At 39.0% G+C, this 57,671-nt stretch carries 61 protein-coding genes, 2 pseudogenes and 1 riboswitch (1 of these 64 cut by a window edge); of the genes and pseudogenes, 8 read left to right on the forward strand and 55 right to left on the reverse strand.

All coding sequences use genetic code 11. The features are described from left to right. Positions 1–220: 220 nt before the first annotated feature. The 5 genes and pseudogenes from BIV16_RS09860 to BIV16_RS15755 form a co-directional block, all read right to left on the reverse strand. Positions 221–688 carry a hypothetical protein gene (locus BIV16_RS09860; RefSeq protein WP_075680651.1) on the reverse strand — a complete coding sequence of 156 codons (468 nt, stop codon included), beginning with the start codon at positions 686–688 and terminating at the stop codon, positions 221–223. Continuing rightward, a complete protein-coding gene (locus BIV16_RS09865; RefSeq protein ID WP_075680652.1) occupies positions 685–1,293 on the reverse strand; it encodes a hypothetical protein in 609 nt (202 codons plus the stop codon). The genes BIV16_RS09860 and BIV16_RS09865 overlap by 4 nt, the downstream gene beginning before the upstream one ends. Positions 1,294–1,569: 276 nt before the next feature. Further along, entirely contained in the window at positions 1,570–3,435 is a 1,866-nt protein-coding gene (locus BIV16_RS09870) for a hypothetical protein (protein ID WP_075680653.1), read from the reverse strand. A gap of 588 nt (positions 3,436–4,023) precedes the next feature. Beyond that, entirely contained in the window at positions 4,024–4,389 is a 366-nt protein-coding gene (locus tag BIV16_RS09875) for a phosphoribosylaminoimidazolesuccinocarboxamide synthase (RefSeq protein ID WP_242940380.1), read from the reverse strand. A 264-nt stretch (positions 4,390–4,653) separates the two neighbouring features. Next, positions 4,654–4,776 (reverse strand): annotated as a pseudogene (locus tag BIV16_RS15755) (sensor histidine kinase); the annotation flags it as partial. Positions 4,777–4,945: 169 nt separating this feature from the next. On the opposite strand from BIV16_RS15755, the gene BIV16_RS09880 reads away from it, so the two are divergent. Together BIV16_RS09880 and BIV16_RS09885 are read left to right on the forward strand one after the other, a co-directional pair. Beyond that, entirely contained in the window at positions 4,946–5,956 is a 1,011-nt protein-coding gene (locus tag BIV16_RS09880; RefSeq protein WP_075680654.1) for a LacI family DNA-binding transcriptional regulator, read from the forward strand. After that, positions 5,956–7,287: an MATE family efflux transporter gene (locus BIV16_RS09885; protein ID WP_075680655.1), complete on the forward strand. Its 1,332-nt coding sequence runs from the start codon at positions 5,956–5,958 to the stop codon at positions 7,285–7,287. The genes BIV16_RS09880 and BIV16_RS09885 overlap by 1 nt, the downstream gene beginning before the upstream one ends. Before the next feature lie 152 nt (positions 7,288–7,439). Here BIV16_RS09885 and ltrA read toward each other — a convergent pair whose 3' ends face one another. The 12 genes from ltrA to BIV16_RS09945 all read right to left on the reverse strand — a co-directional run bounded on the left by ltrA (position 7,440) and on the right by BIV16_RS09945 (position 16,923). Beyond that, the gene (ltrA, locus tag BIV16_RS09890) at positions 7,440–8,852 is read right to left on the reverse strand and encodes a group II intron reverse transcriptase/maturase (protein WP_075680656.1); all 1,413 of its coding nucleotides are present in this window, start codon (positions 8,850–8,852) and stop codon (positions 7,440–7,442) included. 660 nt (positions 8,853–9,512) lie between these two features. Continuing rightward, positions 9,513–10,868, reverse strand: coding sequence for an MATE family efflux transporter (locus BIV16_RS09895; protein ID WP_075680657.1), 1,356 nt, complete (start codon positions 10,866–10,868; stop codon positions 9,513–9,515). Further along, complete coding sequence (locus tag BIV16_RS09900) at positions 10,861–11,310, reverse strand: MarR family winged helix-turn-helix transcriptional regulator (RefSeq protein WP_075680658.1); 450 nt, start codon at positions 11,308–11,310, stop codon at positions 10,861–10,863. The genes BIV16_RS09895 and BIV16_RS09900 overlap by 8 nt, the downstream gene beginning before the upstream one ends. Positions 11,311–11,398: 88 nt before the next feature. After that, positions 11,399–11,458, reverse strand: coding sequence for a TnpV protein (locus tag BIV16_RS09905; protein WP_253292202.1), 60 nt, complete (start codon positions 11,456–11,458; stop codon positions 11,399–11,401). Between the two features lie 178 nt (positions 11,459–11,636). Further along, positions 11,637–11,864 carry a helix-turn-helix domain-containing protein gene (locus tag BIV16_RS09910; RefSeq protein ID WP_075680659.1) on the reverse strand — a complete coding sequence of 76 codons (228 nt, stop codon included), beginning with the start codon at positions 11,862–11,864 and terminating at the stop codon, positions 11,637–11,639. A gap of 182 nt (positions 11,865–12,046) precedes the next feature. After that, positions 12,047–13,816: a relaxase/mobilization nuclease domain-containing protein gene (locus tag BIV16_RS09915; protein WP_075680660.1), complete on the reverse strand. Its 1,770-nt coding sequence runs from the start codon at positions 13,814–13,816 to the stop codon at positions 12,047–12,049. Then, positions 13,795–14,157, reverse strand: a complete 363-nt coding sequence (locus BIV16_RS09920) for a plasmid mobilization protein (RefSeq protein WP_075680661.1) — start codon at positions 14,155–14,157, stop codon at positions 13,795–13,797. Before BIV16_RS09920 ends, BIV16_RS09915 begins: the two co-directional genes overlap by 22 nt. 51 nt (positions 14,158–14,208) lie before the next feature. Next, positions 14,209–14,502, reverse strand: a complete 294-nt coding sequence (locus BIV16_RS09925; RefSeq protein WP_143524750.1) for a hypothetical protein — start codon at positions 14,500–14,502, stop codon at positions 14,209–14,211. A 123-nt stretch (positions 14,503–14,625) separates the two neighbouring features. Next, positions 14,626–15,000: a TnpV protein gene (locus BIV16_RS09930; RefSeq protein WP_075680663.1), complete on the reverse strand. Its 375-nt coding sequence runs from the start codon at positions 14,998–15,000 to the stop codon at positions 14,626–14,628. Next, entirely contained in the window at positions 14,993–15,334 is a 342-nt protein-coding gene (locus BIV16_RS09935; protein WP_075680664.1) for a plasmid mobilization protein, read from the reverse strand. The genes BIV16_RS09930 and BIV16_RS09935 overlap by 8 nt, the downstream gene beginning before the upstream one ends. A 113-nt stretch (positions 15,335–15,447) precedes the next feature. Further along, on the reverse strand, positions 15,448–16,644 hold the full coding sequence (locus BIV16_RS09940; protein WP_075680665.1) for a site-specific integrase: 1,197 nt from the start codon (positions 16,642–16,644) through the stop codon (positions 15,448–15,450). A gap of 93 nt (positions 16,645–16,737) precedes the next feature. After that, on the reverse strand, positions 16,738–16,923 hold the full coding sequence (locus tag BIV16_RS09945) for an AlpA family phage regulatory protein (RefSeq protein WP_015560978.1): 186 nt from the start codon (positions 16,921–16,923) through the stop codon (positions 16,738–16,740). Between the two features lie 398 nt (positions 16,924–17,321). Here BIV16_RS09945 and BIV16_RS09950 point away from each other — a divergent pair, with 398 nt between their 5' ends. Further along, on the forward strand, positions 17,322–17,870 hold the full coding sequence (locus tag BIV16_RS09950; protein WP_022292935.1) for a helix-turn-helix domain-containing protein: 549 nt from the start codon (positions 17,322–17,324) through the stop codon (positions 17,868–17,870). Positions 17,871–18,226: 356 nt separating this feature from the next. On the opposite strand, the gene BIV16_RS09955 is transcribed toward BIV16_RS09950, so the two are convergent. The 10 genes from BIV16_RS09955 to BIV16_RS10000 all read right to left on the reverse strand — a co-directional run bounded on the left by BIV16_RS09955 (position 18,227) and on the right by BIV16_RS10000 (position 26,457). Beyond that, the gene (locus tag BIV16_RS09955; RefSeq protein ID WP_075680666.1) at positions 18,227–19,225 is read right to left on the reverse strand and encodes a DNA adenine methylase; all 999 of its coding nucleotides are present in this window, start codon (positions 19,223–19,225) and stop codon (positions 18,227–18,229) included. Further along, the gene (locus BIV16_RS09960) at positions 19,218–20,213 is read right to left on the reverse strand and encodes a DNA cytosine methyltransferase (protein WP_075680667.1); all 996 of its coding nucleotides are present in this window, start codon (positions 20,211–20,213) and stop codon (positions 19,218–19,220) included. Before BIV16_RS09960 ends, BIV16_RS09955 begins: the two co-directional genes overlap by 8 nt. Continuing rightward, entirely contained in the window at positions 20,213–21,358 is a 1,146-nt protein-coding gene (locus BIV16_RS09965; RefSeq protein ID WP_075680668.1) for an HNH endonuclease signature motif containing protein, read from the reverse strand. The genes BIV16_RS09960 and BIV16_RS09965 overlap by 1 nt, the downstream gene beginning before the upstream one ends. 47 nt (positions 21,359–21,405) lie before the next feature. Then, complete coding sequence (locus BIV16_RS09970; RefSeq protein ID WP_075680669.1) at positions 21,406–21,612, reverse strand: helix-turn-helix domain-containing protein; 207 nt, start codon at positions 21,610–21,612, stop codon at positions 21,406–21,408. Between the two features lie 140 nt (positions 21,613–21,752). Further along, on the reverse strand, positions 21,753–22,988 hold the full coding sequence (locus BIV16_RS09975; RefSeq protein ID WP_075680670.1) for a plasmid recombination protein: 1,236 nt from the start codon (positions 22,986–22,988) through the stop codon (positions 21,753–21,755). Positions 22,989–23,452: 464 nt separating this feature from the next. Further along, positions 23,453–23,692, reverse strand: a complete 240-nt coding sequence (locus BIV16_RS09980) for a complexin-2 (RefSeq protein WP_075681010.1) — start codon at positions 23,690–23,692, stop codon at positions 23,453–23,455. 82 nt (positions 23,693–23,774) lie between these two features. Continuing rightward, positions 23,775–24,722, reverse strand: a complete 948-nt coding sequence (locus tag BIV16_RS09985) for an AAA family ATPase (protein WP_075680671.1) — start codon at positions 24,720–24,722, stop codon at positions 23,775–23,777. 125 nt (positions 24,723–24,847) lie between these two features. Further along, positions 24,848–25,180 (reverse strand): plasmid mobilization protein, encoded by a 333-nt coding sequence (locus BIV16_RS09990; RefSeq protein WP_031589864.1) that lies wholly within the window; start codon positions 25,178–25,180, stop codon positions 24,848–24,850. Then, positions 25,158–26,261 carry a site-specific integrase gene (locus BIV16_RS09995; RefSeq protein ID WP_075680672.1) on the reverse strand — a complete coding sequence of 368 codons (1,104 nt, stop codon included), beginning with the start codon at positions 26,259–26,261 and terminating at the stop codon, positions 25,158–25,160. The genes BIV16_RS09990 and BIV16_RS09995 overlap by 23 nt, the downstream gene beginning before the upstream one ends. Positions 26,262–26,277: 16 nt before the next feature. Further along, entirely contained in the window at positions 26,278–26,457 is a 180-nt protein-coding gene (locus BIV16_RS10000; protein WP_075680673.1) for a helix-turn-helix domain-containing protein, read from the reverse strand. Between the two features lie 204 nt (positions 26,458–26,661). On the opposite strand from BIV16_RS10000, the gene BIV16_RS10005 reads away from it, so the two are divergent. Beyond that, entirely contained in the window at positions 26,662–27,237 is a 576-nt protein-coding gene (locus tag BIV16_RS10005; protein WP_075680674.1) for a helix-turn-helix domain-containing protein, read from the forward strand. A 233-nt stretch (positions 27,238–27,470) separates the two neighbouring features. Here the strand turns inward: BIV16_RS10005 and BIV16_RS10010 are convergent, their stop codons facing one another. The 10 genes from BIV16_RS10010 to BIV16_RS10055 form a co-directional block, all read right to left on the reverse strand. Then, positions 27,471–28,394, reverse strand: coding sequence for a reverse transcriptase domain-containing protein (locus BIV16_RS10010; protein ID WP_075680675.1), 924 nt, complete (start codon positions 28,392–28,394; stop codon positions 27,471–27,473). Next, positions 28,387–29,445 (reverse strand): hypothetical protein, encoded by a 1,059-nt coding sequence (locus tag BIV16_RS10015; protein WP_075680676.1) that lies wholly within the window; start codon positions 29,443–29,445, stop codon positions 28,387–28,389. The genes BIV16_RS10010 and BIV16_RS10015 overlap by 8 nt, the downstream gene beginning before the upstream one ends. A 238-nt stretch (positions 29,446–29,683) precedes the next feature. Further along, positions 29,684–30,370, reverse strand: coding sequence for a hypothetical protein (locus tag BIV16_RS10020; RefSeq protein ID WP_075680677.1), 687 nt, complete (start codon positions 30,368–30,370; stop codon positions 29,684–29,686). A 98-nt stretch (positions 30,371–30,468) separates the two neighbouring features. Continuing rightward, complete coding sequence (locus BIV16_RS10025) at positions 30,469–30,822, reverse strand: DUF6061 family protein (protein ID WP_242940381.1); 354 nt, start codon at positions 30,820–30,822, stop codon at positions 30,469–30,471. An 18-nt stretch (positions 30,823–30,840) separates the two neighbouring features. Continuing rightward, positions 30,841–32,460, reverse strand: coding sequence for a plasmid recombination protein (locus BIV16_RS10030; protein ID WP_075680678.1), 1,620 nt, complete (start codon positions 32,458–32,460; stop codon positions 30,841–30,843). Between the two features lie 265 nt (positions 32,461–32,725). Beyond that, complete coding sequence (locus BIV16_RS10035) at positions 32,726–32,959, reverse strand: complexin-2 (protein WP_075680680.1); 234 nt, start codon at positions 32,957–32,959, stop codon at positions 32,726–32,728. 125 nt (positions 32,960–33,084) lie between these two features. Beyond that, positions 33,085–34,059 (reverse strand): AAA family ATPase, encoded by a 975-nt coding sequence (locus tag BIV16_RS10040; RefSeq protein WP_075680681.1) that lies wholly within the window; start codon positions 34,057–34,059, stop codon positions 33,085–33,087. Between the two features lie 107 nt (positions 34,060–34,166). Further along, complete coding sequence (locus tag BIV16_RS10045; protein WP_075680682.1) at positions 34,167–34,556, reverse strand: plasmid mobilization protein; 390 nt, start codon at positions 34,554–34,556, stop codon at positions 34,167–34,169. After that, a complete protein-coding gene (locus BIV16_RS10050; protein ID WP_075680683.1) occupies positions 34,553–35,614 on the reverse strand; it encodes a site-specific integrase in 1,062 nt (353 codons plus the stop codon). The genes BIV16_RS10045 and BIV16_RS10050 overlap by 4 nt, the downstream gene beginning before the upstream one ends. An 18-nt stretch (positions 35,615–35,632) precedes the next feature. Further along, complete coding sequence (locus tag BIV16_RS10055; protein ID WP_075680684.1) at positions 35,633–35,824, reverse strand: ICEBs1 excisionase; 192 nt, start codon at positions 35,822–35,824, stop codon at positions 35,633–35,635. Positions 35,825–35,990: 166 nt separating this feature from the next. On the opposite strand from BIV16_RS10055, the gene BIV16_RS10060 reads away from it, so the two are divergent. Then, the gene (locus BIV16_RS10060) at positions 35,991–36,530 is read left to right on the forward strand and encodes a helix-turn-helix domain-containing protein (RefSeq protein ID WP_075680685.1); all 540 of its coding nucleotides are present in this window, start codon (positions 35,991–35,993) and stop codon (positions 36,528–36,530) included. A gap of 146 nt (positions 36,531–36,676) precedes the next feature. Here the strand turns inward: BIV16_RS10060 and BIV16_RS10065 are convergent, their stop codons facing one another. The 8 genes and pseudogenes from BIV16_RS10065 to guaA form a co-directional block, all read right to left on the reverse strand. Continuing rightward, positions 36,677–36,793 carry a putative holin-like toxin gene (locus BIV16_RS10065; RefSeq protein WP_242940382.1) on the reverse strand — a complete coding sequence of 39 codons (117 nt, stop codon included), beginning with the start codon at positions 36,791–36,793 and terminating at the stop codon, positions 36,677–36,679. Between the two features lie 149 nt (positions 36,794–36,942). Beyond that, a complete protein-coding gene (locus BIV16_RS10070; protein ID WP_075680686.1) occupies positions 36,943–37,854 on the reverse strand; it encodes a sensor histidine kinase in 912 nt (303 codons plus the stop codon). Positions 37,855–37,857: 3 nt separating this feature from the next. Then, entirely contained in the window at positions 37,858–38,301 is a 444-nt protein-coding gene (locus BIV16_RS10075; protein ID WP_242940383.1) for a hypothetical protein, read from the reverse strand. Positions 38,302–38,881: 580 nt separating this feature from the next. Then, positions 38,882–40,324 carry an IS110 family transposase gene (locus BIV16_RS10080; protein WP_173664552.1) on the reverse strand — a complete coding sequence of 481 codons (1,443 nt, stop codon included), beginning with the start codon at positions 40,322–40,324 and terminating at the stop codon, positions 38,882–38,884. Positions 40,325–40,440: 116 nt separating this feature from the next. Continuing rightward, positions 40,441–40,794: pseudogene (locus BIV16_RS10085) on the reverse strand (ABC transporter permease); the annotation flags it as partial. Beyond that, positions 40,787–41,740: an ABC transporter ATP-binding protein gene (locus BIV16_RS10090; RefSeq protein WP_022118567.1), complete on the reverse strand. Its 954-nt coding sequence runs from the start codon at positions 41,738–41,740 to the stop codon at positions 40,787–40,789. The pseudogene BIV16_RS10085 and the gene BIV16_RS10090, both read right to left, overlap by 8 nt. A 51-nt stretch (positions 41,741–41,791) precedes the next feature. Then, a complete protein-coding gene (locus BIV16_RS10095) occupies positions 41,792–42,475 on the reverse strand; it encodes a response regulator transcription factor (protein WP_173664553.1) in 684 nt (227 codons plus the stop codon). Positions 42,476–42,799: 324 nt separating this feature from the next. After that, a complete protein-coding gene (gene guaA / locus BIV16_RS10100) occupies positions 42,800–44,380 on the reverse strand; it encodes a glutamine-hydrolyzing GMP synthase (RefSeq protein WP_442971736.1) in 1,581 nt (526 codons plus the stop codon). A gap of 273 nt (positions 44,381–44,653) precedes the next feature. Between guaA and BIV16_RS10105 the strand changes: the two genes are divergently transcribed. After that, positions 44,654–45,235, forward strand: coding sequence for a putative ABC transporter permease (locus tag BIV16_RS10105; protein WP_242940385.1), 582 nt, complete (start codon positions 44,654–44,656; stop codon positions 45,233–45,235). Here BIV16_RS10105 and thiM read toward each other — a convergent pair. The 7 genes from thiM to BIV16_RS10140 form a co-directional block, all read right to left on the reverse strand. Further along, positions 45,232–46,026, reverse strand: coding sequence for a hydroxyethylthiazole kinase (gene thiM / locus BIV16_RS10110; protein ID WP_075680690.1), 795 nt, complete (start codon positions 46,024–46,026; stop codon positions 45,232–45,234). The two genes, BIV16_RS10105 and thiM, sit on opposite strands and share 4 nt — an antisense overlap. Before the next feature lies 1 nt (position 46,027). Then, complete coding sequence (gene thiW, locus BIV16_RS10115) at positions 46,028–46,540, reverse strand: energy coupling factor transporter S component ThiW (RefSeq protein WP_173664554.1); 513 nt, start codon at positions 46,538–46,540, stop codon at positions 46,028–46,030. Next, complete coding sequence (gene thiD / locus BIV16_RS10120) at positions 46,527–47,336, reverse strand: bifunctional hydroxymethylpyrimidine kinase/phosphomethylpyrimidine kinase (protein WP_075680692.1); 810 nt, start codon at positions 47,334–47,336, stop codon at positions 46,527–46,529. Before thiD ends, thiW begins: the two co-directional genes overlap by 14 nt. 300 nt (positions 47,337–47,636) lie before the next feature. Then, positions 47,637–47,742, reverse strand: a riboswitch (TPP riboswitch). A gap of 65 nt (positions 47,743–47,807) precedes the next feature. After that, positions 47,808–48,323: a DUF2798 domain-containing protein gene (locus BIV16_RS10125; protein WP_075680693.1), complete on the reverse strand. Its 516-nt coding sequence runs from the start codon at positions 48,321–48,323 to the stop codon at positions 47,808–47,810. Between the two features lie 490 nt (positions 48,324–48,813). After that, a complete protein-coding gene (locus BIV16_RS10130; RefSeq protein ID WP_075680694.1) occupies positions 48,814–50,259 on the reverse strand; it encodes a methyl-accepting chemotaxis protein in 1,446 nt (481 codons plus the stop codon). A 108-nt stretch (positions 50,260–50,367) separates the two neighbouring features. Further along, entirely contained in the window at positions 50,368–50,622 is a 255-nt protein-coding gene (gene spoIIID, locus BIV16_RS10135) for a sporulation transcriptional regulator SpoIIID (RefSeq protein WP_075680695.1), read from the reverse strand. 62 nt (positions 50,623–50,684) lie between these two features. Then, positions 50,685–51,893 (reverse strand): hypothetical protein, encoded by a 1,209-nt coding sequence (locus tag BIV16_RS10140; protein ID WP_075680696.1) that lies wholly within the window; start codon positions 51,891–51,893, stop codon positions 50,685–50,687. Positions 51,894–52,173: 280 nt separating this feature from the next. Between BIV16_RS10140 and BIV16_RS10145 the strand changes: the two genes are divergently transcribed. Continuing rightward, complete coding sequence (locus BIV16_RS10145; protein WP_075680697.1) at positions 52,174–54,066, forward strand: HD-GYP domain-containing protein; 1,893 nt, start codon at positions 52,174–52,176, stop codon at positions 54,064–54,066. A gap of 12 nt (positions 54,067–54,078) precedes the next feature. After that, positions 54,079–54,942 (forward strand): DMT family transporter, encoded by an 864-nt coding sequence (locus BIV16_RS10150; protein WP_075680698.1) that lies wholly within the window; start codon positions 54,079–54,081, stop codon positions 54,940–54,942. A 119-nt stretch (positions 54,943–55,061) separates the two neighbouring features. On the opposite strand, the gene BIV16_RS10155 is transcribed toward BIV16_RS10150, so the two are convergent. From BIV16_RS10155 to BIV16_RS10165, 3 genes are all read right to left on the reverse strand, one after another. Beyond that, entirely contained in the window at positions 55,062–56,087 is a 1,026-nt protein-coding gene (locus BIV16_RS10155) for a DUF389 domain-containing protein (RefSeq protein ID WP_075680699.1), read from the reverse strand. A 10-nt stretch (positions 56,088–56,097) separates the two neighbouring features. Next, positions 56,098–56,556, reverse strand: coding sequence for a hypothetical protein (locus tag BIV16_RS10160; RefSeq protein ID WP_143524751.1), 459 nt, complete (start codon positions 56,554–56,556; stop codon positions 56,098–56,100). A gap of 347 nt (positions 56,557–56,903) precedes the next feature. Further along, a protein-coding gene (locus BIV16_RS10165) for a methionyl aminopeptidase (RefSeq protein WP_075680701.1) crosses the window boundary here: on the reverse strand, positions 56,904–57,671 show its 3' portion. Its footprint extends 108 nt past the window's final position; 768 of the gene's 876 nt are visible here — the last part of the coding sequence; its start codon lies beyond the right edge, outside the window; the stop codon is at positions 56,904–56,906.

A 57,671-nucleotide genomic window follows, 5' to 3' on the forward strand; every position in this document is an offset into this window, starting at 1 on the left:
TTTACTGCAACTACAGGTACTGGATGCACTAAATCAAACACATGGGTTACAAGGTCTACAAGATTACTTGGAGTAAATCAATTTTCATGATGATAAAATTGCTCTCAATTGGATAAGTACCTTCAAGACTTCCCAATGTATAAATTATCTCAAAGAATTTTTATCTACTGAAAGGCATAATAATAGGCTGAAGCACACACAACTCCAGCCTATTACCCATTTATATTAACTCAGAGGATTTTTTGCTATCTCTCCGACGGATAGCACCTATAACTATCCCAGCCACCTCATCCATGTCGATATTGTCATACATGGATGGATACATCTTTTGTAACCTTATTAAATCCAAAACATCACTCATATACAATGCATACAATGAGGACTCAGCAAGCAGGTCTAGGATGGCATACCCCAAAGTAACCTTGCGTCCCACCTTCTTAAGCATTCTTGTTGGGACTAAAGGTTTTTCCCAACTAATATCCTTATAAAAAAGATACCTCCTACCTTCACTTGCAACTACAATGTAAGTAGTCGTTGCTTCAATAATATTTGCATTTTCAATGCATTGTCTGAAACCATGCTTAGTGACTCCAGTAATCCTTATTGAGCCATCATCAATGACTTGCATCCTCCAATTGAGTAAATCAGAGGTATCCTTTTTTATATATCCTTTCTCTTCTAAACTCATACGCTACCCCACCCTTCATGAAAACCATACGCATCAAAGAACTCGTCAATATGCGTAAGGCAACTATCAAGTCTACAAATATTTAATGGGTCATGAATACCACATAACTCCAAAATTGCTGGAGTGATAAGGTCATCATTATAGCCATCTGGGTCAAGCGTAATAAGAACATGAACCCTATGAATCTGCTCCTGCATGGCTTTATAGAAAAGCATGACAGGGTTTTCTGTAATATCTACAATGCATCTGTAGATAAAATAATCCACATCACCAATAGGTGTGTGAATCATTGGCAGGGATTTTGTATCAGTAACTACCCCTAAAACAGATGATTTGCACTCATATTCATGAGTTCCATTTGGCAACTCAAGGGTCACGCCAAACACATTACCATCGTTTTCAATGGAATCAAATGCGACCAACATACGCATCCACTGGTCAATCGCCTCCACTGCCTGCCTATATGCGTTCCCAATCTGCTCATCAAGGACTGCGTCTACGCCAGTATCATAGATAACCACCGAATTATCTACGAAATCCAGCACAGGCTGGGATAGTTTTGCAGTCTCCTGCAATAAAAAATTGTTTAAAATAGCATCATACATTGGAATCTACCTCCTGAGAAATATAATAATAGGGAAATAGAAAAGACTTCCTCTAGGAGAAAGCCTTAAGCATCATCCCTGATAATATAGGGATAACTCAATCAATATAAAATAACCTCAGTTACCAGTAGTAGCTAGCAACTAAGAGGTATATGCGTCAAGTTTACTATATATAAGAAAACAACTCAGCTATGAACTATTGCCACTTTTTTATATGACTGATTGCTATTCATATTGGGATTTTGTTAGAAATAAAAGAAAAAATGGAGTTTGGGATTAAACCCAAACTCCTGAAGCATAATTATTTACTATATCATTTTCGCGATACTCTTCCGCTAATTTAGCAACCTGACCATAACTCTTATGTTCTTTTCCATCAAACGGCAACTTCATAAATTCCCTAAATGGAATCGCAACAGTTTCTCCGCCATAAGGAATAACTCTTCTCACATCAAAATTGCAAATCATCATCTCAGCGGTTGTCTTGGTATTACGGAACAAAATCACAAAATAGTCATCTGCTAAATCACTTAACACATCTGAATTTGAAGTATAATAGGACTTTTTCCCCTCATATTGAACAGTAAAATCATTTACAAACCCAGCAAAGTAATCTCTATAACATTTTATAAGTGGCTGACCTACTTTTTGAGCACTTGTTCTTTTGCTATTCCCCTTTGAAGCTTTGTTTGTATGAAATTCACGGTACTGCATAGAAAATAACCATTTAAAATCAGAACCTCTAAGCTGGTCAAGCATTATTTTTTGTTGTTCATCTCCGAAGCCAGTTTCATACTCAGCAGTCAGAAAATATGGACTATCTTCGTATATAAAACCATCTGAAAAGGTTTGAACAAGTTGTGAAAAATCTGCACTCTGAACATGCGACTTTTTCAATGCCTTCATGAAACTTTTTCCGTCACCAAATTTGATATCTTTTGGCTTTAAAGTAAGCTCAGATATTATTTTATAGTTCACACCTGAATACTTATCTAACAATTTTTGAAATGGAACTACCCCTGCCGAATTAGCCTTAAATACTTCTAACTTATTTTCTAAGTATGCATAATAATTTTTAGTATCCATATCTGTAACCTTATGGACATTTCCACTAAACCCATTAGCATCAATTGCATTAATAAAATACCACGCAACTCCTATGTCATAATACATCTGTATATCATTTTCCGACGGATTAGAAAAGTCGACTGCAACCTCATCCAAAGCACTAACATACATCTTATAGATTTCTTCATAGTTATTGCGAAGTCTTATCATTAGTTCATCATAAGCTACATCAGTAATTTTAGAATAAGCTCTAACTTTTCTCTTGTGCTCCATCCACATATCAGAAGTATAATGATTAGCTCCATTGCTTAAGTCCCTGCTTACAAAAGAATTGTGTAATTCAGCCAAGCGGGTTCTGACTTCTTTTTCATCATGGGACATACTATATAGAAAACAAGCAACTCCAATATCAAAATCGTTTACGACCATTTCGTTTGCGTCTACCGATGCAGCTACACATCCTGAGCCAGCAAAGACATCTATGAACGGCAATAGTTGTTCCTTCTTTGGAGCAACCCATCCCTTAGTAGCAGGGTCAAAAAATCTCAACGCAGCTTCTTGTCTACTAGCTTCATAAAATGCTGACTTGATAACCTTCGTCAAATATGGTTGCTTTTTCCCATTTCGTCTAATGTTAATTGCATGATATGAATCCCTATTAATTAACTTTCTATACCTTGGGCTAATCTCCCATTTATTTAATATGTTAGGCTTTATACCAAACTGTTTCAGAAAGTCAGCATCTCTAAGATTATATTCAGTTATACAATAGAAACAAATCTTCTTAAACAATACTGGATAATATGTTCTTTCTCCTGTGGCTTGGTCACATAAAATACCAATATTACCAGCTTTTGAAAAGCTATAAAAAGCATTAAACCAGCTAACAAGCTTTGTAGTATCACCAGACTGATTACAGAAATACATAAGAGCATTCATCAGCTCATCATAAAGTGGAAATGTCTGTGAAAAATTTATATTCCCAGCCAGAACTGCATCTATATATTTCTTCTCATCTCCACTTATTGCCTCAAATGGCTCATAAGTGAGTAACCTAAGCATCAATTCACGCATAAAAATAGACCTACCTTTTCTTAAGATAAGTCCATTGTACTATAAATATTAAAGACACGCTATTACAAAATAAGACCGAACTTAATTAGCTAAAAAATCACCCTAAATGCGTACAAATCCCGAACTGGCTTTATTGAATAATAAAAATTGACTTTTGCCATCCCCAGATAGAGCGTTTCAAAAAAGCGTAATGGAAACATCCCCATTTCGTCCCCAGCAGAAAAAGAAAAAGCCCACAAAGCCCGTAAATTCAAGCTTTGTGAGCATATTTCCGCTATTCAAACTCGCAAAGTTTGGTTTGCTTTTGATTGTTTTAATACAGTCATCTATACTATCTTGTATTGATAATGTGTATCTTTTCCACTCATTATTTTTGTTTCACATATTTTTAGTACCAATCCAGTACCATTGCTATATTGCCATTATTGAGTGTAGTTCTGGTGGCTTGCAGGTTTGTTTACTATTCAGAGAATAATCATCTGATGGTTTGCAAGTCCACCTATGAAAATTATAATCCGCAACCGCTAATTCTGCAGTAAGAAATTTTGTGGTACTAATGGATAGCATCATCCTTTTCCATATCATTCATCAATTTATCAAAATCACTTTCATACAGCGAATCCTGTATAACTCGTATTTTTCAAATTCGCTTTCTGCAAATTCTTTCGCAATAGCTGCTAACGAATAAAATTTATATTTGTATGTTTTTCCATTGTCGGCAACTTGTGCAAAATTTGCACAAGTTGAATTTTCATCTAATTCTCCCTCTTTAAAAACGTTGCTCAGATGTTTTGTAACCACACTTCTATCTACATCAAAAAGCTGTGAAATTGCCTTCTGCGTAAGCCATACATCGCCATTCTGAACCCTGACTTCAATTCCGTCTTCTCCTGCATCTCGTGTGAAAACCAAAAAATCAACAGTGCTATTTCTTATCTGTAATTCTTTGCTCATAAAATTTTACCTTTCTCTATTCTCCTACTATCTCGTTGCTCAAGACTCTCATAATACTATCATCCACCTTTGTCTTTGCCAAAAGATTAATATTCCCATACCAGACTACTTCCTGATCAATAACAGCAAACCGCTCACATGATTCTTCTACTGTTTTCATACAACAAATGACTGAGTGACTCTTCTCTTTCTACTGTAATTCTACCATGAAACCTATATAAAGACATTCCCCATTTTCACTTGCTTTAATATAAATTTTTCCTTTTATTCCGGAAACACAATCTCCACACAGAACTCATTTTCTTCTATCCGGGCGCTGATTTTCCCATCCATACGAAGTACCAGCTCTTTCGCGATTGATAAGCCGAGACCGCTGGAAGTCTTAGTAAATAAAAAGATTGTTGATGCAAGGATCGTGTAGAGATACATGGTCCTTTTGTTGTGCAAATATCACAAAAAACAAACACAGATTTTGTAATGGGGTACGCGCTTAACCTTTGTAAAATCCACATTTCTGCTGTACCATATAATCAGAATATAAAAAAAGGAGATTGATATGGCACTAAACAGGGTTCGGATTGCGGATGTTGCAGATTCATTAGGCCTAAGTACAGCGACTGTCTCAAAGGTGATTCACGGCAAAACAGAAAAGATCTCGGATGAGACGGTAAAACGTGTCCAGCAGGAGCTTGAACGCTCAGGGTATATCCCAAATATGGCGGGCATTCTGCTTGCGAGAAATAATTCAAGAATCATCGGTGTGGTGGTGAATGACAATGAAAAGTATGAAGGCAGGGTCTTAGAGGATGGATTTGTGATGTCATCGCTTAATGCTCTTTCTCATGAGGTAAATGAAAAAGGATATTTTCTGATGATAAAAACGACATCTGACATCAGTGAGATTCCGGTGTTTGCTTCCATGTGGAATATGGATGGGCTGATTCTGATGGGCTTTTGTGAAGCCGATTATGAGAAGCTCAGAAACCAGATGAGGATATCGTTTGTTGTGTATGATGGTTATTTTGAAAAATGCTCCAAGGTGGTCAATCTGGTCATCAATCATTATGATGGCGGTTATCAGGCAGGAAAATATCTAAAGGAGCTGGGACATAAAAAAGCGTTGTGCATAGCGGATAATTTCATATGCATGGATAAAGAGCGCATCGAGGGCTTTCGCAAAGCCTTTGAACCGGGGAAAACATTAAGATGGGAAATACCAAAGACAGAAAAGGAAAGAATGTGCTTTTATGAGGATAAATATAGAGAGCTGGTAAAGGGCAATGTTACAGCTGTTTTTGCAGTGTCGGATTTTTATGCACTTGAATTTATGCGGTTTTTGCAGGGGGAGGGAGTACAAATTCCAAAGGATATCCAGATAATAGGTTTTGATGACAATCTGGCAAGCAGGGAAAGTAATCCTGCGCTTACAACGATTCATCAGGAGGCGCCTCTTAGGGCCAAAACTGCAATCAAGTGCCTTGAAGCAATGCGCGATGGCGCGGAATGTGAGACAGAAATTGTGTTGCCGGTTGAGTTAATAAAAAGAGAAAGTACGAGGAAATTATAATGTCAAAGTTTATGAAATCATTGTGTAAAATAGCTATTCCTGTTACCTTGCAAAGTATGCTGCAGGCATCCTTTTCAATTGTAGACCAGATTATGATAGGACAGCTCGGAGAGACTAATATATCGGCAGTGGGATTATGTGGGAATTTTTCTCTCATTTTTTCAGTGGTAATCGGTGCAGTGAGCACGGTTGCGGGAATATTAATCGCGCAGTTTATCGGTGCGGAAGATAAAAAAGAGGCATGGTGCAGCTTTGATGTGAGTCTCATTTGTGGAATTATGATATCAGCATTATTTCTGTTTGCAGCAGGATTTTTTCCGTCGTGGATTCTTGGTCTGTACACAAAGGATGTGAGTATTGTAAATACCGGCGCGGTATATTTCAGGATTGTAGCGTTTTCCTATATTCCAATGGCAGTAAGCAATATTTTATCCTCATGGCTTCGATGTAAGGAGCATGCCACGATACCGTTTCTGGCAAGTTTTGGGGCAGTTGCAGTAAACACAGGTCTTAATTATCTGCTGATATTTGGAAAATTCGGATTGCCATGTATGGGAATAAAGGGAGCTGCGATTGCAACACTTATTTCACAGTTATTTAATCTTGTAGTTATTGTCATCGGATTTGCTTTATCTATCAGGAAGGATGGAGATAAACCGGTATGGTCATTGCACTTCAGTAAAATTACTATAAAGGATTATCTTATCATGATTATGCCGATTCTAATCAGTGAGTTTTTGTGGAGCCTCGGACAGAATGTCGAGTCTGCCGTCTATGGTCATCTGGGCACGTCAAATCTGGCAGCGTACACACTTACCTGCCCGATACAGGGGCTTATCGTAGGAGCGCTTAGCGGTTTGTCGGCGGCTGCAGGTGTGATGGTCGGCAAGAGGCTTGGCAGGAAAGAATACGATGAGGCTTACACAGAATCGAAGAAGATCATGTATGCAGGCTTAGCCGGAGCGGTAGCCGTTTCTGCACTGCTTATTGTATTGGCAGGAGCATATACCGGATTGTATCGTGTGGATGACAGCGTAAAAGCGCTTGGAAAGATACTGCTTATCGTGTTTGCCCTGTATGCACCAATCAAGGTGGAAAATATGATACTTGGAGGTGGAATTATAAGAAGTGGCGGCAATACCAAAATCATTATGGTGATTGATATTGTTGGCACATGGTGCATCGGAATCCCACTGTGTTTGCTTGCAGCGTATGTATTTAAGTGGGGCATCGTTGGTGTGTATACATTGCTTACCACGGAAGAAATATTCAGGCTGGTTGTATCGCTTGTCATTTTTAAGAGGCGCAAGTGGATGATTAGCTTATCGTAGTGTGGTTTTTTAGTAAAATTGAGCCGGTGGTGAGCTGGAAATCATGTACCCTGACCGGATGCAGATATAACAATCGGGTAGGAGGTAAATAATTATTTTATTTACCGTCCTCCCACACCACCCGGCATACGGTTCCGTACCAGGGCGGTTCTTTAGTTTTCACTAACTATTAGATAATAGTCAAGCATGGATGTATATCCCAGCTTGGCTATTATTTTCTTTGAAAAGATTTGGTTCAAGGCTTTCGCCATTCTCCAGTAACCTTTTCTACTATAAGCAAGTTCCTTGACTTTCCAATCTTCTAGCCCCAGCGCTTTCAGCATTCGATATTTTGTCTTGATTCTCTTCCATTGTTTCCAATAGACTGCTCGGATTCTCCGTCTTGCCCATTCATCCGTTTTTATGAGAAGTCCTTTCATGTCTGCCAGCCTGAAATATTCCACCCAGCCTTGCACATACTCTTGATATTTCTTCTCACGTACTTCATTGCTAATGCCTTTATTTCGGTCGGTGAGTTCTCTGATTTTGTCTTTCATCTTAATTACCGACTTTGGATGTATTCTTAATCTGCATTTTCCCTTATGTCTATAAAAGGAATAGCCAAGATACTTGACCTTGCTGATGTGTGCCACCTCTGTTTTCTTCCGATTAACTTTGAGGAATAGTTTTCCTTCTATAAACGGAATAATGTTTTCTAAGGTTCTTTCTGCACTTTTCCTGCTTTTGCAAAAAATCATACAGTCATCTGCATAGCGGACAAATCTATGTCCTCTACGTTCCAGTTCCTTGTCCAACTCATTTAGCATTACATTACTAAGTAACGGACTAAGCGGACCACCTTGCGGCATACCGACCTCTGTACGTTCAAACATTCCATTTGCGATTACTCCCGCATTCAGGTATTTGTGTATTAAAGATATCACTCTGCCATCTTTGATGGTTTTTGACAATACTTCTATCAGCTTACTCTGGCATACGGTGTCGAAGAACTTTTCCAAGTCCATATCTACCACATATACATAACCATCGTTTACATGCTTTTGGCATTGTCTAAGGGCATCGTGTGCTCCTCGCTTTGGCCTGAATCCAAAACTGTTCTCTGAGAATTGCTCCTCATAGATTGGCGAGAGTTCCTGTGCTATTGCCTGTTGTACAACTCTGTCAACAACAGTTGGAACTCCAAGCTTTCTGAACTCGCCTTTTGTTTCCTTGGGTATTTCTACCCTTCGAACCGGGGTAGGTTTATATTTTCCTTCCCTTATCTCCTGGATTAAGGATTCCTGGTTTTCTCTAAGGAAGGGCAGAAGTTCATCCACCTGCATACCATCGATTCCGCCTTTTCCTTTGTTTTTCCTGACTTGCTTATAGGCGTTGTTAAGATTGTCTTTTCGCAAAATCAGATCCAGAAGATTGTTCGTCCAATAGTCTGTGATGACACCGCTCTTTTCAGTAATCTTAGAGTAGTCGAACACTTCTGCATACTCTTTCTGTTCCGCAGATACCATTTGCAGATAGTCTTCCATATGAAGTTGTCTGTTCTTAAATCTACTTTCAGTTACATTCATTGCTTGTGTCTCCTAAAGTTCAGCCCTTCGCCGATGTCTTAAGCCATCGGTTTACTATGGCTTCTGCTGACTTCTCGCCATTCGTTGTTACTGACGGATTTCATACTCTGTTTCCATCCGCTGACAAGACCTCCCTTGGTACCACACGTCACTTTCTCTCCATATATCTGCCACATTTACTTTAGTTAATTCCGAGTAGTTATTGGACTTTGACTTGTTATGCAGCCTTATCCTTAACTATAGCCTCATGTGATTTCTGTTCGTCAGACCAGAGATTTGCCTCCACCTTCCTTCAGATTCCCCTCACGTTAATCATAGTCTTGCTATGAACAGGACACCCTTGGTCTTGGCTGTATCCTTCCCACTACTAGGGCGGATTAGGAACTTTCATCCATTAGCGACGTGCGCCGCAAGGCGCACATAAAAGCCTCATAAATGGCTTGTTTTCGCCATTTATGAAGCTCTGTTTACTATTCAAACTCGACTTTTCCTAACTAATTTTATTTAGAAATTATTCTCTGCCGAGTATGTAAATCCTTTGATTATTTGATATATCCTACTAAATTTATAAAATTATAAAATTTATCGCAACGGTTTTTAAGTTTTTGCTTCTTGATTACTTAACGGCGGAAAAAGAATGTTTTCACATAGGGCTGTTGTTTACATGTCATTTTTTTGTTTTTTTAATTCTATACCCACCAGTACAACAGATAGCACAAACGCTGAAAAATCAGCAACAGGTCCCGCAAGCAATACTCCCATAATTCCGAAACGAAGCGGGAGCAGCAGGGTAAGCGGAATCAACAAAAAGGTCTGCCTTGTTAATGCCAACAGAGCACCTCTTAACGATTTTCCTATTGCGGTAAAAAAACTGGAAGAAAGCAACTGCACACCATTTACCAACACCATGAAAAGATAGGTACGCATGAACAAAACAGCAAATTCAAAATATAGCTCGTCCCCATCTCCGAATAGCGAAATGATAGATTGCGGGAAAAATTGAAATGCGATGAAAGCAATAGTGGAAACAACAAGGTTCCATTTTACCGCAAGCAGGTAAGCCTCCCGTACACGATGGTATTGCCCTGCCCCATAGTTGAAGCCGATAATCGGCTGTGTTCCCTGCGAGATTCCTACAACAATCGCAAGGATTATGGCATTTGTTTTCATAACGATTCCGCAAGCAGCTAAGGGGATATCTGATCCATATTTTGTTAATGCGCCGTAATAAGTCAACGAATTGTACTGAATGATTTGAATCACGGTAACTGCAATCTGGTTTGAGCTGCTGCTGATTCCCATGCTGCAAATTTTCATGCTTTGTTTGATGTCCAATAAAAACGACTCTTTTTCAAAATGGATTGTTTGGAAACGCCATAGGTAACGGAGTGCGAGTATGAAGGAAAAAATTTGTCCAATAACTGTTGCCCAAGCTGCGCCGGCAATTCCCCAATCGCAAACAAAAATAAAAATGGGGTCAAGAATGGTATTGATAATAGCTCCCACAACCATGCAGACCATTGAATACTTTGGTTTTCCATCTGCTCGAATCAAATTGCTCATACCATTCGTTACAATGAGAAACGGCATTCCAATCAATGTTATGCTGGCATACTGCTTTGCATATGGAAATACATCTGTCGTTGCCCCAAATGCCTTTAGGAGCAAAGACAGAAAAGTTTCTCCAACCAGCAAATAAATAATTCCGAAAATTCCCATCAGAACAATACCATTTCCCGCTGCTTTGGCGGCAGCTTTCGGCTCTTTGCGTCCAAGACAGAGGGAAACGCGGGAAGCACTGCCAATTCCGACCAGTAGTGCAATGGCAAGGCAGATGGTAGAAAACGGGTAGGCAACATTGGTTGCTGCATTTCCCAAATAACCGACCCCTTGACCAATAAAAATCTGATCCACAATATTGTAGATTGAGCCGACAAGAGACGCCACAATACTGGGAACAGCAAAATTTTTCAACAGCTTTGAAATTTTTTCATAGCCCAGAGGATTTTCAGTCATTGAACTCCTCCCCCTTTCTCTCTATATGGAGTTCCGATGTGATATTTCTGCCCGCCTGTATTAAGAAATCCATAAAAAGGTTCTGCTCGGATTCGCTCATACCCTGCAATAAAAGAGCTTCTGTCTTTTCGCATACCGTCTGTACCTCATCAATTACAGACAGCGCACGTTCCGTAGGATACAGCTTACACGTCCGCTTATCCTTATCATTTGGGGAACGCATAATCATTCCCTGCTTTTCTAATGCCGCAACTGTCCGTACAATATTGCTCGGATGAACATAAAACATATCCATTAAAGAATCCTGTAAAATGCCGGGCGAACGACAGATTTTGATTAAGAACATATATTGACTGTTGTTGATTCCATAGGGGGCAAGTTGCTTGTCCAAATAGATTTTGTAAAATCGGTCTGTTACGGAAAGCCATTTTAATAGTTTCATAGATATATTCCTCCTAACCACCAGTATCATAACGCAATATGCGTGCGCACGCAACTACTTTTAACATTATATCTGCCGCTTTGTCCTCCTAAACACAAATCAATTCTACATCTATAATCTCTACTGCTCTGCTACGAATATTATTCATTTTCCCGACCCATTCAAGCTGATTTTCTGCCTTTCATCTATTGTTTCGACTGCTTCTCTCTGTCTTTCAGAAAGACCTTCAAATATATCCATACAAGCACTCCTTTCCAAAAATAACGGTTTCAAATCAAACTATATAACACATCTTATCAAACTACTTGTCCCATAATCTGTACTTGTTATTTGTCACCCATTGATTCTTCTTTATCCGGAACATACTCCATAATCTCACCATAATCCGTCCCTAATTTTTTACATATTTTATCTAAAATAGGCATAGCAACATATTCATTTTTCCCAAGCTTTGTCATGGTATTAGGTGCTATTTCTGCTTTTTTTCTCAAATCCGCTCTGCTCATTTCTTTTTCGGCTAATTTTATCCACAATCGCTTATATGATACTGCCATTGCTAATCCTCCATATAAAATTTCATCAAACAATTCTATATCACATCATACCATATATCTAATATTTTCTCAATATTTTTTCGCACGTTCTCGCGACTTTCTATACTTCCTTCAATAGCCAATATTTCGATTTGTGAATCAATATTTTTCTATCTAATACATAACTGGAAGAGACAGAGGAATTACCTTCCTCTGCCCCTATTCCACATCTTATCTTCTGCTTTATCTTTACCAGCATCTCTACCAACACTCTCATCATAAATTCTCTGGAATTCCTCATACATTTCGTCTCCATCCAGCTTTATCCCAAGCCTTTTCATTACATCCGAGAACAACCATATGCTCCCACTAACATCAGCAATATCAAATCCGAATATATCAGCCTTAACAGAATCACTAATATTCTCATAACCACCAAGCTCTGATATCCTCCTGACAATCCAGCCAGCTTTGTCCACAGACACTTTTTCTTCAGATTCCATAAATTCACTTTTACCTGTTACATCAGTAATATCTTCATCCCTTCTTGCCGTATTTACATCAGACGCATTACGAATATCTGGCATTACAGACGTATTGTTCTGATTATTGTCTGGATTCACTACCTCAACATTCGTCTCCGGCTCAACAGCCACATCTTTCTCTGACACAGCCTCCTTTTCCATCCCCGGTATATCAACATCCCTGTCTGCAACGATTTCTTCTTTCCCAGACACCACATAATAAGCTGTATACAAATCTTCTTTCACAATGCCATCAGCAAGCTGCAACTGCTTCTTAATCCCTCTTTTCTCCTGCTTCAATTTGTCCAGTTCTTTCTGCACTCCCACATGCCATATCTGGTACTCACGATACTGCTCCTCGTTCTTAATATTCCGTTTCCGACTAGAACTTTCTCTGTATATCTCCTTCTGTCTGTCCTCAATCTGCTGGATCTTTTCTTTCTGCTCACTTATGAAATCCACAAGCTCCACAACACTTTTGATGTCATTATTTACAAGCAGCAGATATTCGTCCTGTAACTGATGAAACCTTTTCAAATCCTCTGTATACTTTGCTCCACCAACCTCAAAACGCTTCTGCTCTACAATCCTTAATCTGTATAGCTTTGCATAAAATTTCTTCTGATATGGTGACAGCTTCACTCTGTGCAATCCCATGATATCCGACGAATAAAAGTAAGGCTTTGCCATCCAAGGCATATCCACATAATGCCGTAACATATCTTCTGAAAACATCTCGTCCAGCTTTGCCAGTTTATGATAATATCTAAATCCCGGTGCCTGCACCTCCATCCACGCATCTTTCTTGAATACATATCCCAGCCGTTTCATCAGATATATAAAATGCTCTACATTCCCTGCTGCATACGCACACATCTTGGCATCTCTGAGAATTATCTCTTTCATTGACATTTCTCTTTCCCACTTGTCCCTGCTGATATTCTTAGGGTTCCTGCTGTACTCCGCCGGCATTATGGAAAGTCCAAGTTCATCACAATATTTATTTGTAATAGGCTGGAGATGATTCTTCCAGTTGCTTTTAGGTGAATTGTATTTCTTGCCAGTTGTCATACTGACACTATTCCAGATCAGATGTCCATGCATATGCTCCTTGTCAGTATGAACCGCATACACAGCCTCATAATCATCTCCCAGTAAATTCTTCGCAAAGTGCTCCAGCACATACATTGCCTGCTCTGCACTTACTTTTTCTTCCGGTGAAAATGATATGATCACATGATAGCCCTGCCTTTTACCCGTCTTATGAAAAATATTCTTTGTCTCTTCCATCTGCTCAAATGCTGTGTCCGCCAGGCAGTTAATACCGCCCACCAGTACACATTCTTCTGTCTTATCCGGGTTCTGGATATATTCCAAGGCATTCTTCAAGTGCGATGCCGGATTTCTGCCCTCTGATTCCTGTATATTTAAGATCTTTGTAATCGCCATACTTCCAGCACCTCCCCAAATGTTTTCTTTACATCATCCAGACTGTTCTGCAGCTTGTCAATGTCGCTGTAATACAACCTCCCATGTGAATTGCCAAGCTTTACCGCCTGATTAATATTATTTGCAATACCGGCAATAACACGGATTGCTCTTGCCCTGTCCTCAGGATAACTTGTATCTATATTGCCTCCTGTCCGGATTAATTCTCTTATATAGGCACTTGCTGTCATTCTCGTCCGTTTAAGTGCCGCTTTCAGAATATCCATATCTTTTTCTGACAGCTTCACCGATATCTTATAATCTTTCCTGTCAGACTTGTATCTTCTCTTTCCATCTGCCATACATTTCTCCCCTTTCGTAATTTTTCAATGCTGTATCAAACCAATCTCTTTTTATCTGTACCATTGCTTTTCATCCTTTCCAAAAGTTCTGCTTATAGGTTTTGCAAGATGCGGAAAAGGTCGGACCTTTTCCCGAAAAAATATAAACGCATCAGCGTTTACATAATTTTTCGTCTTGGCAGGAGCTCCTGCACCCTGTATATGATATGTGGTGGTTAATGTACCACCACGATTACTGATATGGTGGTTGAAGTTCCACCAGAGTTGTAAAGTGGTGGCACTTTTTGCCATCACTTTATTGTTTTGGTGGCATTTTCCGCCACCACTTTTCCATTTTGATGGCACTTTCCGCCACCATGACTTTTTTCACTCTGATTTGAGTGGTGGCGCTTTTTGCCGTCACTTTGCTGTTTTGACGGCGCTTTTTGCCCCCACTTTTGCATTTTGACGGCACTTTTTGCCCCCACACTAATGAAACTGCATCACCACATCCATAATAACGATTTCCTCTGCCATCATCCTGGTCTGTGTTCTTAGCTGTAACTGTTCCGTAAAGGAATTTGGATTCTTAGGCTTATGCTTTTTCAGCCACTTAGCTTCAATATCATCAAGCAGCTCATATGCTGTTTCATTGACTTCATTTGCTCTCTCTTCAAGCTCGCCGAACCTCACCAGGCTTTTATATCTCATTGGATATTCTTCCTTGATATATTTAATCCACATACGCCCATACTTTCCTGCATCTATATCTGCCTTTTCTGTTCCTGCAACAAGCACCGGATAAAAGATTCCATCCTTTTCTTCATACGGAATACCAAGCTTTTCAAATGTTGTTTTACTCATAATGATTACCGCCTTTCTCATCACTCTGCAGGATATCAAGCACATGCTTTAATGGAACCAGCAGTTCTTCAACTTCTATACCTCTGTCAGATTCATCTAACGTCTGTAATTCTTCCAGTATCGTATCAAGATGAACCTGTACTTTCTTTGCCACCTTTATTCCACCAACAACCTTGATTTCATGCTTCAGCAGACATTGGATGATATAATCCTGTTTTGAAAGTCCGCTGAGTGAAACCTTCACATTCAGCTCCTGCGCTTCCTCCGGTGACATCCGAAATGCTACCACAACATTTCTCCATCTGTTCTTGGCATCCAGCCTTTTCTCGCTCATAATAATCTGCTCCTTCCGATATAAAACCTTTTACTTAAGTCCACATAACATCACATCCATACATAATGCAAAACTCTCGCCGGCATGATTCATAATGTTTCGCATCGCCATTATCAGACTGCCTTGTACTTATCAATACTTATAATCTTTTCCGCAGCCGCATCCATATCAATCATAGGTGCTGTTTCCTCTGTCTGCATGATTTCTACATCATCATCCTGTTCTTCACAATCCTCAAAGCTCGCATTGACAGCATCAAGTCTGTCCGCCATTGCCACCTGCTTTGATGGAAACAGATGCGAATAACGATATGTGATATCAATGCTCTCATGACCTACCCTGTCAGCTATTGCAACTGCGGAGAACCCAAGGTCAATCAGATGTGAAATGTGCGAATGCCTTAGATCATGGATTCTGATTTTCTTCACACCGGATAATCTGCATCCACGCTCCATCTCATGATGAAGAAAGCTCTTTGTTACCAGAAAAATCCTGTCTGTTGGTTTTTGGTCATATAACATTGCAAAATATTCCTGCATTTCTTCCGCAAGGAATTTTGGCAGCTTGATTGTTCTGTTGCTCTTAGGTGTTTTCGGTGTTGTAATAACATCCTGCCCCTGCAGTCGCTGATACGATTTATTTATTCTGACTGTGTTCTTTTCAAAATCAAAATCTTCCATCGTAAGAGCAAGCAGCTCACCTAATCTCATTCCCGTCCAGTACAGCATTTCAAATGCATAAAATGAAACCGGCTTGTCAATCACCGCTTCGGAAAACTTCTTATATTCTTCAGTTGTCCAGAAAAGCATTTCCTTCTTTTCTTCCCTGCCCATATTTCCGGCCTGTCTTGCCGGATTTGATTTCAGATTATAAAACCTGCACGCATGGTTAAATATCGCACTTAAGATGTTGTGCATTGTCTTCTTGTAAGTCTGGGAATAACTCTTCCCATTCTCATTACGAAATGCAACCATCTCATTCTGCCACTTGCGTACATCTCCCGGTGTAATCTCATTCATCTTAAGATTCTTAAAATATGGAAGTATCTTTGTATCCACAATGTGTTCTTTTGTAAGCCAAGTGTTGAGTTTGACATAATTTTTCACATCCTCTGTATACAGCTTCCAGAACTCTCCAAATGTCATATCCAGATTATTCTCCTGCCGTATTTTGTAATTACGCTCATAATCCAACGCTTCTCTTTTTGTTGCAAATCCTCTCTTCTTTATCTGTTTATTTTCCCCGGTCCAGTCCTTACAATAGAATTTGACGAACCAGGTGCCTGTCTTACTGTCTTTATAAGCTGGCATATTCATCATCTCCTTCTTTTCATATGCAAAAGCAGATGCCTAAGCCGATATAACTTTTGCACCTGCCTCTGTCTCAATCTTCTTACCTGTTGCTTATCCTGCATCACTCATACCATAAATGCGTTCTTCAAAATATTTTCTGCTTACTTTTCCACGGATTACAATGTAACCCTTCTTTTCAAGTTCACTGTTGATCTGTCTCATAAGCTTGTATGCTGCGGATCTTGAAATTCCAAGAATCTGCATCACATCTCCTACTTCTAAAAACTTTTCGTTCATGCCCTTTCACCACCTTTCCATTAAAATTTGTTTTGGCGTTTCTCCATACCAGTTCTGCTGATGTCACAACCAGCCTCCTCACCTGAGATGATCTCCTGTAATACCGCCCGCTCCTGCTCGAGGTACTCGGTCCGCTTGGGGGAGTGTCTACATTCGCTCGATTCCTATGAATGTCCTGGCAAATGCCTGTTAGATTTCTGATACCGCTCATTCAGTTGTTTTTTTTCAATACCATACCGTATAGATAATTGAATTGGTATTATTCTATACCGTGTGGTATTGAATTGTCAAGTAGTTTTTCTAATGCTTTCGTATAGAAAAACTTCCATTTTCATTTTTTCCGTGTTATACTGTCTTTAACAGTCCATCAGGGACAGATAAACGGAGGTAACTACACTATGACAATTGGTGAAAGAATAAAGAAAATACGGGTATTCCGTAAAATGACAATGGACGAGCTGGGCGGTGCACTTGGATTTGAAGGCAAAAATATGTCGGTCCGTATATCCCAGTATGAAACCGGTGCCCGCATTCCCGGTGAAGATATGATTCTAAAGCTTGCTGATGCTTTGCACTGCAATTACAAGGCAATCTCTGATTACAGCCTTGGTGCTGCTGAAGATATCATCGAAACACTTTTCTGGCTTGAAGAAAGTGCCACATCTCTCCCGGCACGTGGAAAAGGCACAAGATTTCCAGAGTATACAGCTCCCGGCAACCTGATTCATCTGACTGCAATGACACCTGCAAAACCTTCCGAGACTGCCAGACCAACTTACAATGAAGATGATTATGACAGTGCAGGCTCACCTGTCGCATTAACTTTTGAATATGGATTGGTAAATGATTTCCTTTCGGAATGGTGTGAAATGAAAACGAAATTAAATAATGGAGAGATTTCTCCTAACGAGTATTTTGAGTGGAAAATAACATGGCCTCATGCGTGAAACATAATGTCATCCGCTGTGCACCATCTCGATTCCGCTTCGCTGCATCTCGATGGAGGGCGTTCGCCCTATATGAATAGAAACCTGCTGTCTATGGAATGCAAGCATTCCAAGCCATCAATTTTCTATTCCCGCACAACTCACTTTAGTACCAAAATAGTACCACAAGGCAAAAAACAAGCTCGCAAATGCCCATTTTACTAGGCTTTGCGAGCTTTTGAAAATTATTCAAACTCCGCAACGGGTTGATGGAATGACCTTTTTCTCATGGTTTTTGTTAACATATTTGTTAATCTTTTATTCGTATTATCTGTATTATATATCTCCTATTACTCAAACAGTACTGTAACAGTACTTTAGTCTAAAGACAAAATAAATAATAACTCTTTACTTGAATTCTTGTTCTCCTTACCTGTAACCTGATAATTATGATTTATTTCTTTTACCTTTACATCTCCAAATGCAGACAACATTTCTTTAATAGCATCCGGTTCTGGTTTAACTCTTGTATTTTGGCTTAATACTATATATCTAGTTTTATCTTTCAAAACCGAAATAAGAGTTTCCATATTAGTCAAAAAACTATCTTTACTTGTAAAATCCATGTGAGATAATTCTCGCCCAAACATAGCATCATACAATCCATAAAACGCATCATAATTATTCATAGTAGAAGGATATGGTGGATCCATATAAACAATATCTACATTATCAATATTTTCTGCTAGTTCCATAACATCCATATTTTTTACACAGCATTGCTTACCCTCAAATATCGCATTATTGTATGAATCAAGATTATCTATCATATGCTCGGTAAACGATTGATTATGGTACGCCCTACGTCTTTTATATTTTTTATAACTATATTCTTCATCCCGTAACAATTGAATTTGATTCCACGGTACATTCATTCTAGAGTATGGAAGTTTTCTTATCATCGCACGACGCAAGAGCGCTAAAAACATATACCTTTCATATCCTTCAAGTTTATCAGCTATAGCTAATAATCTAGATAATTCATCTATTTCCTCCGGATAATACAATCGATCTGATAAAAACTCTATTCGCTTCCGTATACTTTTTAGACTATTACTGTCAATGTCATACTCAAAAACATCACGTGATAGTTGTGTGCTATTATTCTCAATCAAGGCCTTCGCAATCACTACATCCGCAAATAGAATATCATTTGAAATGACCGAATATCCTGCCTTTTTTAATGCATAAGAAACTGAACAGCCTCCGGCAAATATATCTAGTACAGTCCCTTCTTTTACCGGCATTTCACTTATTATCCAATCAACTATTTTTTCTTTATTACCAATATAGTTAACCTTCGGATACTTAGGCATTTTTCAAAGTCTCCTTTACTTGTTCTGCAAGCAAATAAGCCAGCCTTGGAGGTACTGCATTGCCAATTTGTTGCTGTATTTGAATGGAACTACCCTCAAATATAAAACTATCATCAAATGTTTGTATCCTTGCCAGTTCTCGACAGGTCAAAGCTCTATTCTGATTATAATGAAATATTTTCCTCATATCCCCTGTCACACAAACAGAAGGCTTTTTACTATCATATCTAATATATTTCCTAACGTCTCCTGATTTCGGTCTTATATCTTCCGGTATGTCATTTCTATCTCCGCCATCTTTTACATAACTCATTTTTTCCAGCATCTGCTTTGTATGCTTCATTGCCACGTGATTTGGTATTTCACTACTTTCTCCACTCGATAATCTCGGAAGATCTCCAATAACGTCTTTAATAGTCAAAATTTTGTCTGATTTCTGCGGATATTCAAATTCAGAATTCAAATCTTTTCTTACACCCACAATAACTATTCTTCTTCTCTCTTGTGCTATTTCATAATTCACAGTATTAAGTACATCCCATTTGATGCAATATCCGCAATTTTCAAAGGCTCCTACTATTTCTTTTATTGTTTTTCCTTTTAAATGAGTGGCCATTGCAGCCACATTTTCCATAAGAAATACTTTGGGCTTAATTGTATTAACAAAACGTACAAATTCTTTAAACAACCTGTTTCTATCGTCATCAACAAATGTTCTACCTATATTCCCTGCAATTGAGAAGCCCTGGCAAGGAGGACCACCAATGATAACATCTATATCCTTGTTTCCAACAAGTTTTTTTATATCCTCATTAGATATATTTTTAATATCGTCAACCAATAATTTATGTGATGGAAAATTTCGCTCATAAGTTTTTGCAAAATCCGGATTAAACTCAACCGCAAAGACATTTTCCATTCCTGCCTTATCAAAACCCGCAGATAAACCTCCTGCACCACAAAATAAATCAATATAATTAAAAGCCATTATTGTTCTCCGTTTTTTTCTAGGAATAATCTCCTATGATACTCTAGAAATCTCTTTCTTTCATCATTTAGCACTTTTTTATCTAAATGCATTTTTTCTAACTCAACACGAACTGTTGCATCAACATTTTTTCCTATTAAAATATTTCCTTGGTCATCAAACGAAATATCATGTTTGTCGAAATACTGATCTGTATTCGGCGATAGTAACAACGCGTTATTAACATCATAGGCTAATTCTTCTTTTCCTTCATCAACACATTCTTGTTTAGCCTTTATATGTGAATCGCGTAATCCTTTATAGGGTTTTTTCTCCAAATAGCAAATTGCATCACCATATAGTCTCACGCTTTCTTCAATTAATTCTTGACGATGAATCCTCAGTTTAATCGGGTCGCAATGATACTTACCATCATACTCATCTTCAACAATATCCGGATCATCCGCAAAATATATTTTTTTAGAATCCGAACTTACTTTTAAATCGATAAACTTTTTCAAAAAAGAAATCAAATGGCCTTTTTGATTATATTTTCTATCAATAAAATCATCAGCTTCTGACGCACGGAACTGACTATCTAATTCTTCTCTAGTCATATAACCTTTAGGATATAATTCAATATCCGTATACATCAATGCTTGTATGTCATTATCTGAAAGTTGCTTGTTTTTATCCAATGTACGAAGTAAAAAACCCATATGGTTTAATCGCCTGTTATCTACTGTCACGCCAGATGCAAATGACGAATTTTCATAAAAAATTTTAGAAAAGATAATTTGTTTTTCTTCTTTATTTGTAGTGTTTATAAACTTTTTTGCAAGTGGATGGTATCCTTTAAGCATAGGATACACAAACCCCAATTTCACAAACTGATTAATTCCTTTTCTCGCAGTTATTTTAGCATCCGCAATATCTCCTTTAAAATCAAATGCCGTTACCATCTTTTCTTGTAAATTATTATATAATTCACTATCCTCAAATCCGTCATCCAAAGCTTCTAATTCAGATTTATTCGCATCTATATAATTAATTATAATTCTTAACGCATTAAAAAAATTTTGTCCGTAAATATCTGTCCATTGTGCAGTTATTTTCCAATAATCCTCATACTGCTCATGACTTCTTCTTTGCTTAGATTTTCCCATTATATGCCCTCCTAAATAATACACTCATTGTTACTTATAGTCAACAATTACATTCCTTCAAAAAAATCATGAAATGACACCTCTAATGCCTGTAGTATCTTATCTAAACTTTTAATTGATAAGTTTCGTTTTCCAAGCTCTACTCCAGCTAAATACGTTCTATCTATATCCGCTTTTAATGCAAGTTTTTCTTGACTTAAGCCTTGTTCATTTCTTATTTCTTTGACCCTTTGACCAACATCATTCAAAATCATATGGACTCCTCTCTGTCATCGCTAGGTCTCCTTAACACAACGCTTAAATTATCCATCAATAGTTACTTATGAGTCAACGGACTATAAGTAACAATGCAACAAAAAAGAGAAGCATTTCTGCTTCTCTCAACCATATACTTTTATCTATGCCGACCTCTTATACGTTCCGGTTGTTCTAACTCCTTTAAAATATCCTCCGTCTTTACGTTCTTACTCTTCATCTCTAGATATTCCTCAAACTTGATTTCGAAATCAAACAGTTCTTCCCATCCCGGATCACGTCTTGCAACTGTACCATCTGGGTTTGATGCAGTTAATCGACTTACTAACGCTCCAAAGCCCTTCACATCTTCGTTGTTTATTGCAATCCTCATATCACTAGTAAGATAAGGCTCGCACGCTTTGTAATAGCCAACCAGTTCTAACCGCTTATCTTCGATATCTTTCTTCGGAATTAAGCCAAGACGAATATTAATCTTTTCAAGCCACTCATTTGCTTTTGCCTTCGCAGATTCGATAATACTTGCAGCTTCTTTCTTTGCCTCTTCCAACTTTTCTTCTGCCTGCTTAATGAGACTCTGAAGATTACGAAGAGTTCCCCTAAGTTCTTTTTCCTGAGTTTCCAACTGCTGAATCTCCTGCTTACGCATTTCAGCCTTGTATTCAAGCACGGATAGGCTATCACGCTCCGGTGTCTTTATCTCACCATCAACAACCAAACCTCTGCGGACACATATCTTTTTAAAATGCGCTCGTTCCATCTCCTTCCACTGCTTCGTAGCATTGTCTATACACTTCCCTGATGCATCCTTTTCATCCGGTCTTGGCGAATACTCACTACCGGTACGAACCGCAATCAAGTTGCGCATGGCTCTATCTAAAGAATTTCTCTTCTGTACCCCTGTCTTATATCCTTCCGCAACTGGAATATAATCAAAATGCATATGTGGAGAAGCCTCGTCCATATGGATATAAGCCCCTATCAGTTCCAATCCGGGATTTCTATCCTCAAACCCTTCAATATATTCAAGAAGACATTCCTTTGCTATATCACGCCACTCAGGATGTTCTATGAAGTCTTCCTGCTTTCCCCACTGAAACACATCCTCGTAAAACTCCTTCTCGCCATTCTTTGAATTGAGAATATGCGTCCGATAATCTTTGATCTGACGATCCTTACGTTTTTGTTTTGCATTATACTCACTAACTGCATCATCAAAAATTCGATGATATGCATGAGCTGTAGTTTCATCTTTCCAAACAATATTTTGCTCTGTTCTGGAAGCATCCACATTGCTTGGCAATTTGCCCTCTCCGTAATTTCGGAGATTATGCTGTCTATTTCCTCTGCCCTGAGGCATTGATATTGAACCCATTTTTTAATCTCCTTTCTAACTTCTGCTCCACTGGAGTAAAAGTGTATTTTTTCTGCTAATGCCTTTGTTACTTTCGGCGAAAGTAACGCCTTATGACTTTTGACACTTCGTATCAAAAGACGGCGCTCTTCGAGGACTCCTTTGCGGAGTGCAGTCATTCGCCATGACAGGCATCTCATAAGGGCTTTACCCTTGCCGATGGCTAACCCAATCTCAATAGGGCTTTGCCCTAAGGCGATGCCTTACCTAATCTCTCAGGGCTCTGCCCCGGCGATGCCTCCCCCGGTCTCATTGGGAGCTACACTCCCTGGGCGACGCCCTTCCCATGTAAAACCTTGTCGTAATTAAATCCACCTTGGACTTAATTACGCCTTCGGTTCAATGAAAAGAAAATACTCCTTCTTCCTTGACTACATTTCTACAAGTGCGTGCCACGCACTTGTTATTATTAATCAAGGTAAAAATTACCATCTGAATGACGGATGTATTCCCTTTGCATCCAAGTAATCTTGCCTAGCCTTTTCTCGTTCTTCTTCCGATTCAGCAGTCTTATACTTGGTGTAATTCTCATGCATTGCTAACAGTTCTAATTTCTCATTTAACGCTTTTCGTATCTCCGGCTCTTTCTCATAATCTTCAAATTCAAAATATGAAAACAAATCCAAAAACAGTTTTTGCGATATCATTATTTTTCGTTCTTTCATCTTCAACCTCCAAATGAAGATTGCAAGGTTGCAAGGATGCAATGTTATATATACTTTGCAATCTTGCATTCTTGCATCCTTCCTAAAAACCCCAATACCATTTATCTCCGGTCTTTGTTGCCGTAACATTCAGTTCCTCTTTTGCAGTAAACAAAGTTCTTTTCTTAATCCCATCTGCCTCTGCAGCTTCAAAAATTTCTGTACTTGGTTTGGGACCATCCGCCAGATATTTTGCTAAGAATTCTTTTGCCGATGTTAATTTAGTTACTTTCTGGTCTCCACTTAAGAGATCATCCACAGAAATATCAATTACACCTTCCCACGCAAATCCATTCTCTTTGTCTAAACGAAATGCAATCGAATCTCCCTCCGGCGCAAGACTGCTCTTATCATGCGCAATTACTCTGCAGGTAGGATCATCTTTGATTCTCCCAACTATAAGTACACTTCTTGCTGTAGCCTGAAAGTCGATAGAACCAAGCCCTCTATACGTTGATTTAGAACCACTTGCTTTGTTCATATGACCAATAAGAATGATTGCACAACTATATTTCTCTGCTATGTCTCCCAATCGCTTCATAACCGGGCGAATCTCGTTTGCCCTATGCATATCTACATTCGCACCAAGATACGCCTGTATAGGATCGAGAATGACCAATTTGGCTCCAGTCTCCTTTATAGCCTGTTCTATACGCTCATCAGACATACACAAGCCCTGTTCAGATTCATCTATCACAAGAACTTTGGAACAATCTGCCCCCGCCGCTTCCAATCGAGGTTTTACTGTATCAGCCAGACCATCCTCTGCCGTCTGATAGATAACATTGATAGGCTCTCGCTCCTGATCATCTTCAGGTAACTTCTCGCCCTTCGTTAAAAGAGCCGTCAGTTGTAATACAGCTGTTGTTTTTCCCTCTCCGGGATCACCCTGTATAATAGTTAGTTTTCCAAGCGGTATATATGGATACCAAAGAAATTCCACCTTCTTACTTTCCACATCCGCCATATTAATAATCTTTAAGTTTTCCATTTTTTGTTATTCCTGCCTTTCTCATAAATTGATTGATAGCCGGAATAACCTCTGCTATAATGACCTTATCAATAGAGTCCGCAGAGATTATGCGGTTATCACAAGAGTCCTTTCGGTTGCCGCCGTTAGGATTCTTTTTCGTTTTTGAATGCTTCTAATATTTCCAACATCGTTCTAATTGGTGTGAGTAGTTCCTCATCCATCTCATCAATCGAATTAATCCTCATAAGTTCCTCTTGAATGTGAATTAAATCATTTTGAAATTGAACCATCATCATAGGATTTCCTTTAGCAACAACTCTCTGATAAAGAGCGCTTTCTACCAGATAATCTTGTTTTGTTCTGGCACCGCAAAGGCGCACTCTGTCATCAAGTTCTAAAGCCTCCTCAGGGGACATTCGAAATGCAACGATTTTATTTCTCCATCTACCCTTTTTATCTTTTATCTTCTCCGACATTGAAATAATCCTCTCTTTCATCAGATAGTTTCTGAGCCATCTTAATCTGCTCCCCTGGGAACATATGCGCATATCGATAAGTTACTCTGATACTTTCATGTCCCATACGTTTTGCAATAGCCACCGCATCAAATCCCATGTTTATTAAAAGTGACACATGACTATGACGAAGATCATGAACACGAATACGCTTAACACCTGACAATTTACAACCACGATCCATCTCATGATGAAACTTTCCCTTCGACATATTGCTAAAAATACGCTGATTAGGTTTAACACCATAAAGCATACTAATGTATGTCTTTACTTCTTCTGCGACAAAATCTGGCATTGCAATAATGCGATTACTGTTTGCAGTTTTTGGTGTCGTGATTACATCCTTACCCTTTAACTTCTGATAGGACTTATTTACTTGAACCTCTAACTTTTCAAAGTCAAAATCCGAAGGAGTCAATGCTAAGCACTCACCCATACGAAGACCACACCAATAAAGTATTTCAAAAGCTACATATGATTCCTGCTTGTCCGCGATCGCCTGCGAAAACGTAAGATACTCTTCTTTCGTCCAAAACTTCATCTCCACCTTTTCATCCTGCTTAAAACTTCCCGCCTGATGGATAGGATTGATTCTTAAGCCATATAACTTACAGGCATGATTAAAAATACAACTTAGCTGCGCTTGGCATGATTTCAAATATGTCTGTGCGAACTTACCATTTTTGCCGTTCTCCAATCCAAGCATTTCATTCTGCCACTTAATAATGTCTGTAGCTCTAATTTCATTAATCTTACGATTCTCAAAGTACGGCAATATCCTTGTCTTAATAATGGCTTCCTTTGTAATCCAAGTACTCATTTTTACCTGAGGTTTCTTATCTTTTTCATAGAGTTCATAAAACTCTCCAAAAGTCATATCAAGATCCCCTGACTCTTTTACACGAAAAGAAGCTTCCCATTCTACTGCCTCTTTTCTAGTGGCAAAGCCACGTTTCGTGGTACGTTTGGTTTTCCCCGTCCAATCCTGATAATATACTGAGGAATACCATGTACCATATTTTTTGTCCTTATAAACCGGCATTGCTATCCTCCTTTCTCTACGCTACGCCATAGAACTTTTCTTTGAAGTACTGTCTGCTTACCTTTCCGGCTACAACGATATATCCCTTGGAGTTAAGTTCTTCATTTAACTTGCGGATAATCTTATAAGCATGAGCCTTTGAGCAACCAAGTATTTCAGCCACTTCATCAACTGTCATAAATACCTTCTCATCCATATGCTCTTCCTCCTTTCATTGAATAATTGCAATATTAACATTTTTGTTAACATGTTAATTGTATTGTAATCACCTCTTTTCTATTTGTCAATAACAAATATGTTAACATAACAAATTTGTTGTATTTCTATTATTCATATGGTACACTTATAGACGTAATCTGCAGAAAGTTTACAAATTAAATTTAAAAAAGAGGTTTTTGCTATGAATATAGGAAAGAAAATCCAGATACTTAGAAAGTTCAGAGGTTTAACTCAAGCAGAACTCGGCATAGCCCTTGGCTTTAAGCCTGAAGCAGCTGCCAACAGAATTACCCAATACGAAACAAGTTATCGTGTTCCTAAAGAAGATGCTCTTACACAAATGGCAGAAGTCCTTAAGGTTAGCAAATACAACTTCATCGAAACAGATGATACCGCCTGCGACTTCATACTTACACTCTTTTGGCTTGATCCACTTGAAGAAGGCGAACCTCTTATAGTTCCTTGGCTTCTTCATGGTCAAGAAGATGATAGTCGAGGAATGTCTATCCTACCTCGTTGGGCAGCTTTAACCACTGCTTTTTATAACGAAAACTCTGAAATGCCAAGACCATTTATTGAATTACGAGATGATTCTATAAATAGTTATCTGGCTGAATGGAATAGAATCCGAACATATCTGTCGGAAGAAAAGATTAGCAAAGATGAATATTTAGATTGGAAATTTAACTGGTATGAGCGAAAGTGTGATCCCGATAGAAGAATCAAATATACCATGTCTGAAATGTTCCAAAAATAGCAGACAGTACTGCAACAGTACTTTGAGAAAAAGTAAAAGCCGTGAAACCCTTTATTTAAAAGGTCTCACGGCTATTTGCTCGCTTACTCAAACTCTTGGGCGGAGAGATTTATTTGGTTGTTTTCTGATACATATTTGTGTATTTCATTTTTCATATTTATCATATTTTGCATTTTTGTGTACCTCGTTCAAAATTTTTAGAGCCAAAATGGAGCCACTCTTATAACTATAACCTAATACTTTATTGCTTTAATCATATCATGCAACGAGTCGTATCCGTATTCCTTTATTACTTTCTTCATATTTTCCGAATAACACTTCTCATATTCTTTTCCTTCAACAGACAATATAAATGATTCATTTCCTTTAATACTCAATGCCTTCTCTCTGTCTTTTATTCGCCGCATATAATAACTCATCACATCATTATACAGCCTATCTTTTCGTTTTCTTCCAACTGTTAATTTTCGATAATTATCATTTTCCACAATAACATTAATACCCGTTATTCGCACATGACCACCTTTGCGTATATCATAAACTCTTTCTTTATTCTCATTGCTTTTTAAATGCACTTGTTTTAAACATCTAATTACACACTCTTTAATATTCACATTTATATCTGGATCAATCTTCTCCGCTTTAAAAGAAATAACAATATCATCCGCATATCGTGTATATATAATATTATCTAAACTCAATTTTTTTAATTTTCCATAAATAATATTATCAAATTCCTTCATATATATATTTGATAATATTGGAGATGTTACTAAACCAAGTGGCAATCCCTTATCATTAACAGAACATAATTCTACTAGTTTGCTACAACTATTAATGCTTGCATTCCCATTATTATTTAATTCTTTATATAATCTCTGAATTAAATAATTATGGTTTATGCTTGGAAAGAAATCCTTTACATCAAAGAACAAAAAAATATCATTATACATATGCGCCTTAGCATTTTTTACTATAGATGAATGTTCTATATAAGCTTTGGCAAATATTGAATCAGAACATTCTTGTTTCAGTAGAGATACTATCCTCTCATGTTTTTCCCTTAAAAGATTTTCTCCATCAACATAAGTTACTATTTTTCTATATTTTTTTTTAGTTTTTATATACTTTTCTTCAAGAAATAATTCTTTATTCATTTAAAAACTCCAGTATCTCATTATCCTCTTCGCTTACAATATCATTCAACTCAGATAAAAAAATTCCCAAATTATTTTTCAAACCAATTTTATATAATTCTTTTTCTTTTAATATTGAAATTAATTCCAATGCTTGTAGCATATATAAACTATATGCAATTACATCTCTAAGTTCTACATTTATTTCTTTTACAGAAACCAAAATAGTGTTTGTCTCTGATTTTAGTTTTTCCTGTATGGTGTGATGTAAAATATTTTTATACTGACCACATACAAAATCTATATGTTCATACAATCTCTTTTTCTTTCTTAATTCTTTACGAATGTCGTTTATTGACAACAATCCCATTACTTGATATAAAATCACTTGTCCTGATACATAAGCTTGCAACTCATTATCATTTTTTGAATAAGAAATGACGCCCACACTATTATTGATTTTTCCAAATTTCATTTTTTCGAAACGAATATCCAGCTCTAATTTGCAATAATCAATAAAACTGCAAATTTTATCTCCAAGTATAGGTGTTATAGTGTTATTTACAAAATTAGTTCTTTTTTCTACATGTTTTTCAGATATTTCAAAAGAATATACTTCAGGATAGTACACTATTCTACGTATTTTAGAATCCGTACTAAAAAAAGCCAACTCTAGAAAAGCACTTATTTTTCTTTCCTCAATCCCCGTACTATCTGGTTCTAATACACACATTTTATCTTTTAACATCTCATTTGAAGCAAAGGCTGCCAACTCTGCCCCTGTTGATATACTATCATGAATAATAATTATTCCATTGGCAAATGCTGCACTCAATGTTTCTATGTCATTCAGATTTTTCAAAAAAATATCATCATAACTCAAATATCCCTCTCTTTTTCCAAAGACAAAATGTTCCTCCAGAATAAGAACATTTTTTTTAGGATAATGTTCTTCTATATATTTCTTTAGAACATTTCTCTTATCATATACAGACTCTTTTTTATATTTAGTTCCACACAGAAATATAATTCCTTTATCATCATCAATTGTAATTTCATTAAATTTATACATAGTTTTCTCCATAAAAAAAGGAATCCTACTTAAATTTGTTAAATTTTTTCTGAGTCAATTTCATTGGTTGTTTGCGTTCTGACCTGAGCGTAGTAGCGAAGGTCATGGTTGTGAACAACCAATGAAATTGAAATCTGAAATATGACGGTAGTCATACAAATTTAACTAATTTCTAAATACATCTACCTTAAAATGTTAAGGTGGCATTTATGCCTACTAGGATTCCAATTTTATATTATCACAACAGAACAATTTTTTCAAAACCATTTTTATCAAAATTTTTATCATATTTCTTTACTTTCATTTTATTCTCTAACAAATCCTCTTTTTTAAATATCGGATAAAGAATACCATCTAAATACTTTTTTGCCTGAGCATTATTTAGTCGATAATATTTAATTAATGTTATATATTTAATAAGCGTATTCTCAATTAGTAACATTTTTCGTTCTCTTTCTAAATATTTTTGTCCAACAATATCTTTAAACAAGACCATGTTAAGTAAAAACAAAAAATCGCCAAAACATATTTGAAAATCTGAATCTAAACATACCTTCATGTCCAAATCAAAATCTTCGTAATTAATCCCTTTTCCTATATATCTTTCTTCTTGAACTTCAAATTCAAACTCTGTCCATATCCCATCATAACACTCTTTCAATCTATCCAATATTTTTAAAACTAATTTTTCATCAAAACCACATACTATATTAATTATATCATAATCAGTTAAATCTACCCATACTGCATTATGATTTATAAGCAATCTGGATTTTCCAGACTTAGCAATATAAAACACTTCATCTGTGGAAATCGTAATTGACTTTAATGGTAAATAATGAATATAATATTTATTCTTTATTTTATTCTTCATACGGTATGCTTTATGTAGTTCATCGATATATTCTAAAAAATCTTCTGCCATCTTATATCTCTTTCGAATTTATTATGATTATATATTTTAAAGTATATATCGTTTTTAGCGATTTCGCAATCATCTTTGAATTATTTCCAAGCTATACTCTAACTCTCATACCGAAAAAACTCTCTCGCCATCATCTCCGCCGTATCCCGATTATAGCCCTTCTTCAAATACCCCTGCACAATCGTCCCAAACATCCCCTTAACCATTTCATCCTCAATATCACAATATGACTGCATTTCCCCGGATAAAGCCATTGCCACATACTCTATCGGCTTATTATCCAACAATTTGTGCAGCTTCGCCAGCGACTGCTCTGTCGTCCGCAGAGCAGCCTCAACCTCCTCACATTTTATTCGAAGCATATTCCCGTCAACATACCACACCTCAACATAACCATTATCCATGTTATAGGCACATTCTACAATGTTATCCAATCTGTTTTCATCCATCATATCAATCCACCCTTTCGTTTATCTCGCTCCATAAGACCTGTGATACTGTCTTGCCTGACTCTCCATGATTTCCTGCTCCTTTACCTTACCGATAATAGTATCAATTTGCTCCGCACCGGCATATCGTTTCACACGCTCCAGATCGTCAGCTTTTTCCTGCAATAATTCTGTTTTTGCAGACATATCTCTAATCTTGCCTTTATAGAATTCCACATCACTTGTGAGATGCTTAACTTTATCTCGCAGTTGAAGCACTTCCTCTTTTAATCTAACGCATTGGATTGTCAAGCTTTTTACCAGTTCCTTCAATTTGTTCACAAGAGGCAAAGCTACTTTATCCCGAAATGACTTTGCACTTGCAAACGCTCCCGGCTCTGGAAGTTGCCATTCAGGTTCTTCATCATATTTTCGAACATCACGTTGCAACAAATTCTCTGATTGCACCATCTGATCAATTCTGCTTCTCAATTTCTCCTGTTGTATTTCAAGCTGGGCATTATCTTTCTGTAGCTTATCCTGCATTTGTTTTAATGCCTGATTATCCGATTGTAACGAAGTTTGCTTCTGCTCCAGCTTTTCATTATCCTCTTGCAATTTATTTCGTTCTTGTTCCAATCGTTGGTTCTCGGACTGTAAAACACTCTGTTTCATCTCCAACTCGCTATTATCTGTCCGCAATTGCCATTGTTGCTGTTCCAAGTGTCGATTATCCGTCCGTAGTTCCAACTTTTTTATTTCAAGGCTTGTATTCTCCACTCGCAATTGTCGATTGCTTGCACTTAATGTTTCATTATCCCTTTGAACAGCAATACCTTCCTCTCTTGCTTTTTCAACAGCCTCCTCAGCCCTTACCTGCTTAATTGTAGTGGTCATTAGTTCCTGCTTCATAGTGGATACTGCCTGATTCAATTTAGCAACCTCTGTGGTCTTTTCCTGCTTTTGACTGTCTAATTCTGCTACTTCTTTAGCTCTCGCCTGCTTTTCAAATTCCAGTACCGATAAATGCTTTTCATGTGTATCTTTTTGAAGCCATTTGACACCATGTCGCTCCATCACCATAGCCAATTCCCGCTTCTCCGCTGCAATCCATTGATTCCACTCTGTCGCACCTCTCGTGCCACCTGTAAAACCCTCTGCAGCTAATGCAGATTTTAACGATACTCTTGTATCCAATCCTCGCTTGCTACCTGTAATATATGGTACAAAATCAATGTGTAAATGTGGTGTTTCCTCATCCATATGCAAGTGAGCAGAAAACACATACAGGTTAGGATTTCGTGCTTGAAACTCATCCATAAACTCTGTTAATATTTTCTTAGCAAGAAGCCCTTCTTCACTTTTGGCATTCATATCGTCTTTATTTCCAATCTGAAAAATTACTTCGTGAAAAAGTTTTTCCTGCTTGCCTTGTCTAATTTTTTCATAATAATCATCAATCACTCGATCCTTACGTTTTTGCTTTTCATTATATCGTTCAAGTGCTTCATCAAACAATTTATGATAAACCTGCTTTATATCTTCATTACAAAAATGAACATTAGCACCACTTCTATCACCATCCACATTTTTAGCTGTAAAAGCTCGGGTGTTGTGATTAACGGAACCTTTTCCTACCATCCCACTAATCGTTCTTTCCATAGGCAATTTTCTCCTTCTTATCTGTCATATTAGCGCCGGATACGGCGCAGGCTTTGTTACTTTCGCCGAAAGTAACGCAAAAGCACTTTTGACACCTGCGGCATCAAAAATGCAACCTGACTTGTCAGGTTTTGCGCCCTGCCGGGAGCTTTTCTGCCTGCGGCAGTCAGTGTACGCAAGCCTCCACTGTGTCAACCACACCATATTTTCCTTATCCATTCTAACGGAAGCGTGACACGCAGCCGTTATATATGTTTAGGAAAAACTACCACCGAAAACTCTCCAGTACACCTCGCCTATCCAAATATTCCTTTCGTGCCTTTTCCTTTTCTTCTTCCGTTGGTGCAGTCTTATATTTCGTATATAATTCCCTCATTACCATTGCATCCAGCTTCTTCTCTAACCCCTGCTTTATCTGAGGTAACAGTTCCACCTGCTCCAACATAAAATATCTCATTATCGTAACGAAAAGTTCTTCTGAAATCTGTACATTTTTCATATCAATCCACCAATCCTTAATTTATTCAAGACCGCAACACTGCAAAGCCTATATGTTTTGCAACCTTGCAAGGTTCATCTCCGCAATTTCTATATAGTCTGCATTGTTGCGTTCTTGCCTTAATCCTACTTTGCCTTATCCAACTCCCAATACCATGAATTGTTAATTTTCTTCGCCCGGATACCAAGCTCCTTTTTGGCATTTTCCAATGTTCTTTTTGAAATGCCCTGTTCATCAGCCATTTCAAAAACTTCATTGCTCTGCACCGCATTAGATGTTTCCGCCAGTTCACGTAGCATTTGCTTTGCCTGCTCCAACTTGTTCGCCTTTGGTGCAATTCCTCCAAGCACTTCATCTGCTGTAATCTCATAATCTCCTAACCAGTGAAAGCCTGTCTCCGATAGCATAAATGCCTTAGGATGACCAAATGCTGCAAGATTGTTCTTTATCTGAACAACTGCTCTTGTATTAGGTTCTCCCTCTATTCTACCGACCAGAAGCACGCTCCTTGCTACTGCAAAGAAGTCAATAGAACCCATACCTCTATATGCCGCTTTGTTACCTGATGCCTTATTCATATGACCGATAAGAAGAATTGCACATTGATATTTCTCCGCTAATGCTCCCAGCTTCTTTGTCATATCTCTTGCTTCATTTGCCCGGTTCATATCCATACCACCACCGAGATAAGCCTGTATGGGGTCTAATATCAATACTTTTGCCCTTGTCTTAGCAAGTGCCTCTTCCAACCTTTCATCTGCCATAGACAGTGATTTATCACTTTCATCAATAACCAGTATCTTTTCACAGTCTGCTCCGGCAAGTTCAAGTCTTGGCTTTACTGTGTCTGCCAGACCATCCTCTGCTGTCTGATAAATCACATTTACCGGCTCCTGTACATCCATATCACTGTCGAAGCATTCTCCCTTTGATAACTTGGCTGCTATATTTAACACCAATGTGGTTTTTCCATCACCCGGATCACCCTGAATGATTGTAAGCTTTCCGTATGGTATAAACGGATACCACAGCCATTTCACTTCCTGTGATTCCACCTCCGACATCCGTATCATCTTTAATTCTGCCTTTTGTCCTTCCATAAAAGTCCTCCATAATCAAATCTTTTATTTGCTCCTAAGAAGAACCTCTGCTATACTCTAGTTGTGAATACATAGGTAACAGAGGTTTTCTTTTGTTACCGCAAGTCCTAACAGTTGCCGCTGTCAGGACTTTTTTCTTTATCCGTCTGTGCTCCCTGCCAGAGATATTTAGCACCATCCAGCATGGAAACAATCGCCTGCAACAAATCCATACAGTCATTTCGCATATCTTCCAAACCTTCAGCAGTAAGTGTTACATCCTGTTGTTCCAGTTGTTTTACCAGTTCAGAAATATTTGTCTGCATATTCTGCAATTCCTCTACAAGCTTGTAAATGACCTCTTTCTTGCCTACAACACATATTCTGTTATAAATACAGGAGCGGACAAAATAATCTTTTTTCTGCATACCGCTTGCAAGTATCCTTGCTTCAATCATCTCCCGTTCTCTGTCTGATACACGAAAGCTGATTGTTGGGTGTTTGTGTACTCCGCTCATAGCTCGTCCTCCTCATTCTCCAGCTCTAATCTGTCTGCCAGTTCTGCCTGCTTATTCGGATATAAATGTGAATAAGTATTTAATGTTGTTTCTATCTTTTCATGTCCCAGCCGCTCTGCTATTGCCAATGGCTGAAATCCAAGTTCCACCAGCAGTGATGCGTGGCTGTGACGCAGATCATGAAGACGAATTCGCTTTACCCCTGTTTCCTTAATGCCACGCACTATTTCATGTTCCATATAAGACTTTGTAAACCGAAACATTCTTTCATTCGGCATAATCCCATATAAATGACTGCAATATTCTTTTAGTTCTTCCGCTAGGAATGGTGGAATTGTAATCTTACGATTGCTCTTTGGTGTCTTTGGGGGTGTAATCACATCCTTTCCGTCTATTCTCTGATATGATTTGGAAATGCTTATAATACGCTTTTCCAAATCAATATCTTCGTAAGTAAGTGCCAATAATTCTCCTATACGCATTCCCGTCCAATACAGAAGTAGAAATGCCATCCTCGCCTCCGGCTTCTGATCCATAGACCGAAGAAACTGCTTAAATTCCTGCTTTGTCCAGAACTCCATATCATCAGCTTTGCTTTTCCCGATACTTCCTGCTTTCCTGCAGGGATTATCCTTCAAGTCATAATATCTGACGGCATAATTGAAAAGTGCAGCCAACTGATTATTGATACTTTTAAGATATGTCTGTGCATATCCTTGTTTTATCAATTCATTCTGCCATGCACGAATATCAGCTGTCTTAATCTCACACATCTTTTTCTTCTTGAAATAAGGCGTAACTTTCAGGTCAAACACATATCTTTTATTCTTAATTGTGCTTTCTCTAAGCCTGTTCTCCATATCCGCAAAGTAGATTTCAACGAAATTCTCAAAGTTGATATCCAAATCTTTTCTCTGCTGTTGCCGGAAGTTACGTTCCCACTCCTCTGCTTCAGCTTTTGTCTTAAAGCCTCTTTTGTTCTTTTTATGACGTACACCCTGCCAGTCCTCATAATAGAACTGGCTACGCCACGTCTTGCCATCTCTTGTTGCTGGCATGTTATCATCTCCTCTCTATTAGCTAACTGCCATACCATAAAACTTCTCTTCAAAATACTTTGTAGGTACCTTGCCTGAAATCACTCGATAGCCCTTTTCTTTTAATTCATTATTAAGACCACGAATGATTTTGTAAGCATATCCTCTTGATACTCCAAGAATCTGTGCTGCTTCATCTGCTGTTACATACATCTTCATCGTATTCTCCATATTGAGTTCTCCTTTCCTGTTTAACACTAGTACACTTTTGTGTCCTTGTTTGTTCGTATTATATCAGTACACATTTGTGTCTGTCAAGTGTTTATATAAATTTTTATACACAAATGTGTCCCGATGTGATAGAATAGGTTTATCAAAACATAAAGGAGCTGTTTTCATGACTACTGGAGAAAAGATTAAATATTTTCGTAATATGCGTGGAATATCGCAAGAAACACTCGGTCAGTTGTCCGGCATAAACTCCGCAACCATAAAGAAATATGAATATGGAATCCGTAATCCTAAGCCTGACCAGCTTTTAAAGATTGCCAATGCATTAGGCATCAGCATTAACATTTTCATGGATTTTGATATAGAAACAGTTTCTGATGTATTGTCACTACTGTTTAAGTTAGATGACCAAATTGATATGAAATTTGAAGCAGATAAGGATGAGGAAGGCAACTTCAAGCCAGCTACTGTTAAGCTGTCCTTTAAAAACAATCTCATCAACAAAAAGCTCTGCACCTATATGAAAGCTCTGGAAATTCGTGAAAATATGACAAATGCTAAAGATGAATATTCAGAAGCAGAGTATACTGACAGCCTGCAGCACATCAATGAGAATATCGAAGAAATCAAGCAGCACCTGCTTGATGACAGTATGGTTGTCAAAAAAGGAACTGACAGACTTACCGTGAAAATTTTTCCAAATTAGAGAAATATCTTGAATTATCAGACATAAGATGATAATATCTAATTAAACAGAAAGCACCCACTCCAAAGGTGGATGCTCCGAGTTTAGGCTAAAGAAATGTCCTTACGGACACCGCCTATCCTGTGGATCAGACAGGATAGGCATTTTTATTTGCGCTTGTTTCTCTTGTCGAGAAAGGCAAGCAACGCTACAATCAAGCTACCAAAGGACATCAGCAAAGCCAATATCCCAATGAAAATCGTAATGATCTCATAAGCTGTCATCGGCGCCACCTCCCTTCCTATGTATTCCGGTGAACCGGTATCATAAACTCGGGAGGCTACCACCCTGTCATGGGTTCTTTCCTTAAATGTTATCCTATCATAAGAACTAATGCTTCTGCAAAGATAAATAAAAATTATTGATTATCCCACTACGATTTAGCATCGGTTACAATCGGAAAGTTCATTTCAACAATAAACTCTTTTTTTTCTATTTTTGCTTCAATCTCTCCAGCCATCCTACTAACCAACTCCTTTGCAATAGATAGTCCCAATCCAGTAGATGTTTTACTTCTGGCAACATCTGCTTTATAAAATCGCTCAAATACCTGATCTATATTAATCTGTTCTGGATGTGTAACATGATTGCTGATTCTAAGCACTGCCTGATTTTGATCACGTTCCAACACAATGCTAATCTTCTTTTCTCCATGATCCAGCCCATTTTTTATCACATTCTGGATAACACGGCGAAGCCCCTGTCTGTTTCCATGTATATACAACTGTTCTTCCGTAATCTGAATATCCGGCTGAATTTCCATTCTTACCCATTCATCATAGTATGAAAAAACTGTTTCTTTCAAAATCCGGTTCATACAGCACAATGTCAATTCCAAACTGTAAGATTCGTTTTTTAACTTTGTAAACATAAAAAGTTCTTCCAACATTTCATTCAGACTATGAATTCTTTCGTGGATAATGCTTAAATAACGTTTCTGATCCTCTATATTTTCACATTCTTCCATTAGCTGGAAATATCCGTCCAAAGATGTCAGTGGTGTGCGGATATCATGAGAAAGATTTGTATAAGTGTCCGCAATCAGAGCCTCTTTCTCCTGATAATGCTGCTTCTCTTTTCTTCGCAGTTCCAGAAGCTCATTCAACTTGTCAGAAAGCTTTCCTATTCCACCCACATCAAATTCATGGTTAATCAACATGTTACTGTCATGTTTCATCATAAACGCCAATTGGCGGCAGATGTCTTTCACCTGCCGCTGGTATTTCCACATAATAATAAATTGTAAGATAATAATTCCTGCTAATATCCCAATTACGATATACATCCGTTAAATATCCCTCTTTTGAAAAACAACGCTGCTTACTGATATCATCATAACGATGAACACTATTGCCACACCAAATGCCGCCAAACACTCATTTCCACTCGGATTCATAGGAAGCAGTGATAATTTTCCTGTTATCGTATACTTATAAATCTGGAAATTCTGAATTCCTATTTTTTGAATAGCACTATTGATCACCCCATACACAATGGTCATTACATTCATGCTAAGACAGACAGCAATGACCATGCTGATTACATTATTTTTCAAAATAATTGCAATCGCCATACAAATCAGCACAAGTGCATAATGAAGAGCCAGTTCAGTCACAAAATAAGATAAAATTGCCTTTGTATTTCCCCATTCCAATTCCCCGAAAACAATACCATTCGCCGCTGCCTGAAATAAGAATGCACCTGCCATTGTCAGTACCGTAAAGACAGCCAAGGCAATTGCTCTGGAAAAAATCAGAGTTCCTCTATTTCTAACCTGACCTTCCTATTCTGTCAAGCCTAAATCTATTGATTTTACTGGCTTTGACGATATTTATTTACCTCAAAACAAGAGCCGAGAGTGATAGATATCGTAGTATCTTGTACCGAATAGCTGATTAATGGGTACACTTCTTAAAGCATCCTCTTTCTTCGCTTTATAAAGGCTATTTTCCCTCTGATCAACTATGATGATGAACCTTCCGTGTCTAAGGGGATCGTGTCCCAACTTCCTTCGTCCCATCTACCATACACTGAGTGCCAGCCAAGCTCCTAAACGGGGTCTTGCCCCACGGAAATAACCGATGCCGGCTACAGCTCTTGTTTTATGTTTGATTGTTACTGACCAGCATTCACCTGTCGTGGTACTGATTTACTCAGTGGACGCTATACCATCTCAGGCTCTTGTTGGTCTTTTGCAGATGCAGTCTGTTCCGGACTCCATCATTTACGGGTTTCTGTTCCAGAACCCTGTCCAGTCTCCGATGCATTCCATCAGCCACTCGACAGAGTTCTGGATTTGATTCTTTTATTTACTATGCTGCCATTGGTACCTGTGAAGCTGCCAGATGTTTGATATCTTTCAACAGTTTCTGCGGATCATAAGTTGTTCCTGTCTTTAGAATCGTGTAAATCACCCTCAGTATCTTGCAGGCTATCACAACCAGTGACTGCATCTTTTTCAGCGGATTGTTGGTTCGTGTTGTATAGTACTCATGTAGCTGCTTAAATTCATCTGCATGCGACACCGCTGACTTTGCTGCCTGGAACAGCCAGTACCTAAGTCTCTTGCGTCCTCTGTGGCTGATTTTTGTCTGTCCTTTATGCTTGCCTGAACTGCATGCCACCAGCCCCATACCGCTTAGTTTCTGGATTTCCTTCACATCATCAAATCTGCTGATATCTCCCATTTCTGCCAGTATTCCAGCCAGTATGTTTTCACCTACACCTTTGATTTCAAGTATGTTTTCTGCGTAAGGTATTTCCCTGCATTTTTCATGTAAAGTACTTTCAATCACAGCAAGCTGCTCATCCAGCTTCAGGATCTGTTCTGCATACCATTTCACTGCTTCACGCCCTGCATCCGTTCCATCCGTTAATCCCACACTTTTCTCTGCATAGCTCACGATTTCATTGGCTCTGCTGTAACCGCGTCCTCTTAGTTTTACATTGTGCCAGATATTTTTTATGCCTTCTGCTCCCAGTGCTGTGATATCCGATGGGATAGCTGATACTTTCAGTACTTCCAAAGTAAACGCTCCATCTATTTTTCCAAATGCGTCCATGTATTCTGGAAAATAGATTTTCAATTCTCGGTGAAGACGATTGATATTTCTTATCCTGTCTTCGGTAAGCTGATCCCTGAACATGGAGAGTCTTCTCATGTCTGCGTAAACTTTTTCTGGAAGATAAGGCATTCCGTAGTTTCCATCTTTCACAAGATTTGCAATCAGTTTCGGATCTTTTCTGTCATCCTTGACCTGGCTATTGTCTTCTATTTCTTTACTCTGCTTTACGGCATATGGATTTACCTGGACAACGCTGATTCCGTTTGAAATCATCCATGCAGCCAACGCAAACCAGTAGTGACCTGTCGGTTCAAGACCCAGTACTATCTGTTTCTTATCGTGTTTTGCCGCAAGTGCCAGCACCCATGCCTTGGCATTCGCAAAGCCTTCTGAAGTATTGCTAAACTCGAATGCTCCGCTGCTTAACTCTCTTCCTCTGACATCGATTGCCCTAATATAATGATTCTCACTACCTATATCGCATCCTACTATAAGCATGTCATCCGTAATGAAAGAGAGTTTATCGTTCTTGGCAAATTTACCGTTTGTTTCAAGTTCACGCCAGGTATAGGATCTCAGTTCTTTTTCTACCACCTCTATTTTCCTGCTCAATTCTTCTTTTGACAGAAGCTTTATTGCCTGATTTTCTACATTTACTTGCTTTTTTGTTCTTCTTGCTTTAACATTCATCTTGAATACCTCTTGTGTTTTTAGATTTTACCAACTGGCAGGTCAGTAATAATCTAAATTTACTTGAGGTATTCTTTTTGGTCAATTCCTTTTACTCTTTAAAGTATACAGGAAGCTCCTATATTCTTAATATATCCGCTACTGATATCCGCTGTTGAAAACAGAACAGTAAAAATCACCAAAAGCAGTGCATACAATTTTCCTTGGGAATTGGCAAAAAAGATATCATATACCGTCACCTTTTCTCCCGGCTCCGTAGGCAGCGTTACCATCATTCCCACATTAATATTATCCACAGTAGGTTCAGTAACCTGCTCCTGTTTCATGGCATCCTTTTCAGTCAAAAGCTCATAATCTGTCTTGCATAAAGATGTTGTAATCAATAATATTGCTGCCAGAACGATCCAGATTACATACATACTTTTGGTTTTAAGCATCCGGTATAAATCCATTTTTATTATATTAAGCATGATCCGCACCTCCCGTCAGATTCAGAAAATAAGTTTCCAGTTCTTCACTGGTTATGGAAATCCCTTTTACCGGAATTCCTGACTTTGCAAGTTCCATATTCAACGCTGCACTTTCATTCAATCGTTCAAAAATATGAATATGCTCTTTATCTGTTACCTGATAGTTGGTAAATCCCATAGAATCCAGCACCGGAATCGCCTGTTTCGGATGATCCAATGTCAACTCTATCCGTTCACTGCATCTTCTTATTAATTCTTCTCTTGTAATTTCCTGTAATAAACTTCCATTATGAATAATTCCATAATCAGTAGCAATCTTCGATAATTCCTCAAGAATATGACTGGAAATACATATTGTCATATTCTTCTCTTTCTGAAGTCTCTGAATCGTATCCCGGATCTCTGCAATACCCTGTGGATCCAATCCATTGATTGGCTCATCAAGAACTAATAAATCTGGTTCTCCAACCAAAGCAAGACCAATTCCCAAACGCTGTTTCATTCCAAGTGAAAAATGTTTTGTTTTTTTCTTTCCCACATCCTCCAGACCGATAATTCTCAATATTTCTTCAATATAACTTTTTTTCTTTATTCCAAACAGCTTGCATTTGATATTCAGATTTTCATATGCAGTCATATTTCCATAAAGTCCCGGTGCCTCAATCAGACATCCTATCCGTGATCGAACTTTTTGCAAATCCTTTCCCTTGTATCCGAACATCTCGATTTCTCCACAAGTTGGCTTGGAAAGTCCACTGATCATCTTCAGACAAGTTGTCTTCCCAGCTCCATTCCGACCGATAAAACCATAAATAGCACCTTTTTTAATATGCATATTGACACTGTCCACAGCTTTATGGTGTCCATATTGCTTAGTCAAATTTCTTGTTTCCAATAACATTTCGCTCAAGTTTTTCATCTCCTTTTTCTTATCTGCATTTATCATAAAGGAATAATCCTAATCAAACGCAAATAAATAGTAAAAAAAGAGTAAAGATTATAGATGAAGACGATAACCGATTCCCCAGACTGTTTCAATATATTCCTCAGATGTAACTGCTTTTATCTTTTTACGAATATTGCTTATATGTACATCCAGAGTCTTTGTTTCACCCATATAGGGTTCGTCCCACGCATATTCAAAAATGTCCTCTTTACTGAAAACCTGCTTCGGATTTCTAAGCAGTAATTCTAAAATCGCAAACTCCTGTCTTGTTATCTTAGGAAGTATTTTTCCACCAATGCTGACCTGAAAAGTAGCTTTGTTCAATACCATCTCTCTGAACGAAAGGTTAGATTCTTTTATTTCCTTTTCTTCTGTATGACGAAGCTGTACCTGAATTCTTGCCAGTACCTCTCTGATTTCAAAAGGTTTCGTTATATAATCATCAGCCCCACTAGTTAAAACCTTTACCTTTTCATCCAAGCTATCTTTCGCAGTCAAAACAATAACCGGAAGATTTCCCTTTTTCCGTATTTCCTCCAGAACTGCTTCTCCTGTAATTCCCGGCAACATCAAATCCAGCAACACCAGTGCATAGCTATGCTCCTGCATATTCAAAAGCAGCTTTGCCTCAGTTCCGGAAAACGCCTGCTCACAGGAATAGCCCGCTTTGGATAAAGCTTCCTGAAGCAGATTATTGATATTTGTATCATCTTCTACAATCAGTATTTTCTGCATGATAGTTCTCTCCTCTATTTTACACTGTGAAAACATTATTTTCTTGCATTATACGCTTTTCCCTTTTTTCCCGCAATTACTCCCCACAGATCCCCGGAATTCTCCAGTACATAACATACTTTTTGTTCCAGCTGAACTTATAATTTTCAGTATTGCTGTGCTTCCAAGATGCATATATCACTTTTTCCTTACCATTATGCCTTTATTTCTCCATCAGTGCTTTCGCAACCCTTATCCCGCCAACAAATAGAGCCAAACTGGAGCCATTTGATAAAACAAATGCCGGAAACCCGCATAAATACAGGCTTTCGGCATTTTAATCCGTTACTCAAACTCAATCGTTCCCGGTGGCTTACTCGTCAAATCATAGAATATACGATTGACCCCTTTCACCTCGTTGATAATTCTGCTCATGACAGTCTGTAAGACTGCAAATGGTATCTCTGCAGATTCTGCTGTCATGAAGTCTACGGTATTTACGGCACGAAGTGCTACTGCGTAATCGTAGGTTCTTTCATCACCCATAACGCCAACCGAACGCATGTTTGTGAGTGCTGCGAAGTACTGGTTTGGCATCCAGGATGGTTCTGTTCCGTTCGCTTTCTTGTATTCGGCAACGGCTTTGTCCACTTCCTCACGGTAGATGGCATCGGCATCCTGCACGATACGAACTTTCTCTCCGGTCACTTCCCCGATGATACGGATTCCAAGTCCTGGTCCCGGGAATGGCTGACGGAATACTAAGTGTTCTGGAATGCCAAGTTCAAGACCTGCTTTTCTTACTTCATCCTTGAAAAGGTTACGAAGCGGTTCGATGATTTCTTTGAAATCAACGAAATCAGGAAGCCCGCCTACGTTGTGGTGGGATTTGATGACTGCGGATTCACCGCCAAGTCCGGACTCTACAACGTCTGGATAAATGGTTCCCTGCGCAAGAAAATCTACGGCTCCGATTTTCTTTGCTTCCTCTTCGAAAACACGAATGAACTCCTCACCGATAATCTTACGTTTTGCCTCCGGTTCTGTCACACCTGCAAGTTTTGCATAGTAACGTTCCTGCGCATTGACACGGATGAAATTCAAATCAAACTGACCGTTTGGTCCGAATACATTTTCTACTTCATCTCCTTCGTTTTTACGAAGAAGACCGTGATCTACGAATACACAGGTGAGCTGCTTTCCGATTGCTCTGGATAAAAGACCTGCTGCAACGGAAGAATCTACACCGCCGGATAAAGCAAGAAGAACTTTTCCATCTCCAACTTTTTCACGAATGGACTTGATGGTCTCTTCCACGAAAGAATCCATTCTCCAGGTTCCGGAACATCCACAGACATTACGGACAAAATTGTAAATCATCTTTGTACCGTTTACGGTGTGAAGCACCTCCGGGTGGAACTGAATTGCATAAAGTCCCTTTTCTACGTTCTGAGTTGCCGCAATTGGGCAATCTGCTGTATGCGCAACCACCTCAAATCCTGGCGCTGCGACTTCGATTCGATCAAAATGGCTCATCCAGCAAATGGATGTCTCTGGCATACCCTGGAATAAAACAGCATTCGGTGCATAGTGAATCTCTGTTTTTCCATATTCTCCTACTTCTGGGGTAATGACCTTACCGCCAAGTTTGTGCATCATAAGCTGAGCACCATAGCAAAGTCCAAGTACCGGAATTCCCAATTCAAACAATTCTTTCTGATAAGAAGGTGAGTCCTCTTCATAGCAGCTGTTCGGTCCTCCTGTCAGAATGATACCTTTGGGATTCATAGCTTTAATCTGTTCAATGTCAATTTTATAAGAATAAATCTCACAGTAAACATTGCACTCACGAACCCGGCGGGCAACCAGCTGGTTGTACTGTCCACCGAAATCGATGACTATGACTTTTTCCTGGAGTTTTTCCATATCCATGTGTCTTTTTCCTCCTACGTTTCTTGCTGGGATTCCATGTTCTTGTTTTCGTCCCAAATTCTATTACCCATTATAAGTGACGATTTCGGGAAATACAAGTGCTATTTTCTTAGAAAATTCAAGACTTTTTCACACAAAACATGATGATTTGTACAAACTTATTCTTTATTGTAATTAATAAATATTGTTTTATTTATAAGTTCCGTTTCTTTTTCCTGATTCCAATAACCGATGTATATTTTGCCACTCATTACACATGCTATTCCCATGAAAAAGAAAAATTTTCCCCATTCCACCAACAATTCAAGAAAAAATCGGTTTCTGCAAATCATGTTTCACTGCATCTTTCTGTTTTTTCTGGCTTCGTTTCTTGGCTTTCTCTGGGAAGTCGTGATTTTCCTGATAAAAGAACACACCTTTTACAACCGGGGCTTTCTCTATGGTCCGTGGCTTCCTATCTACGGCGTTGGTGCTGTCTTGTTTTTCCTTCTTTTACGAAAAATAGAGCATCGTCCCATTCTCGTATTCCTGCTGTCAGGACTGATTGGCTCCGTTTTGGAATATACAATCGGCTGGTTTTTAGACCACTTTTTCCATCTGCGCTATTGGGATTATTCCAACTACTTTTGTAATTGGAATGGATATATTTGTTTCTGGTCCGCCGTCGGCTTTTGTGTGGCGGGCGTCCTGTGGGTCTGCATCATTTCACATTTTGCCCTATATTTTTATGAAAAAATGCCAGCACCCTGGCAGCGTCGTCTCCTTTCGCTGCTGATACTGGCATTTCTCATAGATTGTGCTGCCTCCCTTATTGTTCCAAACCAGGGGAATGGCATTACGTTCCGCTAAAGCGGATTGATACGGCATCGTTTGCATTTTTCCGGTGTCATCAGTGAGACTTCATCCAGGAATGCATCGTGAAACGTCATCGTTCCGCCACCAATTTTTCTTGTCTTTTCTGCTGCAAGCTCGCCTGCAATTCCCATGAATGCACAGCAGGCCGCGGCACTTTCTACGCTGTTTTCCATCGCAAGGAATGCACCAAGAAGCGCCGAAGACATGCAGCCGCTTCCGGTAATTCTTGCCATGAAGGCATCCCCGTTTTCACAGGAAAAAGTGGTTGTTCCGTCTGTGATAATATCTTTTTCCCCGGATGCGATGAGAATTGTCTGCTCTTTTTTTGCAAATGTTTTCATTGCCTCAATGTCAATTTTTTGATCTGCCGAATCGACACCGGTCACCGTGGAGCAATGTTCCAGCAACGAGCGGATTTCGGAATAATTTCCACGAATGCAGGACGGATGGACTTTTTCCATCAACTCCAGGCACTTCGTTCTCCTGTAAGTGGAGCCGGATACACCAACCGGGTCAATCACGATGGCGTGACCTTTTTCATGCACGATGCGCCCCGCTTTTTCCATCGCCTCATAATCTGCGATTGCGCCAAAATTACAGACCAGAGCGGTGCTTCCTGCCGCAATCTCCTCCACCTCTAACGGATGGTGTGCCATCGTCACCGAGGCGCCCGCCGCAAGCAGCAGGTTTGCGCAGTCATTGACGGTCACCGCATTGGTAATACACTGCACGATAGGACGTTTTTCTATTATCTGATTCCGAATTGATATCAGTTTTTCTTCCATATTATTGCTCCAGACTTTCCTTCATTTTTCCAAGAATTCCGGTTTTCTTTAATGGCATAGTAAGAACTATCGCCAAAATGGTTCCACCACAGGTACTAATCAGAAATGGAACTACAAATGTAAATATTGCTGCTGCCTGGTTTCCCATCACAAAATATGCCACCGGATAGGAAAGCATTCCACCTAAAATTCCGGTTCCAAGCACCTCGCCGAGATAGGCAAAAGGCAGTTTTTTCCCATAGCGATAGAGAAGTCCTCCAAGCAATGCTCCGCACATACTGCCTGGAAAAGCAAGCGGGCTTCCAAGTCCAAGCAGATTTCGAATGACAGAAGCCGTAAAAGCCTGCGCAAGTCCCCACCATGGTCCCACGGTCACGGCACATAAAATATTGACAAGATGCTGAATTGGTGCACATTTTGAGCCAAACACCGGAAAAGAAAATAAGCTTCCTACCACTGCAATTGCTGCAAAAATGGCAGTTAATGTTAATTTTTTCAAGTTAAACGTTTTCATTTTGATACTCTCCTTTGATTGCAAATGCATGATTCATCGGACCGCTGCCCTTTCCAAGGTCAAGCATCGCTGCGAGTGCTCCGGAAATATAATTTTTCGCATAACAAACGGATGTTTCAAGGTCGTAGCCTTTTGCAAGATTCGACGCAATTGCTGAGGATAAGGTACAACCCGTGCCATGCGTATTCGGATTGTCAATCCTTTTTCCCTCAAACCAGACCGGTTTCTTTCCTTTTTGAAAAAGAAGGTCACTGGCATCATTTCTTTGATGGCCACCTTTTAATAAAACTGCACAACCGTAGCTGTCACAAATTTTTTCTGCTGCCTGTTCCATGTCCTCTTTCGTCTGAATCTCCATTCCGGACAATTCCTCTGCTTCCGGAATATTTGGCGTAATCACGGTTGCAATTGGAAATAGTTTTTCTTTTAGCGTAGAAATCGCCTCATCACTAATCAGCTTTGCACCGCTGGTTGCTACCATAACCGGGTCAACCACGATATTTTTTGCCTGGTACTCTGTTAATTTTTCTACAATCTTTTCGATGATTTCACAGGAAGAAACCATTCCTGTCTTGACCGCATCCGGTCGGATATCTGTAAAAATACTATCCAGCTGCGCCGCCAAAAAGTCCGGCGTTACCTCCATAATTCCTGTTACTCCTGTCGTATTCTGCGCGGTAAGTGCTGTGATTGCGCTCATCGCGTAGACTCCGTTTGCCATCATGGTCTTGATGTCCGCCTGGATTCCGGCTCCACCACTTGAATCACTTCCGGCAATTGTCAGTGCTGTCTTCATTGTCTCTTCCTCACTTTCTTTTGAAATCTGTGTGACAAAATATCTGATTCTAAATATTTATAGCGGATTTTATAAAAAAATATGGAAAATTTCTTTTTTGTGCAATGGAGATAAAACTCAAAAGTCGTTGAAGCCTCTGCTGAAAACGATTTTCGTATTCGGAGGTTTATCGGAATGTTTTGCACAACAGAAATTTGAAATATTCTTTTATGAAATCTGCTCAAATAATTAAAACCAGATATTTTTGCCGCACAGATTTCAATAAAAAAGTGCAGAAACCCAAATATAGATTTCTGCACAAAAAATTCTTCGGTATCTCCCTACGTTGGCATTATCCAAATCAGGTTCTGGGTTAAAGCATCCGCTTACTCTCAGCCCGCCTGCGCGAGCACCCCGTTTTCTTTTCTCCTGTTTTGACAGGAACTTTTTACAACAGTTTCATTATACCTGTTCTTTTTTTATTTGCAAGTCCTATCTTGCTTTTCCACCTTCTAGATAGTCACTTTCTTCTTCCATGACCTGCTCTTCTTTTTCTTTGAAAATCAGTCCGAAAATTCTACGAACCAGTGGTCCGGCAAAGAAAATCTGCCAGAAGAACGCCATTGGGAAATTGAGTGCTGTGGTCTCAAGCCAGACCGCAATCACTTCTTTTCCAGCATGTTTGAATAAAAGTGTTGCTGCAAGGCTCATGGATGGGCACATCAGGCATACTGTGATGGATGAGATTGCAAGGATAAGCATGATTGGCTTGTCCACGCCTGGTGTCACAATACGGAATGCAAGTTTTTTGGAAAGGCTTCCGAATAAAAAGAAATCCAGAATGAATGCGATTGGTCCCATAATAATCAATTCATGGAACGCATTTAAAAATACAACATTGCTCATTCCTCCCATATTCAGTGCAATATTGTAGCAAATCATGGCATAAACCATGACGAATACCATTAAAATGGTGAAAACGACTTCTTGTAATTTTGTTTTTGGCATAATAGATTCTCTCCTTTTCTTTTGTGGATTCGTGCGGGTGGCAAAAGATAGTTTGTAGTTTTCTAGATGGAAAATTAGATAAAGACAAATCTATTATGTTCCGATGTTCGAATATAAGAAAACCTAAGTATGCCTAACGAAAACTGTTTCATCATGACGTGACCGGCATTCAACGAGCCTTCCATGGCTCGTGAATCCTTGTTCTGCCATCCTTGGCAGAACATCACTAAAAAATGATAGGCATACTAAGATTTTCTAATATTCTTCCAAAGTCACAAAATTGCCTTGTCTTTATCCAATTTTCCCTCATAAAGTTACATACTATCTTTTGCCACCCGAACAAAAAAGCAGCCGAACAGCGGTCTTTGCGATCGCTGTTCGGCTGCACGTCGTAGCGCTATTATAGCATAGGAAATACCCTTGATATAATAGTTTAAATTGTACAAATTTTTGCTGAAATTAAATCAATTTCTTGTGGATTTTCATAGAACTAGGATTCCTGTGTAAAATGGTCACTGAGGCGTCCGGAAAGGTCTGTGATATTGGAAATCTCATTTTGCACACCTTGAACGGAATCTCTTTGGGAAGAAATACTTTCTGCAATGCTTGTAATCATTGCGGTGTTCTCCTCTGTTGTGGCAACAAGTGTCTCAATTTCTCCATGAATTTCTTCAAAATCACGTTTTACATTTTCAATGACCTGATATTCTTCACGCACAACATCATGTGCTTCGTGTGTGGTCGAGAGAATCGTCTCAAACACTTTCAAAAGCTCTACCATCTTCTCCACGCCGCCAACTGCCGCATTCGCACCTTCGTTTATTTTGGAAGATACGTCATGTGTCGTATTGGCAAGTCCATTTAAAATCTGTTTGATATTATCTGCTGCCTGGGAACTTTGTTCCGACAATGTTCTGATTTCATCTGCTACAACCGCAAAACCTCTTCCGTGTTCACCGGCTCTGGCTGCCTCGATAGATGCATTCAAAGACAACAGATTCGTCTGCGATGCGATTGCATTGATTTCTCCTAAAATATCCGTGATTCGGTTCATCTCAGCCAAAAGCTCGTTGGTCGCTCCCTGCGCCGAGGAAACTGTCTTTGACATCTCCTCTAAATCCGTTTTTACATTCTCCGCTTCTGTATTTCCGGTCTTTACTGCGCGGCTGACATCGCCGAAGCTGTTTTCAAGCTGTTTTGCCAAATCGTAATTTCGGTCAATTTCATCATTAGCCTTGCTGATCCGATCATTTACCGCAATCGTAGCATTTGTCGTTCCCTCTACCACAGAACCCATCTGCTGCGCTGACTGGCTGACCGAATCTGCCTGTACCACAAGTTCTTTTACGCCATTTTCACATTCGTTGATTGCCTGGTTTAAATTCGTTGCGATTCCATTTGCCAAATCTCCGTTCTCTTTTACAACATCAAGCGTCTCTTCTGTCTTCTTTAAAAGACGTCTTCCCCGCATCGTTGCGTTGATTAAAATCATGGCAATCAAAATCAATAACACTACTTTTGTAAGTGCGCCTGCTCTTGTATAGTCTGCACCATCAATCACCTCTGGTTTTACAAGCGCACAAATGAATGAAATGGTTCCAATCGGCACTACATAATAGAAAATATATCTGCGATCAAAATATCCTGTCATCATTGCGAGCAAAGCAAAGTTTGCAATAAATGCAATCGAATTTCCACCCTGAACACCTGCATAAATCAAAGTTGCAAGTGATGGTATCACCGTAATGCAAAGTGCCTTTACCAGGTCATCTTTTACAACATATCTACAAACTGTTGAAATGACACCGCTGACTAATAACACTGCCACACCTATCAGTCCACTTTTGTTTATTCCATAGGCAAACAGTGTCATAATCGACAACAGTGTCACACCAATCAATATCATCGTATGGTTTTGTTTATGTATTTTCTCCATGTTTCCTCCATTTGTTACTCCGCAATTTATCATTTCCAATATTCTATTTTACCACATATTGCCTTGTATATCTAGTATTTCACCACATTTTTTAGAACCTTGGTACCATCATCCATGCTGATGTAAATATTTTTCTCTTGTTGCAAGCCCTCCCCTGATATGGCGCTCCGACTTATTGACGTCTAAAACCTGTCTGGTCTCTTTTGCCAATGATGGATTAATCTGTGCCAAACGTTCCGTGACGTCCTTATGTACCGTACTCTTGCTAATCCCATAATGTTTTGCCGCCTGTCTTACGGTCGCATTGTTTTCGATAATATATCTGGCGATTTCCATCGCTCTTTCCTCAATATAACCTTTCAAAAAAATCCCCTGCTACAACTTGTTTTTACCATTGTATGCAAGGGATTTTTTATTTAGACTATCTAGTTTTCGTTTGTATCACCCTTTATCCATAACAGTTTCCAGAAAATCCGCCGGAACTCCTTGTCTGTCATGGTATTGAGATTATAGGCTGCGTCCCCCTGTAAAAACTGGCTTTCATCCGCTCCTTCCTGTAACGACAACTTTAAAGCACCGCTTAACCGGTTCCATTGGAATTCACTCACCGAAAGGTTGACAACATCCGCTTCTTTGGAGAAAACACCCGTTACTTTCTTCGCATGATACTGCCCGTCTTTTAACTTAAAACTGCCATCCGTATCCTGATACTTCAAATCATATAACGTTTCATCCTCTTGTTTCATTCGAAACTCCTCGGTTCCACGCTCATCCGTTCCATGCAATTCTAGCGTGTAGGCCACATCCTCCGTCTGAACCTGTACTGCTGCAAGCTGTCCGTCTCCCAGGAAAAACGTACATGTGCTATTTTTAACTACATTTGTATTTTCTTTTATTTTTTCCAGCAATGTATCCGGTAAAAATGCATTCACATCCGCTTTTTCTTCTCCCTCGTAAAGTTCCGCTATCTGAGACCAGAAATGCTCCACCACATCACCTGTCACCTGCGTCTGATATGCCTTGCATTTTTGTTCTTTTCCATTTACCTCAAACACCTGCGCGTCCGCTTTTGAAAAAGAAAGATTCCGAAATTCTTTTAAAAAGACCTCGCCAAACAGCTTTTTCCCATTTTGTGCATCTCCTTTTGCATCCTGCGCGGAAAGCGTTTTTAGCACATCATCAATTTTTTCGGTTGTATTCTCGGAAAACAGATTGTTTAGACACCCTGTTTTTTCTTCCTGATAGGAATAGGAAAAAATATCCGTTCCAACCGAGGGCACCTGTATCTTTAGCACATCCCCGTCTAGTAGAAAATCCGCCTTAATTTTGTCATCTATCAGACTGACCCCGATATTGGTCGTAAGGGATTTCTGTTCTCCCTTTTTTGCATAGGAGGCCGTCACCGACACCTTATTTATCGTTGCCTGTGCATTGGCGGTATAGTCCGATTTTAAAATTGTTTCCAAGTCCAGATTGGAAACGAACTGGCTTTGTTCTAACGTATGTACCGTTGCCAGAAGAATTTGATTTTGTTTACTAAGAAACAATCCTTTTTTTATCCCAAATACAATTGCAACAGCTCCCACCAAAATGCATACAATTACCATACAAATGCCCTTTTTTGCACGCGACATCACACTTTCTCCTTCTTCCCTGTTTTTCTTTTTTCATTGTATGCGCACACCAATTCTCTTGTCAACCTCACGATTTTTTCGGACAAGATACACATTTCGACATTTTTTGAAAAAAGTTTTCTATATTCTTAATTTAATATAAATATTTTGATACATTTTGTCATTTTTTTGCTATAATAATCGGGTAATAAACTTGTTTTTAAATATTAACCTCGGTACAATATGTATCGCAAATGACTTGAATGTAACGGATTCAAAAAGAATCCCAGGAGGCCTGCTTATGATAACATGCGATGATATAAACCTGTTCTTTGAAACATATCGTGAAAATAGGAAAGAATGTTTTAGGTGGGATGATCGCATCTTTTGTTCTAATACAAAAGAAATCTGGCTTAGCACCATGAAAAAACGTGCCTTCGCCGTTCACAAAATATATGCACAAAATGATTCCCTGCTTGACCGTAGTCTGCTTCCGCTCCTTTCCGCTCCATCCGAGCTGAATGAGGCACAGGCTGACTGCCTTTTAAACTGGCTGAAACGGTTTTATTATGGAAAAGATGATGAACCCTTTCTCATTCTTAGCCTAGCGGAACTTTTGCTACCTTTTTATGAAAAAAGAAACGATACAGAGAATCTGATTTTTCTTTATACCTGTGGTGGCTACTCCTGTCTTGAGATTTCTCAGATGTTCGACCGGTCTGTCGGAAAGAAATCCGTCGAATATTATAAAAAAGTAATCTCATATCAGGATTCTTTGGATACCATCCAGAATCCATTAAATAAAACATGTATTTTTGTTGCATACGCAAATTTAATCTGTGTGGAGCCGATTTTACAAAATATCTCCTTAGAGGAGGCCTATTCCTTCTGGCAGCAGCTTTACCTGCTTTATTTTTCTTTGAAAAAAAATCCCCAGATTTGGAATGAAAAAAGGATTCCGGAACTGATTCGCACGACATTGGAAAGCTTTCTTTCCAGCGGACTTTTCCTGGATTTGGAACATCTTTTTGAGGATTCCCCGATTCGCCCCTTAATTGACGAGATTGCTTATGCACGCTTTTCCACCCTATTACAGAATGCGAAAAATCCTATGGATGTCGATGTGGATTTTGTCATGGACTACTATCTGGTTCTTGCCAAAAAAGGCTTAACGACCTGGGACAAATGCTGGCAATCCATGGGTGACCTTTATCTGCATCAATTAAAACACGTTCACGAGAAAGCTGACGCCAACCTGACCGGTTTTTATTTTGTTTTTCCAATTATTCTCATTGAGACAATCGAAAAGACAACGCTCCCGGAAGACCTTCGTGATTTGAAAAAACATTTTTATCTGAATGTCTCCAGAAAATTTCTAAAAAATTACCCTGCAGGTTTTCGCTCGTATGAGATTAATTACGCCATCCAGCGTTTTGCTTTCCATCCTGCCGTGTTAAACTGTTTTCCAACAAGAAAAGAAAAAGAACTGTTTCTCTTCGATGTGATTCTTTGCAGACATCTGATGACGTTTACACATTCGGTTATGGTAGCAAAATTAGCGGAGGCCATTCTTCCTTATATATTCAAGTATGCGCCGGAACTTTTCCTGACCAAAAATGGATATTATAACTCCGTGCAGGAAGTCTTAGCGCATCAAGAGCAGATTCGTGACTACATCCACAGTGCCGCACTTTTACACGATGTTGGGAAAAATGCGATGGTCGATATCATCAATACACAACACCGTAAAATTTCAAACCATGAATTTTCGATTATTCAAATGCATCCACAGAAAGGATATGAATATCTTTCCAGTGATCCGGATTTTGACATTTATAAAGATGTTGCCATTGGGCACCACCGTTCCTACGATGGACGCATGGGTTATCCTATGAGCTTTGACAATCGAAACAGTGCCTACGCGCCTGCCATCGACTTAATCCGTATTTGTGACTGTCTGGATGCTGCAACCGACAATCTGACCCGTTATTACCGCATTCCAAAATCTTTTGACGAGGTCATGCAGGAATTTATTCAGGGAAAAGGGACACAATATCATCCTGGTATGATTGATTTAATCTGGGAACACAACTCCCTTTACGAGGAACTTCGCTGGCTTGCCACAGAAGGACGCAGCAACACGTATTACGAAATTTATCAGCGATTCATTCGAAAAAATGAATCTGAATCTTGATTGGAGATTATTATGTTAACTGAAAAAAATAAAGGTATCTTTTTTATTATCCTGGCAGCATTTTTCTTTTCACTGATGAGCCTTTTTGTCAGACTTTCCGGGGATATCCCGTCCATGCAAAAAAGTTTCTTCCGAAATGCTGTCGCATTGGTTTTTGCCACCATTATCCTATGCAAGAATCACATTTCTTTTGTACCAAAACGGGAAAACCTTCTTCTTTTGATTTTGCGGGCTTTCTTTGGAACACTTGGACTTTTTTGTAATTTTTACGCCATCGGAAAGCTTCCGCTCTCGGATGCAAATATGTTGAATAAATTATCCCCGTTTTTTGCCATTATTTTTTCTTTTCTTCTTTTAAAAGAAAAAGTGGCCCCTTACCAGGTGATTTGTGTGGTTTCCGCCTTTATCGGAACACTTTTTATTCTACGTCCCGGATTTGACAACATGGTAACGTTTCCGGCCTTAATTGGACTCCTTGGCGGTCTTGGTGCCGGCATTGCATACACCATGGTTCGAATTTTAAGTGGCAGACACGAGCAAAGTGCATACATTGTTTTCTTCTTCTCAGCCTTTTCGTGCCTTGCCTCACTGCCGTTTTTCATTTTTTCTTACACACCAATGAGTTTAAAGCAGGTCGGATTTCTTCTGTTAGCAGGACTTGCAGCATCCGGCGGACAGTTCTCCATCACGGCTGCCTACTCTCATGCCCCGGCAAAAGAAATCTCAGTGTACGACTACACACAGATTATTTTTTCTTCTCTCTGGGGTATCCTCTTCCTTGGCGAATTTCCAACCACGGCAAGTATCATTGGCTATGTCATCATCTGTGGTGCCTCCGTCGCGATGTTCTTAATCCGCCGCAAACGGGAAGCGTAATTTCAAAAAAATTCTACAAAATATCGCAAATCACTTAATGCCTAAACTTTTTCTAAAATAAGATGGTGTCGGGAATCCAATATCCCAACACCATCTTATTCTTTATCCCGCAGCAGCCGCTATCTCATTACAAAGCGGATGTCATCCGAGTCGGTATCAATTTTTAGAAGCTTCGTCAATATTTCCTGATTTTTCTCTGAAATCTTATCATTACAATAAATCAAAACCGTGAGTTCTTCTTTATTTTGGTCACTTTCTTCATCATAATTTACCAGATAACCAATCTGAATCTCATCAATTTGCGGATAGAGCACCTTTAGTTCTTTTGTAATACGCTCCACATCAATACTTCCCATATTCGTAGTATGAACCGCCTGTGAAGTGTTCAGCTCCTGAACCACCATACGGTATCCAAAAATCAGACTTGGTATAATCATAATCATGGTGCTTTGGAATGCCCTTCTTCGAATCTTTTTGCGGACTTCCGGACTTACTGTCTTCTTCACCGGAACCTTCAACACCTGCAATCCAATTACAGTTGTAAAGCAAATGAAATAGGTATTAATCAAAAAAAGGTACATTGCACCGCCAAAATAGGACAGATTCTTGGTCGCAAGTCCATATCCGGCTGTACAAAGTGGTGGCATCAATGCAGTTGCAATTGCGACACCTGGAATCACATTTGATTTTTCTTTTCGCGTCGTTCCGATAATTCCTGCAAAACCACCAAAACTTGCTATCAACACATCCCAGATTGTCGGGTTTGTCCTTGCCAACAGCTCAGAGGATGCTGTTGAAATCGGTGAAAAAGTAAAGTAAAGCGTTGAAATCACAAGACAGACAAACACCTGTACCAAAAGTCCTACCGTAGAATTTCGTGCCTGGATAAAATCACTTGTCGCAAGTCCATAACCGATTGCCATAATTCCACCCATCAACGGGGAAATCAGCATTGCACCGATAATAACCGCGGTTGAGTTCATATTAAGTCCGATTGATGCAATGAAAATTGCAAGAACCAGAATACACAGATTCGTTCCTCTTACTTCTCCACCACTTAGAATCCGTTCCTCGATTTCTTCATAAGAGGCACTGTCCCCATGTATGTTAAATGCCTTTTTTAATACTTGTCTTACTTGTTCCATCTATCCCTTCTTACTCCTTATCCGTTCTTTTTATCACAGGTGTCAGATTTTCATTGTCTGCAAGAAACAAACCTTCCGTCTCAGCCAAAATCTTTTGAAAAAGAGAAGTAAATTCCTCTTTGCTCTCCGTTCCAACTGTAACCAGATAGATTCTTTGCATATTTTCTGCTTCCATCTGCTCTAATAAAAGTGTATCGTTATCACGCACGGTTGTCTCCTCAAAATCGACACCCTCGCCAGATGGCAGTGTCACTTCCAACACACCGGCGGCTTCCCAGATTTCCAACTCATATGCTTCTTCCAGAATATTCTTTAACGCTGCAACATCCATATCCTCTGTTGTTAAGAAAATCCACTCCTTCTGAACAAGCTCTTTTACAACTTTTGTTGTCACAGCTTTCTTATTTTTCGGATCCTTCACAACTTTCTTTGTCGCAGCAGTTTTATTTTTCGATTTTTTCTTCATCATCTCCTGTTACTCCCTTCTCTTTCGTTTTACCATTCAAGCCTTCGAATCACCCTCATCGGAACAAAATTGGCTTGTCATTGTGTAATTTGCCAGTAAGAAAACTGTAAGCAACCTTTTGATACCCCAATCCTATTATATAAAAGAACCACCAGCGGGGGACTGGTGGTTCTATAAAGGGGAGAGTTTATGAAAAAAAAAATTGTATCACTTCCTATGTGATAGTTATACTATACCCAGAAATTGTGAAATCCGTTTGGCTAAATTTTGAACGGTATTTGAAAATTTTGTGAAATTGTTCACAATTTCATTTCTCTGATACATAAACTCTCTCTTTTTCTGTTCATTCTTTACCAGCTAATCACTTCGTGACCGTCCTCTGTTACAAGAACCTGAATCTCCCACTGTGCAGATGGCAATCCATCTTCTGTATATACTTCCCAATCGTTCTTAGAGTCCACATAAATGTCCGCTTTTCCCATATTCACCATTGGTTCTATCGTGAATATCATGCCTGGAACCATTAACATTTCCTCTCCTCTCTTGGAGTTGTACCCAACCCAAGGATCCTCATGGAACTGTAAACCGATTCCATGACCACCAATTTCACGGACAACTGTGTATCCATTTGCAAATGCATGGTCATGCACAGCCTGACCCATGTCACCTAAGAATCCCCATGGTTTTACTTCTTTCAATCCTAACTCGACACATTCCTTGGTTACTTCTACCAGTTTCTTTTTCTCAGGACTGACCTCTCCGATACAAAACATTCTGGAAGAATCTGAAAAATAGCCATTCAAAATCGTGGAGACATCCACATTGATGATATCTCCCTCCTGTAATACCACATCTTTGGATGGGAAACCATGACAAACCTGCTCATTCACAGATGTACAAACGCTATATGGATATCCCTCATAATGAAGTGGCGCAGGAATTCCTCCCATCTTTGTCGTCTTCTCATAGACAATCTTATCAATTTCTTCTGTCGTCATACCGGCATGGATATGCTCTTCAATATAATCTAAAACTGCCACATTGATTTTCGCGCTCTCTTTGATTCCGGCAATCTCATCTGCATTTTTGATGATGTCATGACTTGGCACAATGCATCC

This window comes from Roseburia sp. 831b, assembly GCF_001940165.2.
Classification (GTDB): domain Bacteria; phylum Bacillota; class Clostridia; order Lachnospirales; family Lachnospiraceae; genus Roseburia.

Excerpts from the sequence above, each read along its gene's own strand:
- BIV16_RS09975 (WP_075680670.1), bottom strand. The coding sequence starts at position 22,988 with ATGGGTTCAATATCAATGCCTCAGGGCAGAGGAAATAGACAGCATAAT.
- BIV16_RS10010 (WP_075680675.1), bottom strand. The coding sequence starts at position 28,394 with ATGAATAAAGAATTATTTCTTGAAGAAAAGTATATAAAAACTAAAAAA.
- BIV16_RS10145 (WP_075680697.1), top strand. The coding sequence starts at position 52,174 with ATGATAACATGCGATGATATAAACCTGTTCTTTGAAACATATCGTGAA.
- BIV16_RS10030 (WP_075680678.1), bottom strand. The coding sequence starts at position 32,460 with ATGGAAAGAACGATTAGTGGGATGGTAGGAAAAGGTTCCGTTAATCAC.
- BIV16_RS10140 (WP_075680696.1), bottom strand. The coding sequence starts at position 51,893 with ATGTCGCGTGCAAAAAAGGGCATTTGTATGGTAATTGTATGCATTTTG.
- thiW (WP_173664554.1), bottom strand. The coding sequence starts at position 46,540 with ATGAAAACGTTTAACTTGAAAAAATTAACATTAACTGCCATTTTTGCA.
- BIV16_RS09865 (WP_075680652.1), bottom strand. The coding sequence starts at position 1,293 with ATGTATGATGCTATTTTAAACAATTTTTTATTGCAGGAGACTGCAAAA.
- BIV16_RS09950 (WP_022292935.1), top strand. The coding sequence starts at position 17,322 with ATGACAATTGGTGAAAGAATAAAGAAAATACGGGTATTCCGTAAAATG.
- BIV16_RS10055 (WP_075680684.1), bottom strand. The coding sequence starts at position 35,824 with ATGGAGAATACGATGAAGATGTATGTAACAGCAGATGAAGCAGCACAG.
- BIV16_RS10070 (WP_075680686.1), bottom strand. The coding sequence starts at position 37,854 with ATGTATATCGTAATTGGGATATTAGCAGGAATTATTATCTTACAATTT.
- BIV16_RS09895 (WP_075680657.1), bottom strand. The coding sequence starts at position 10,868 with ATGACTGAAAATCCTCTGGGCTATGAAAAAATTTCAAAGCTGTTGAAA.
- BIV16_RS10060 (WP_075680685.1), top strand. The coding sequence starts at position 35,991 with ATGACTACTGGAGAAAAGATTAAATATTTTCGTAATATGCGTGGAATA.
- BIV16_RS09920 (WP_075680661.1), bottom strand. The coding sequence starts at position 14,157 with ATGGCAGATGGAAAGAGAAGATACAAGTCTGACAGGAAAGATTATAAG.
- BIV16_RS10150 (WP_075680698.1), top strand. The coding sequence starts at position 54,079 with ATGTTAACTGAAAAAAATAAAGGTATCTTTTTTATTATCCTGGCAGCA.
- BIV16_RS10155 (WP_075680699.1), bottom strand. The coding sequence starts at position 56,087 with ATGGAACAAGTAAGACAAGTATTAAAAAAGGCATTTAACATACATGGG.
- BIV16_RS09970 (WP_075680669.1), bottom strand. The coding sequence starts at position 21,612 with ATGATTTTGAATGATGTTGGTCAAAGGGTCAAAGAAATAAGAAATGAA.
- BIV16_RS10025 (WP_242940381.1), bottom strand. The coding sequence starts at position 30,822 with ATGATGGATGAAAACAGATTGGATAACATTGTAGAATGTGCCTATAAC.
- guaA (WP_442971736.1), bottom strand. The coding sequence starts at position 44,380 with ATGGAAAAACTCCAGGAAAAAGTCATAGTCATCGATTTCGGTGGACAG.
- BIV16_RS10160 (WP_143524751.1), bottom strand. The coding sequence starts at position 56,556 with ATGATGAAGAAAAAATCGAAAAATAAAACTGCTGCGACAAAGAAAGTT.
- BIV16_RS10045 (WP_075680682.1), bottom strand. The coding sequence starts at position 34,556 with ATGAGCGGAGTACACAAACACCCAACAATCAGCTTTCGTGTATCAGAC.
- BIV16_RS09935 (WP_075680664.1), bottom strand. The coding sequence starts at position 15,334 with ATGAGCGAGAAAAGGCTGGATGCCAAGAACAGATGGAGAAATGTTGTG.
- BIV16_RS09980 (WP_075681010.1), bottom strand. The coding sequence starts at position 23,692 with ATGAAAGAACGAAAAATAATGATATCGCAAAAACTGTTTTTGGATTTG.
- BIV16_RS09955 (WP_075680666.1), bottom strand. The coding sequence starts at position 19,225 with ATGCCTAAGTATCCGAAGGTTAACTATATTGGTAATAAAGAAAAAATA.
- BIV16_RS09940 (WP_075680665.1), bottom strand. The coding sequence starts at position 16,644 with ATGCCAGCTTATAAAGACAGTAAGACAGGCACCTGGTTCGTCAAATTC.
- BIV16_RS10125 (WP_075680693.1), bottom strand. The coding sequence starts at position 48,323 with ATGCCAAAAACAAAATTACAAGAAGTCGTTTTCACCATTTTAATGGTA.
- BIV16_RS10095 (WP_173664553.1), bottom strand. The coding sequence starts at position 42,475 with ATGCAGAAAATACTGATTGTAGAAGATGATACAAATATCAATAATCTG.
- thiD (WP_075680692.1), bottom strand. The coding sequence starts at position 47,336 with ATGAAGACAGCACTGACAATTGCCGGAAGTGATTCAAGTGGTGGAGCC.
- BIV16_RS09965 (WP_075680668.1), bottom strand. The coding sequence starts at position 21,358 with ATGGGAAAATCTAAGCAAAGAAGAAGTCATGAGCAGTATGAGGATTAT.
- BIV16_RS09915 (WP_075680660.1), bottom strand. The coding sequence starts at position 13,816 with ATGGCGATTACAAAGATCTTAAATATACAGGAATCAGAGGGCAGAAAT.
- BIV16_RS10130 (WP_075680694.1), bottom strand. The coding sequence starts at position 50,259 with ATGGAGAAAATACATAAACAAAACCATACGATGATATTGATTGGTGTG.
- BIV16_RS09860 (WP_075680651.1), bottom strand. The coding sequence starts at position 688 with ATGAGTTTAGAAGAGAAAGGATATATAAAAAAGGATACCTCTGATTTA.
- BIV16_RS09945 (WP_015560978.1), bottom strand. The coding sequence starts at position 16,923 with ATGAACGAAAAGTTTTTAGAAGTAGGAGATGTGATGCAGATTCTTGGA.
- BIV16_RS10040 (WP_075680681.1), bottom strand. The coding sequence starts at position 34,059 with ATGGAAGGACAAAAGGCAGAATTAAAGATGATACGGATGTCGGAGGTG.
- BIV16_RS09875 (WP_242940380.1), bottom strand. The coding sequence starts at position 4,389 with ATGAGCAAAGAATTACAGATAAGAAATAGCACTGTTGATTTTTTGGTT.
- BIV16_RS10020 (WP_075680677.1), bottom strand. The coding sequence starts at position 30,370 with ATGGCAGAAGATTTTTTAGAATATATCGATGAACTACATAAAGCATAC.
- BIV16_RS10065 (WP_242940382.1), bottom strand. The coding sequence starts at position 36,793 with ATGACAGCTTATGAGATCATTACGATTTTCATTGGGATATTGGCTTTG.
- BIV16_RS10050 (WP_075680683.1), bottom strand. The coding sequence starts at position 35,614 with ATGCCAGCAACAAGAGATGGCAAGACGTGGCGTAGCCAGTTCTATTAT.
- BIV16_RS10105 (WP_242940385.1), top strand. The coding sequence starts at position 44,654 with ATGAAAAAGAAAAATTTTCCCCATTCCACCAACAATTCAAGAAAAAAT.
- BIV16_RS09880 (WP_075680654.1), top strand. The coding sequence starts at position 4,946 with ATGGCACTAAACAGGGTTCGGATTGCGGATGTTGCAGATTCATTAGGC.
- BIV16_RS09985 (WP_075680671.1), bottom strand. The coding sequence starts at position 24,722 with ATGGAAAACTTAAAGATTATTAATATGGCGGATGTGGAAAGTAAGAAG.
- BIV16_RS10080 (WP_173664552.1), bottom strand. The coding sequence starts at position 40,324 with ATGAATGTTAAAGCAAGAAGAACAAAAAAGCAAGTAAATGTAGAAAAT.
- BIV16_RS09930 (WP_075680663.1), bottom strand. The coding sequence starts at position 15,000 with ATGAGTAAAACAACATTTGAAAAGCTTGGTATTCCGTATGAAGAAAAG.
- BIV16_RS10035 (WP_075680680.1), bottom strand. The coding sequence starts at position 32,959 with ATGAAAAATGTACAGATTTCAGAAGAACTTTTCGTTACGATAATGAGA.
- BIV16_RS09900 (WP_075680658.1), bottom strand. The coding sequence starts at position 11,310 with ATGAAACTATTAAAATGGCTTTCCGTAACAGACCGATTTTACAAAATC.
- BIV16_RS09995 (WP_075680672.1), bottom strand. The coding sequence starts at position 26,261 with ATGCCGGTTTATAAGGACAAAAAATATGGTACATGGTATTCCTCAGTA.
- BIV16_RS09910 (WP_075680659.1), bottom strand. The coding sequence starts at position 11,864 with ATGGCAGTATCATATAAGCGATTGTGGATAAAATTAGCCGAAAAAGAA.
- BIV16_RS10015 (WP_075680676.1), bottom strand. The coding sequence starts at position 29,445 with ATGTATAAATTTAATGAAATTACAATTGATGATGATAAAGGAATTATA.
- BIV16_RS10005 (WP_075680674.1), top strand. The coding sequence starts at position 26,662 with ATGAATATAGGAAAGAAAATCCAGATACTTAGAAAGTTCAGAGGTTTA.
- ltrA (WP_075680656.1), bottom strand. The coding sequence starts at position 8,852 with ATGAATGTAACTGAAAGTAGATTTAAGAACAGACAACTTCATATGGAA.
- BIV16_RS09960 (WP_075680667.1), bottom strand. The coding sequence starts at position 20,213 with ATGGCTTTTAATTATATTGATTTATTTTGTGGTGCAGGAGGTTTATCT.
- thiM (WP_075680690.1), bottom strand. The coding sequence starts at position 46,026 with ATGGAAGAAAAACTGATATCAATTCGGAATCAGATAATAGAAAAACGT.
- BIV16_RS09885 (WP_075680655.1), top strand. The coding sequence starts at position 5,956 with ATGTCAAAGTTTATGAAATCATTGTGTAAAATAGCTATTCCTGTTACC.
- BIV16_RS09870 (WP_075680653.1), bottom strand. The coding sequence starts at position 3,435 with ATGCGTGAATTGATGCTTAGGTTACTCACTTATGAGCCATTTGAGGCA.
- BIV16_RS10000 (WP_075680673.1), bottom strand. The coding sequence starts at position 26,457 with ATGGATGAGAAGGTATTTATGACAGTTGATGAAGTGGCTGAAATACTT.
- BIV16_RS09990 (WP_031589864.1), bottom strand. The coding sequence starts at position 25,180 with ATGTCGGAGAAGATAAAAGATAAAAAGGGTAGATGGAGAAATAAAATC.
- BIV16_RS10090 (WP_022118567.1), bottom strand. The coding sequence starts at position 41,740 with ATGATAAATGCAGATAAGAAAAAGGAGATGAAAAACTTGAGCGAAATG.